59 protein-coding genes, 3 pseudogenes and 1 other annotated feature (2 of these 63 cut by a window edge) are annotated in these 57,671 nt (G+C 38.3%); of the genes and pseudogenes, 50 read left to right on the top strand and 12 right to left on the bottom strand.

What is annotated here, in order from left to right:
- The 3 genes in view from yqeK to CCK98_RS24895 are tightly spaced (at most 3 nt apart) and all read left to right on the top strand, a layout consistent with a single transcriptional unit that may run on beyond the window.
- Window positions 1–380 carry the 3' portion of a bis(5'-nucleosyl)-tetraphosphatase (symmetrical) YqeK gene (yqeK, locus tag CCK98_RS24905; RefSeq protein WP_088089049.1) on the top strand. Its footprint begins 187 nt before the window's first position, so 380 of the gene's 567 nt are visible here — the last part of the coding sequence; its start codon lies beyond the left edge, outside the window; it ends in the stop codon at window positions 378–380.
- A 3-nt stretch (window positions 381–383) separates the two neighbouring features.
- On the top strand, window positions 384–740 hold the full coding sequence (rsfS, locus tag CCK98_RS24900) for a ribosome silencing factor (protein ID WP_088089048.1): 357 nt from the start codon (window positions 384–386) through the stop codon (window positions 738–740).
- Window positions 737–1,495, top strand: coding sequence for a class I SAM-dependent methyltransferase (locus CCK98_RS24895; protein ID WP_088089047.1), 759 nt, complete (start codon window positions 737–739; stop codon window positions 1,493–1,495). The genes rsfS and CCK98_RS24895 overlap by 4 nt, the downstream gene beginning before the upstream one ends.
- 729 nt (window positions 1,496–2,224) lie before the next feature.
- Here the strand turns inward: CCK98_RS24895 and comER are convergent.
- On the bottom strand, window positions 2,225–3,049 hold the full coding sequence (gene comER, locus CCK98_RS24890) for a late competence protein ComER (RefSeq protein ID WP_088089046.1): 825 nt from the start codon (window positions 3,047–3,049) through the stop codon (window positions 2,225–2,227).
- An 87-nt stretch (window positions 3,050–3,136) separates the two neighbouring features.
- Here comER and CCK98_RS24885 point away from each other — a divergent pair, with 87 nt between their 5' ends.
- The 3 genes and pseudogenes from CCK98_RS24885 to CCK98_RS24875 all read left to right on the top strand — a co-directional run bounded on the left by CCK98_RS24885 (window position 3,137) and on the right by CCK98_RS24875 (window position 6,711).
- Window positions 3,137–3,775, top strand: coding sequence for a helix-hairpin-helix domain-containing protein (locus tag CCK98_RS24885; RefSeq protein ID WP_088089045.1), 639 nt, complete (start codon window positions 3,137–3,139; stop codon window positions 3,773–3,775).
- 73 nt (window positions 3,776–3,848) lie between these two features.
- Window positions 3,849–4,295, top strand: a pseudogene (locus CCK98_RS24880) (ComE operon protein 2); the annotation flags it as partial.
- Between the two features lie 88 nt (window positions 4,296–4,383).
- Complete coding sequence (locus tag CCK98_RS24875; RefSeq protein ID WP_179195923.1) at window positions 4,384–6,711, top strand: DNA internalization-related competence protein ComEC/Rec2; 2,328 nt, start codon at window positions 4,384–4,386, stop codon at window positions 6,709–6,711.
- A 75-nt stretch (window positions 6,712–6,786) separates the two neighbouring features.
- Here CCK98_RS24875 and CCK98_RS24870 read toward each other — a convergent pair whose 3' ends face one another.
- On the bottom strand, window positions 6,787–6,921 hold the full coding sequence (locus CCK98_RS24870) for a YqzM family protein (protein ID WP_026563518.1): 135 nt from the start codon (window positions 6,919–6,921) through the stop codon (window positions 6,787–6,789).
- Between the two features lie 300 nt (window positions 6,922–7,221).
- Between CCK98_RS24870 and holA the strand changes: the two genes are divergently transcribed.
- Window positions 7,222–8,238: a DNA polymerase III subunit delta gene (gene holA, locus CCK98_RS24865; RefSeq protein ID WP_088089042.1), complete on the top strand. Its 1,017-nt coding sequence runs from the start codon at window positions 7,222–7,224 to the stop codon at window positions 8,236–8,238.
- A gap of 42 nt (window positions 8,239–8,280) precedes the next feature.
- Here the strand turns inward: holA and rpsT are convergent, their stop codons facing one another.
- A complete protein-coding gene (rpsT, locus tag CCK98_RS24860) occupies window positions 8,281–8,541 on the bottom strand; it encodes a 30S ribosomal protein S20 (protein WP_088089041.1) in 261 nt (86 codons plus the stop codon).
- A 217-nt stretch (window positions 8,542–8,758) separates the two neighbouring features.
- Here rpsT and gpr point away from each other — a divergent pair, with 217 nt between their 5' ends.
- From gpr to deoC, 13 genes are all read left to right on the top strand, one after another.
- Window positions 8,759–9,883, top strand: coding sequence for a GPR endopeptidase (gpr, locus tag CCK98_RS24855; protein WP_088089040.1), 1,125 nt, complete (start codon window positions 8,759–8,761; stop codon window positions 9,881–9,883).
- A 126-nt stretch (window positions 9,884–10,009) separates the two neighbouring features.
- On the top strand, window positions 10,010–11,212 hold the full coding sequence (spoIIP, locus tag CCK98_RS24850; protein WP_088089039.1) for a stage II sporulation protein P: 1,203 nt from the start codon (window positions 10,010–10,012) through the stop codon (window positions 11,210–11,212).
- A gap of 19 nt (window positions 11,213–11,231) precedes the next feature.
- The gene (locus tag CCK98_RS24845) at window positions 11,232–11,558 is read left to right on the top strand and encodes a DUF3679 domain-containing protein (RefSeq protein WP_088089038.1); all 327 of its coding nucleotides are present in this window, start codon (window positions 11,232–11,234) and stop codon (window positions 11,556–11,558) included.
- A gap of 139 nt (window positions 11,559–11,697) precedes the next feature.
- The gene (gene lepA, locus CCK98_RS24840; RefSeq protein ID WP_088089037.1) at window positions 11,698–13,533 is read left to right on the top strand and encodes a translation elongation factor 4; all 1,836 of its coding nucleotides are present in this window, start codon (window positions 11,698–11,700) and stop codon (window positions 13,531–13,533) included.
- Between the two features lie 81 nt (window positions 13,534–13,614).
- A complete protein-coding gene (hemW, locus tag CCK98_RS24835) occupies window positions 13,615–14,748 on the top strand; it encodes a radical SAM family heme chaperone HemW (protein ID WP_088089036.1) in 1,134 nt (377 codons plus the stop codon).
- A 135-nt stretch (window positions 14,749–14,883) separates the two neighbouring features.
- A complete protein-coding gene (gene hrcA, locus CCK98_RS24830) occupies window positions 14,884–15,915 on the top strand; it encodes a heat-inducible transcriptional repressor HrcA (protein ID WP_088089035.1) in 1,032 nt (343 codons plus the stop codon).
- Window positions 15,916–16,022: 107 nt separating this feature from the next.
- Complete coding sequence (gene grpE, locus CCK98_RS24825; protein WP_256942455.1) at window positions 16,023–16,622, top strand: nucleotide exchange factor GrpE; 600 nt, start codon at window positions 16,023–16,025, stop codon at window positions 16,620–16,622.
- A gap of 31 nt (window positions 16,623–16,653) precedes the next feature.
- Complete coding sequence (gene dnaK / locus CCK98_RS24820) at window positions 16,654–18,486, top strand: molecular chaperone DnaK (protein WP_088089033.1); 1,833 nt, start codon at window positions 16,654–16,656, stop codon at window positions 18,484–18,486.
- Window positions 18,487–18,608: 122 nt separating this feature from the next.
- Window positions 18,609–19,739 (top strand): molecular chaperone DnaJ, encoded by a 1,131-nt coding sequence (gene dnaJ / locus CCK98_RS24815; protein ID WP_088089032.1) that lies wholly within the window; start codon window positions 18,609–18,611, stop codon window positions 19,737–19,739.
- Window positions 19,740–19,757: 18 nt separating this feature from the next.
- The gene (prmA, locus tag CCK98_RS24810; protein WP_088089031.1) at window positions 19,758–20,699 is read left to right on the top strand and encodes a 50S ribosomal protein L11 methyltransferase; all 942 of its coding nucleotides are present in this window, start codon (window positions 19,758–19,760) and stop codon (window positions 20,697–20,699) included.
- 108 nt (window positions 20,700–20,807) lie between these two features.
- Window positions 20,808–21,557: a 16S rRNA (uracil(1498)-N(3))-methyltransferase gene (locus tag CCK98_RS24805; RefSeq protein ID WP_179195922.1), complete on the top strand. Its 750-nt coding sequence runs from the start codon at window positions 20,808–20,810 to the stop codon at window positions 21,555–21,557.
- 5 nt (window positions 21,558–21,562) lie between these two features.
- The gene (gene mtaB / locus CCK98_RS24800) at window positions 21,563–22,930 is read left to right on the top strand and encodes a tRNA (N(6)-L-threonylcarbamoyladenosine(37)-C(2))-methylthiotransferase MtaB (protein WP_088089029.1); all 1,368 of its coding nucleotides are present in this window, start codon (window positions 21,563–21,565) and stop codon (window positions 22,928–22,930) included.
- 121 nt (window positions 22,931–23,051) lie between these two features.
- On the top strand, window positions 23,052–23,726 hold the full coding sequence (deoC, locus tag CCK98_RS24795) for a deoxyribose-phosphate aldolase (RefSeq protein WP_088089028.1): 675 nt from the start codon (window positions 23,052–23,054) through the stop codon (window positions 23,724–23,726).
- A gap of 65 nt (window positions 23,727–23,791) precedes the next feature.
- Here the strand turns inward: deoC and CCK98_RS24790 are convergent, their stop codons facing one another.
- A complete protein-coding gene (locus tag CCK98_RS24790) occupies window positions 23,792–24,733 on the bottom strand; it encodes a Na/Pi symporter (RefSeq protein WP_088089027.1) in 942 nt (313 codons plus the stop codon).
- A gap of 215 nt (window positions 24,734–24,948) precedes the next feature.
- Between CCK98_RS24790 and rpsU the strand changes: the two genes are divergently transcribed.
- The 23 genes and pseudogenes from rpsU to CCK98_RS24680 all read left to right on the top strand — a co-directional run bounded on the left by rpsU (window position 24,949) and on the right by CCK98_RS24680 (window position 45,744).
- Entirely contained in the window at window positions 24,949–25,122 is a 174-nt protein-coding gene (rpsU, locus tag CCK98_RS24785) for a 30S ribosomal protein S21 (protein WP_007087607.1), read from the top strand.
- Window positions 25,123–25,137: 15 nt separating this feature from the next.
- Window positions 25,138–25,584 (top strand): GatB/YqeY domain-containing protein, encoded by a 447-nt coding sequence (locus tag CCK98_RS24780; protein ID WP_088089026.1) that lies wholly within the window; start codon window positions 25,138–25,140, stop codon window positions 25,582–25,584.
- A 311-nt stretch (window positions 25,585–25,895) separates the two neighbouring features.
- A complete protein-coding gene (locus tag CCK98_RS24775; RefSeq protein ID WP_088089025.1) occupies window positions 25,896–26,531 on the top strand; it encodes an NfeD family protein in 636 nt (211 codons plus the stop codon).
- A 17-nt stretch (window positions 26,532–26,548) separates the two neighbouring features.
- Window positions 26,549–27,541, top strand: coding sequence for a flotillin-like protein FloA (floA, locus tag CCK98_RS24770; RefSeq protein ID WP_168245118.1), 993 nt, complete (start codon window positions 26,549–26,551; stop codon window positions 27,539–27,541).
- 34 nt (window positions 27,542–27,575) lie between these two features.
- Complete coding sequence (locus tag CCK98_RS24765) at window positions 27,576–28,025, top strand: hypothetical protein (protein ID WP_088089024.1); 450 nt, start codon at window positions 27,576–27,578, stop codon at window positions 28,023–28,025.
- A gap of 87 nt (window positions 28,026–28,112) precedes the next feature.
- The gene (gene yqfC / locus CCK98_RS24760) at window positions 28,113–28,415 is read left to right on the top strand and encodes a sporulation protein YqfC (RefSeq protein ID WP_088089023.1); all 303 of its coding nucleotides are present in this window, start codon (window positions 28,113–28,115) and stop codon (window positions 28,413–28,415) included.
- Window positions 28,412–29,605, top strand: coding sequence for a sporulation protein YqfD (gene yqfD / locus CCK98_RS24755; protein ID WP_088089022.1), 1,194 nt, complete (start codon window positions 28,412–28,414; stop codon window positions 29,603–29,605). Before yqfC ends, yqfD begins: the two co-directional genes overlap by 4 nt.
- A complete protein-coding gene (locus CCK98_RS24750; protein WP_088089021.1) occupies window positions 29,602–30,573 on the top strand; it encodes a PhoH family protein in 972 nt (323 codons plus the stop codon). The genes yqfD and CCK98_RS24750 overlap by 4 nt, the downstream gene beginning before the upstream one ends.
- Window positions 30,574–30,766: 193 nt before the next feature.
- Entirely contained in the window at window positions 30,767–32,938 is a 2,172-nt protein-coding gene (locus CCK98_RS24745; protein ID WP_088089020.1) for an HD family phosphohydrolase, read from the top strand.
- Window positions 32,935–33,405 carry an rRNA maturation RNase YbeY gene (gene ybeY, locus CCK98_RS24740; RefSeq protein ID WP_088089019.1) on the top strand — a complete coding sequence of 157 codons (471 nt, stop codon included), beginning with the start codon at window positions 32,935–32,937 and terminating at the stop codon, window positions 33,403–33,405. The genes CCK98_RS24745 and ybeY overlap by 4 nt, the downstream gene beginning before the upstream one ends.
- Window positions 33,389–33,766 (top strand): diacylglycerol kinase family protein, encoded by a 378-nt coding sequence (locus CCK98_RS24735; protein WP_088089018.1) that lies wholly within the window; start codon window positions 33,389–33,391, stop codon window positions 33,764–33,766. Before ybeY ends, CCK98_RS24735 begins: the two co-directional genes overlap by 17 nt.
- A gap of 273 nt (window positions 33,767–34,039) precedes the next feature.
- Window positions 34,040–34,963, top strand: a complete 924-nt coding sequence (gene era / locus CCK98_RS24730; RefSeq protein ID WP_088089017.1) for a GTPase Era — start codon at window positions 34,040–34,042, stop codon at window positions 34,961–34,963.
- 191 nt (window positions 34,964–35,154) lie between these two features.
- A complete protein-coding gene (locus tag CCK98_RS24725) occupies window positions 35,155–35,298 on the top strand; it encodes a YqzL family protein (RefSeq protein WP_066257674.1) in 144 nt (47 codons plus the stop codon).
- A gap of 34 nt (window positions 35,299–35,332) precedes the next feature.
- Entirely contained in the window at window positions 35,333–36,085 is a 753-nt protein-coding gene (gene recO / locus CCK98_RS24720) for a DNA repair protein RecO (RefSeq protein WP_088089016.1), read from the top strand.
- A 50-nt stretch (window positions 36,086–36,135) separates the two neighbouring features.
- Window positions 36,136–36,319: a binding site (T-box leader), on the top strand.
- Between the two features lie 64 nt (window positions 36,320–36,383).
- On the top strand, window positions 36,384–37,766 hold the full coding sequence (locus CCK98_RS24715; protein ID WP_088089015.1) for a glycine--tRNA ligase: 1,383 nt from the start codon (window positions 36,384–36,386) through the stop codon (window positions 37,764–37,766).
- Between the two features lie 116 nt (window positions 37,767–37,882).
- The gene (locus tag CCK98_RS24710; RefSeq protein WP_179195921.1) at window positions 37,883–38,512 is read left to right on the top strand and encodes a helix-turn-helix transcriptional regulator; all 630 of its coding nucleotides are present in this window, start codon (window positions 37,883–37,885) and stop codon (window positions 38,510–38,512) included.
- A gap of 37 nt (window positions 38,513–38,549) precedes the next feature.
- On the top strand, window positions 38,550–39,359 hold the full coding sequence (locus tag CCK98_RS24705; RefSeq protein WP_088089013.1) for a pyruvate, water dikinase regulatory protein: 810 nt from the start codon (window positions 38,550–38,552) through the stop codon (window positions 39,357–39,359).
- Window positions 39,360–39,928: 569 nt separating this feature from the next.
- Window positions 39,929–41,736 (top strand): annotated as a pseudogene (gene dnaG, locus CCK98_RS24700) (DNA primase).
- Between the two features lie 41 nt (window positions 41,737–41,777).
- The gene (gene rpoD / locus CCK98_RS24695; protein WP_088089012.1) at window positions 41,778–42,908 is read left to right on the top strand and encodes an RNA polymerase sigma factor RpoD; all 1,131 of its coding nucleotides are present in this window, start codon (window positions 41,778–41,780) and stop codon (window positions 42,906–42,908) included.
- A gap of 194 nt (window positions 42,909–43,102) precedes the next feature.
- Window positions 43,103–43,280: pseudogene (locus CCK98_RS37110) on the top strand (acyl-CoA dehydrogenase); the annotation flags it as partial.
- A 201-nt stretch (window positions 43,281–43,481) separates the two neighbouring features.
- On the top strand, window positions 43,482–43,847 hold the full coding sequence (gene cccA, locus CCK98_RS24690) for a cytochrome c550 (protein WP_088089011.1): 366 nt from the start codon (window positions 43,482–43,484) through the stop codon (window positions 43,845–43,847).
- Window positions 43,848–43,922: 75 nt separating this feature from the next.
- Window positions 43,923–44,642 carry a tRNA (adenine(22)-N(1))-methyltransferase TrmK gene (locus tag CCK98_RS24685; protein ID WP_088089010.1) on the top strand — a complete coding sequence of 240 codons (720 nt, stop codon included), beginning with the start codon at window positions 43,923–43,925 and terminating at the stop codon, window positions 44,640–44,642.
- Window positions 44,629–45,744, top strand: a complete 1,116-nt coding sequence (locus CCK98_RS24680) for a Nif3-like dinuclear metal center hexameric protein (protein ID WP_088089009.1) — start codon at window positions 44,629–44,631, stop codon at window positions 45,742–45,744. Before CCK98_RS24685 ends, CCK98_RS24680 begins: the two co-directional genes overlap by 14 nt.
- Window positions 45,745–45,789: 45 nt before the next feature.
- Here CCK98_RS24680 and CCK98_RS24675 read toward each other — a convergent pair whose 3' ends face one another.
- Window positions 45,790–46,737, bottom strand: a complete 948-nt coding sequence (locus tag CCK98_RS24675; RefSeq protein ID WP_088089008.1) for a 4-hydroxy-3-methylbut-2-enyl diphosphate reductase — start codon at window positions 46,735–46,737, stop codon at window positions 45,790–45,792.
- Window positions 46,738–46,877: 140 nt separating this feature from the next.
- Complete coding sequence (vrrA, locus tag CCK98_RS24670) at window positions 46,878–47,540, bottom strand: VrrA/YqfQ family protein (RefSeq protein ID WP_179195920.1); 663 nt, start codon at window positions 47,538–47,540, stop codon at window positions 46,878–46,880.
- 260 nt (window positions 47,541–47,800) lie between these two features.
- Here vrrA and CCK98_RS24665 point away from each other — a divergent pair, with 260 nt between their 5' ends.
- Both CCK98_RS24665 and CCK98_RS24660 read left to right on the top strand, forming a co-directional pair.
- Window positions 47,801–49,117: a DEAD/DEAH box helicase gene (locus tag CCK98_RS24665; RefSeq protein WP_088089006.1), complete on the top strand. Its 1,317-nt coding sequence runs from the start codon at window positions 47,801–47,803 to the stop codon at window positions 49,115–49,117.
- A 21-nt stretch (window positions 49,118–49,138) separates the two neighbouring features.
- Window positions 49,139–50,032: a deoxyribonuclease IV gene (locus tag CCK98_RS24660; RefSeq protein WP_088089005.1), complete on the top strand. Its 894-nt coding sequence runs from the start codon at window positions 49,139–49,141 to the stop codon at window positions 50,030–50,032.
- 27 nt (window positions 50,033–50,059) lie between these two features.
- Here CCK98_RS24660 and CCK98_RS24655 read toward each other — a convergent pair whose 3' ends face one another.
- Complete coding sequence (locus tag CCK98_RS24655) at window positions 50,060–50,317, bottom strand: DUF2624 domain-containing protein (RefSeq protein ID WP_088089004.1); 258 nt, start codon at window positions 50,315–50,317, stop codon at window positions 50,060–50,062.
- A gap of 173 nt (window positions 50,318–50,490) precedes the next feature.
- Here CCK98_RS24655 and CCK98_RS24650 point away from each other — a divergent pair, with 173 nt between their 5' ends.
- Genes CCK98_RS24650 through CCK98_RS24640 form a run of 3 tightly spaced genes read left to right on the top strand, consistent with a single transcriptional unit; the run spans window position 50,491 to window position 52,518 of the window.
- Window positions 50,491–51,264, top strand: a complete 774-nt coding sequence (locus CCK98_RS24650; RefSeq protein WP_088089003.1) for a metal ABC transporter ATP-binding protein — start codon at window positions 50,491–50,493, stop codon at window positions 51,262–51,264.
- Window positions 51,261–52,118 (top strand): metal ABC transporter permease, encoded by an 858-nt coding sequence (locus CCK98_RS24645; RefSeq protein ID WP_088089002.1) that lies wholly within the window; start codon window positions 51,261–51,263, stop codon window positions 52,116–52,118. The genes CCK98_RS24650 and CCK98_RS24645 overlap by 4 nt, the downstream gene beginning before the upstream one ends.
- Window positions 52,108–52,518, top strand: coding sequence for a Fur family transcriptional regulator (locus tag CCK98_RS24640; protein ID WP_088089001.1), 411 nt, complete (start codon window positions 52,108–52,110; stop codon window positions 52,516–52,518). Before CCK98_RS24645 ends, CCK98_RS24640 begins: the two co-directional genes overlap by 11 nt.
- Window positions 52,519–52,560: 42 nt before the next feature.
- Here the strand turns inward: CCK98_RS24640 and CCK98_RS24635 are convergent, their stop codons facing one another.
- Window positions 52,561–53,160 (bottom strand): hypothetical protein, encoded by a 600-nt coding sequence (locus CCK98_RS24635; RefSeq protein ID WP_088089000.1) that lies wholly within the window; start codon window positions 53,158–53,160, stop codon window positions 52,561–52,563.
- Window positions 53,161–53,332: 172 nt separating this feature from the next.
- Between CCK98_RS24635 and CCK98_RS24630 the strand changes: the two genes are divergently transcribed.
- On the top strand, window positions 53,333–53,815 hold the full coding sequence (locus CCK98_RS24630) for a DUF4190 domain-containing protein (protein WP_088088999.1): 483 nt from the start codon (window positions 53,333–53,335) through the stop codon (window positions 53,813–53,815).
- A gap of 55 nt (window positions 53,816–53,870) precedes the next feature.
- On the opposite strand, the gene ispG is transcribed toward CCK98_RS24630, so the two are convergent.
- From ispG to CCK98_RS24615, 3 genes are all read right to left on the bottom strand, one after another.
- Entirely contained in the window at window positions 53,871–54,971 is a 1,101-nt protein-coding gene (ispG, locus tag CCK98_RS24625; protein ID WP_179196035.1) for a flavodoxin-dependent (E)-4-hydroxy-3-methylbut-2-enyl-diphosphate synthase, read from the bottom strand.
- A 116-nt stretch (window positions 54,972–55,087) separates the two neighbouring features.
- Window positions 55,088–55,426 carry a hypothetical protein gene (locus CCK98_RS24620; RefSeq protein ID WP_088088997.1) on the bottom strand — a complete coding sequence of 113 codons (339 nt, stop codon included), beginning with the start codon at window positions 55,424–55,426 and terminating at the stop codon, window positions 55,088–55,090.
- A gap of 95 nt (window positions 55,427–55,521) precedes the next feature.
- Window positions 55,522–56,295 (bottom strand): DUF1189 domain-containing protein, encoded by a 774-nt coding sequence (locus CCK98_RS24615; RefSeq protein ID WP_088088996.1) that lies wholly within the window; start codon window positions 56,293–56,295, stop codon window positions 55,522–55,524.
- A gap of 189 nt (window positions 56,296–56,484) precedes the next feature.
- On the opposite strand from CCK98_RS24615, the gene CCK98_RS24610 reads away from it, so the two are divergent.
- Entirely contained in the window at window positions 56,485–56,967 is a 483-nt protein-coding gene (locus CCK98_RS24610; protein ID WP_088088995.1) for a DUF456 domain-containing protein, read from the top strand.
- A 702-nt stretch (window positions 56,968–57,669) separates the two neighbouring features.
- Here CCK98_RS24610 and CCK98_RS24600 read toward each other — a convergent pair.
- Window positions 57,670–57,671 carry a 2-nt sliver of a Crp/Fnr family transcriptional regulator gene (locus CCK98_RS24600; protein ID WP_088088993.1) on the bottom strand. The gene runs 694 nt beyond the window's last position, so only 2 of the gene's 696 nt are visible here; its start codon lies beyond the right edge, outside the window; its stop codon straddles the right edge of the window (only 2 of its three bases are visible, at window positions 57,670–57,671).

The following is a 57,671-nucleotide window of genomic DNA, read 5'->3' as shown; positions in this document are numbered from 1 at the left end:
AAATCATTACTGGTCAAGGATTTCCACAGGATTTGCTCGAATTTAATTCGGAATTGTGGCATGCACCTGCAGGGGCCTACTTGGTGGAAAAAGAAGCGGGCATCAGCGACCGTGAAGTATTGGAAGCAATCCGTTATCATACATCGGGAAGACCAGGAATGACTTTACTGGATAAAATTATTTATTTAGCCGATTACATTGAACCAGGCCGTCATTTTCCAGGCGTGGAAGAGGTACGAGATATGGCTAAAGAAAATTTAGATAAAGCACTAATTAAGGCCATTCAAAATACGATCATGTTTTTATTAAAAAAGAATCAAACAATATACCCTGATACATTCTATACGTACAATGATCTAATCAAAAAACTGGAGGATTGATTAATGGATAATCAAGAACTACTAAAAATTGCTGTTAAAGCAGCGGATGACAAACGTGCTGAAGACATTTTAGCCCTAAATATGAAGGGGATTTCTTTAATTGCTGATTACTTTATCATTTGTCACGGAAACTCAGACAAACAAGTACAGGCGATTGCAAAGGAAATGAAAGAAAAAGCCCAAGAACATGGATATGACGTAAAAAGAATTGAGGGTTATGATGAAGCAAGATGGGTGTTGATTGATCTTGGCGATGTTGTTGCCCACGTATTCCATCGTGACGAAAGAAGCTATTACAAATTGGAACGTCTATGGGGCGATGCGCCGTTGGAAGACATCCACAGTGCGCTAAATTTATGAGCTATCAGCAATTTGCCTATCTCTATGATGAACTGATGAAGGACGCACCATATGATGAGTGGGTCCAGTTTGTCAAAGATAAATGCGTGAACTATAACGTTACTGGCACTCGCTTGCTTGACCTAGCATGTGGGACAGGTGAACTCTCCGTCCGATTAGCTCAAGACGGATTTCAAGTAACGGGAGTCGATTTATCTGAGGATATGCTAGCTGTGGCACAGGCGAAGGCCGAGGATGAAGGGGTTAGAATTCCGTTTTTTCAGCAGAATATGGCTGACTTGGAGGGCCAGGGGGAATTTGATGTCATCGGTATTTTTTGTGATTCGTTAAATTATCTTCAGTGCGAGCAAGAGGTAATGGATACTTTTTCAAACGCCTTCCAGCATTTGAGCGATGAAGGCATATTCGTTTTTGATGTTCATTCGATTTATAAAATTTCTCATTTATTCATTAATCAAACCTTTGCTTCCAGTGAGGATCATGTCTCATTTATCTGGAATAGCTTCCCTGGAGAAAGTTCGAATAGTGTGGAACATGAGTTAAGCTTTTTTGTTTTGGATGAACGGACAGGAAAGTATGACCGATTTGATGAGATTCATTTTCAACGAACATATCCAGTCCAGCAATATTCAGACTGGTTAGTCGAGACTGGTTTTGAATTGTTGGAGGTTTGTGCTGATTTTAAAGATGCTAAGCCCTCAACACAATCAGAGCGAATCTTTTTTGTAGCAAAAAAAATAGAGAAAGCCATCTAAAAAATAAGATGGCTCAGATTGTCGAGAAAGGGTATTTTTCTCGGCATTTTTTTATTTTGTCTGAATCTAAATACCTATTTTTTATTAATTTATTGTCTCTGATAAAAGGCCTGTTGATTTCCGCTCCGGGCACTCGCTTTCCGCGGGGAGGTCCTGGAGCCTCCTCGGCGCTTTGGCGCCTGCGGGGTCTCCAGTGACCTCTCTATCCCGCAGGAGTCGAGTGCCCTCCGCTCCAATCAACAGGGAGGCAAATCGACCTAAAGCATTACAACATACTTTTCTTTTTCCTTTCTAAATTTATAAAGCATTTTTCCCGATTTAGATAAGCGATTTAACCTAACCTTTTCCTTGCCAGAACATTGATTTCACCACTTATTCTTATTATTTTTTATATGAGTTGAAGGTCTTTATTGAATACTACACCGTTGATTGGAGTGGAAGGCGCGAAGACTCCTGCGGGAGTACGGGGCAGGGGAGACCCCGCAGGAGCGAAGCGACGAGGAGGCTCCCCGGCACGCCCGCGGAAAGCGAAGCACCTGGAGCGCAAATCAACAGATAAGTTGAAAATCCTATATATTAATAATATTATAGCAAATTAACGCGGTGTATTATTAAAGAAAGTGGTTAAAATAAAAGGCTATCGAAAGTTTTTCGACAGCCTGAGTCATCTAAAAAATAAGATGGCTTTTTTTTATGAGAAAAGAAGGAATTTGTCAGTAAATGGCGAAATTAATAGTTAGAGAATTGCACCTCTACTTTATCTAGATCCTCTTTAAATTTTGCCTGCGTAGCCTGAAATAGGTGCTCAAATACGTCTCCGAGCTCGTTATCCAGTACTTTTATACCTTCACCGGTTATCCCGCCCTTTACACATACCTTTTCCTGCAGTGATGAAAGCGTATAATGCCCTTGCTTTAATAATTCACCCAGTCCCACAATCATTTCACTTGCCATAATTGTTGCGGCATCTTCGTCAATTTCTGTCTCTTTTACTGCCGCTTGGATGAAACTTTGGAGAAGATAGCTGAAGAAAGCTGGCCCGCAGCTAACGATATCAGAGGCAGGCCTCGTTATTTTTTCATCAATATGAAACGGCACCCCAATCTTCGTAATTAATTTCTCCACTTTCGTTTTCCAACGGTCACTGCAATTTTCCCCATAGGTAATCAATGACACCCCAGATAATGCGCGATTCGTAATACTTGGGATTACTCTAACGGCTGAACAGGAAACCTTCTTTTCAATTTGGCTTGTACTGATAGGGCTCGTTATAGAAATGAGACATTTTTCTGGGCTTAAATGTGGTTTAATTTCATCTAGAACTTGAAATACATCTAATGGTTTTACACAAATAAATACCAAGTCGGACTCCGCGGCAACTTCTCTTGGATTCGCTCCAACCCTTAGTTCCCTATATTTATCTTTAAGCACCATAGCTTTTGATTTTGTCCTGTTTGTAATCATGATAGAGGAAGGGGAAATGGCTTTTCCGTCAATCAAGGCCTCCACCAATATTCTCCCCATATTACCGGTACCGATAATGCCTATTTTCATTGTTCCGACCCTCCTTCGCATGCAAGTTTCTTTTATAACCATATGAAATCTGTAAGTGAAATATACCTTTAGAAAGGAAGGATTCAAGTGAAAGACTGGTTGATTGAACACAAGATCATTGTTGTAGTTGTTGCGATTATTGCACTCGGTGGATTTTATTTTTTTTATGTCAATGATGCCCCTGAGCCTATCCCCACTAATTCCCAAAGTATCGAAGAGAAATTTCAAGGGGAAGAGAAGGAAACAGAAAAGACGAAACCCGCAAATCTCCCAGAATTACCAGAGAAAATAATGGTAGATGTCAAGGGCCAAATCAAACTTCCAGGAGTATACCAAGCAAATACAAGTGAGAGAGTAATTGATGTTATCAGTCGAGCGGGTGGTTTAACGGACAAGGCAGACCAAGGTCAGGTGAATTTTGCCGAACATGTCCAAGATGAAATGATCATTTACATCCCAGCAAAGGGTGAGGCAGGACTTTCTTCTGCACCCTTGGGAGGCAGCCAAATTTCTTCAGGCGGCAATCAAAAGGAATCAAAAATTAATATAAATAAGGCGGATGAAACTGAATTGCAAAATCTCCCTGGCATCGGTCCTGCCAAAGCGGCTGCCATTATTGAATATAGGAATACAAACGGCCCTTTCAAAGCTATTGAAGACTTGAAAAATATAAGCGGTATCGGGGACAAAACATTCGAAAAATTTAAAGATTTACTTGCTATATAGTAAATCTCTAATTGACCTATAGGGACAATCACTATTAAACTTAAGTGAATGAACATAAAAGGGAGTGGGAGAAGTGGAACGAATCTCATGGGATCAATATTTTATGGCACAAAGCCATTTGCTCGCACTAAGAAGCACATGTACTAGGCTGACAGTGGGAGCTACAATTGTAAGGGATAAACGAATTATTGCTGGTGGCTATAATGGTTCAATAGCTGGTGGAGACCATTGTATTGATGAAGGTTGCTTCGTGATTGACAATCACTGTGTAAGAACCATACACGCTGAAATGAATGCGCTGCTTCAATGTGCGAAATTTGGTGTTCCGACTGCAGAAGCTGAAATTTATGTCACCCATTTCCCCTGCTTACAATGCTGTAAAGCAATTATCCAAGCGGGTATTAAAACCGTTTATTACGCGGAGGATTATAAAAATCACCCGTATGCAATTGAACTTTTTCAGCAGGCAAATGTTACCATTGAGAAGGTAGAGCTGCATGAGTCAGTGATTGATTTACGGAAGGTTAGTCAATAATTCTACGGATTGATGCCGGTTATTTCCGGCTCTTCCGTATTTTGTAATGAAAATACCTAAATGGAGAAGTCAAATGAATGGAAAATATATTTATTTTGCAATTGCAGCTTTATTAGGTGTGTTATGTGTTCAATTAATATTTCTTCCCTTTTTCTTATTTCAAACCCTGTATCTTTATCATCTATATAAATACAAACGATTTATGAAATTTCAACTTGGGCTTGTAGCTGTGTGTTTTTTGACCTTCTGTTTTATCGGTCAACACGCAGTCTCAACCAATAAAACAGTGATCCCCTCATCCACTACTACCTTTTATCTTCAATATACCGAAGACCCAAAAATTGATGGTGACTTATTACAAGTGCAGGCTGCTGATGCACGGTACAAGGAAAAACTCCTCATCCGCTACAAAATCCAATCAGAACAAGAAAAATATCTATTAAAGACGAAAACCTTTTATCATTGTTTATGCAGGGTGTCAGGCACTCTGGAAAAACCGGCGATTGCCAAAAACCCTAATGCTTTTAATTACCGCAAGTATTTATCTAGGAAGAACATTTATTGGATTATCGAGATCCAAGAAAACCCATTGCAAACTTGCTCTCCGATAAATCCTTCTCCAGTGGAATTGATAAAACAACTACGATATTCTGGTATTAATTATCTTGAGTCACATTTTCCGATAGAAATCGCTTCACTTTCCGCCGCCTTACTATTTGGTGACAGAAATTTGTTTGACCCGGAAGTTTTAACTGCGTACCAAAAAACCGGTATTGTTCATTTGCTCGCCATTTCTGGACTCCATGTTTCGTTATTAATTGCGATGGTTTTTTATATCGGCATTCGATTCGGACTAACGAGACAGTTTATGATCAATTTTCTTCTCATCATCCTGCCGATTTATGTCATTCTGACAGGCGGTTCACCATCTGTTATTCGCTCAGCGATGATGATTTTCCTCGTGTTACTTACTGTAAAGTTAAAAGCTCGCTTAAGGCTTTTTCCCCTGGATGCTATTAGCTTGGCATTTATTTCCTATTTATTTTTTTACCCAATGGTGATTTTTGATGCTGGCTTTCAACTCTCATTCTCAGTGAGTCTGGTGATCATTTTGTCTGCTCCATATATTCTGCAAGGCTATGAAAAGACGATAACGCGTATGCTTGTGACTTCGTTAGTTGCTCAATTAGCTGCACTCCCGTTCTTACTGTATCATTACTTTGAGGTTTCAATGATAGGTATCATCGCCAATATGGTCTATATTCCGCTTTTTTCATTTGTATACCTCCCAGGATTGTACCTATTGTTTATCATCCAGTTTATGTTCGGAAAAACTCCGCTTATACTTATTAGCATTTTCAGAACAATCATTAGCCTCTCCAATTATCTTATAGAATATCTTGCTGATTTTACCTTCTTCCGCTTTATCCCTGGAAGACCAAATTGGTTTTTACTCATTGTGTATATTTTTATCCTGCTTTTGATTTTTTTTATTTGGGAAACTAAAGCGTATCTGAAAAGGACGGTCCATCTATTCTTATTGATTGTTGTGCTGATTATTTTTCAACAAGGCTGGAACTGGTTAAATCCATATGGTGAAGTGACCATGATTGATGTTGGCCAAGGGGATAGTATTTTGATTCACCTTGCACATGATAAAGGAACCTATCTCATTGATACAGGCGGGACAATGAATTACACAGAAGAAAAGTGGAGGGAACGAGCCAGAGCCTTTGAGGTAGGAAGGGATGTAGTTGTTCCCTTTTTAAAAGGACAAGGTATTACCAAGATTGACAAACTAATCTTAACTCATGGGGATATGGACCATATTGGGGGGGCATTCTCGATTATAAAAGAGCTTGAAGTAAAACAAATCCTAATGCCTTCTGTAGTGGAGCCATCAATTACTGAACTTGCCATTTTGGAGGAGGCGAAAAAGAAAAACATTACTGTCATAAAAGTGTCAGAAGGAGACAAGTGGATTAGCGGGGAAAATGAATTTGATATCCTTTCACCTAAAAAGAATTTTGCTGGTGAAAGAAACAGCGGCTCCATTGCCTTTATTGCTCAATTAGGGGGAGTTAATTGGTTTTTTGGTGGAGATCTTGATCAAGAAGGGGAAGAGAAAATCATAAAAAAATATCCTAATTTAAAGGTTGATGTTTTAAAAGCTGGTCATCATGGGAGTAAAACATCAAGTGCAGAATCTTTTATTAATCAAATTAGCCCAAGAATAGCATTAATTTCGGTCGGTGAAAAAAATCGTTTTGGTCACCCACATTCAGAGGTGCTTAACCGGTTAAGAAAAACAAATACAGTTATTTTTCGAACAGATCAGCAAGGAGCAATAACCTATAAATTTTATCAAGGAAAAGGAACCATTTCTCCCTATTTACCATAGGATAAAGCATCTCAAGAAAAATTAAAAAAGACTGCACGAATGCAGTCTCCTAAATTACCCATATGTAGCCATTCATTATGAACCGATTACTTTAATGACTGTAGCAACAATAAACATTATGGCAAAAAAACCAAAGGAAACCCCAAATCCTACCCCAGAATCAATCGCGTCGTTTCGTTTACTTTGCACATCTTTTTCAAATTCATTCACAGTCTACCCCTCCTATTTCACATATAGTATAAGTCATTCTCAAGAAAAAATCCAGCGTACATCAAATTGCTTTCCTTAACTGACAAGAGTTGTCAAAATAGTGAGACTGATAAAAGGCTACACTAAACTTACACAAGGAACTCCGCCAGACAATAGAATATCCTAGGGCTTCTATTGCAGGCGTTCATTATAGATTGGGAATTAGCACTTATTGATAAGTGCTAATTCCCTTTAAATGCTTGTCAAATTGTCCAAGCTTCTTTACCATATATATGAGTGGGAGAAGGGGAGCGCTGACAAATGGTAGTGGATATTTGGAGAAAAATTAAACAAAAGGAAATTGCTCCTATTTATTTATTATTTGGAACAGAGACATTCTTAATAAATGAAACAAAGCAATTATTACTTAACCATATTTTAAACGAAGAAGAAAAGGATTTTAATTTTGCGAGCTATGATTTAGAGGAAACGCCAATTGAGGTTGCAATCGAAGATGCGGAAACTTTTCCTTTTTTAGGAGAAAAGAAAATTATCTTTTTACATAATCCTGCTTTTTTAACGGCTGAAAAATCAAAAGAAAAGATTGATCATAATTTTTCTAGGTTCGAAATGTATTTAAAAGAGCCGGCACCCTACTCAGTATTAGTTATTTCGGCACCATATGAAAAATTGGATGAACGGAAAAAAATAACGAAAGAATTAAAAAGAAATGCTGAAATAGTCGAAGCCAAAAAGTTAAATGAACATGATTTACGGAACTGGGTAAAGAGCAGGGCGAAAAGAAGTGGGATTGAATTTGAACCTGATGCTATTGAACAATTGCTCGCTTTGGTTGGAACAAATATGTTTATGATTACCAGTGAAGTGGACAAATTAGCATTATATGCGGCAGATGAAAAAAGAATTGATGTCAGCCTAGTGGAAAAATTAGTTGCTCGTTCACTAGAGCAAAATATTTTTACGCTCATTGAAAAAGTGGTTCAGCGAAAACTCGATGAGGCCTTAAGAATTTATTATGATTTGTTAAAACAAAATGAAGAGCCGATTAAGATTCTGGCATTGTTGGCAGGACAATTTAGGTTAATTTACCAAGTGAAGGAGCTCTCGAGAAGAGGATATGGACAGCAGCAAATAGCAGGTTTCTTGAAAACACACCCATTCCGAGTCAAACTTGCTCTCGGTCAAGCTCCTAAATTTACAGATGAAGAATTGGCTAATATAATTGACCTCCTTGCTGAAGCGGACTTCCAAATGAAAACAGGAGGCATGAATAAATCTTTATTGATTGAGATGTTTCTATTTCATTTAAAGAAATAAAAAAACGATTCCTGTTAAAGGGAATCGTTTTTTTACGCTCAATTATAGAGCGTTAGTTTTTTTCATTAGACGGGATTTTTTACGAGCAGCAGCATTTTTGTGGATAAGACCTTTTGCAGCAGCCTTGTCTAATTTACTAGCAGCAGTTGCAAATACTTCTTTAGCAGCAGCACCGTCGTTAGTAGAAATAGCAGCTTCTACTTTCTTAACAGCAGTACGCATTGCAGATTTCGCAGTTGTATTTTGAGCATTACGAGCTTCGCTTGTTTTTACACGCTTAATAGCAGATTTAATATTAGGCATTACTTTCACCTCCTACAAAGAATCGAGACACTATATGAACTCGACTTAACATTCATAAAAAATAATTCAGAACATGAAATATTTTATCAAATGGAAGCCTATAATGCAATACTTGTTTCTACGAAGAAGAATATCATTTGCATGATTTATGCCGGAAAGGGCAAAAATAGGGAATAGTTTCTAGATTTTAGGAAAATTTTGATGGGAGTGAATAATAATGGGTGAGTCGATTGACTTAAGTCAGTACTCCGTTCGAACGGATTTGGCAATTGAAGCAAGGGAAATGGTCCTTACACAGCAGAAAGGAACTGTCGGGCAAGAGAAAGATCTTTCACAAATTGAAGGCGTGATTATTAAGGAAAAAGATGTTGATGACATAAAGATTTCATTAGTTGAAGTGACCAAACAGGGTGAACAACAGCTGGGCAAAAAGGCTGGTAGATATTTAACGGTAGAAGTACAAGGGATTCGCCAGCAAAATACAGAGGTACAGCAAAAGGTGGAAGAAATTTTCGCTAGAGAGTTTGCTTACTTTTTGGAGGGAACTGGGATTAAAAAGACGGATTCGTGTCTTGTTGTTGGGCTCGGAAATTGGAATGTAACCCCAGACGCACTTGGACCCATGGTATGTGAAAACTTGTTGGTTACGCGTCACCTTTTTCAGCTTCAGCCGGAAAATGTCGAAGAAGGCTATCGATCCGTAAGTGCATTATCACCTGGTGTTATGGGTTTAACCGGGATTGAGACAAGTGATATCATATTTGGAGTTGTTGAAAAAACAAAACCTGATTTTGTGATTGCCATTGATGCACTAGCATCACGATCGATTGAAAGAGTTAATTCGACAATCCAAATCTCTGATACAGGCATTCATCCTGGTTCCGGTGTCGGTAATAAAAGAAAAGAACTGAGTAAGGAAACTTTGGGTATTCCTGTCATTGCGATTGGAGTTCCGACCGTTGTCGATGCCGTCTCCATTACAAGTGATACGATTGATTTTATTCTCAAGCATTTTGGGAAAGAACTTCGTGAAGGAAATCGGCCTTCCAGGGCACTTGCACCAGCAGGAATGAGTTTCGGAGAAAAGCGAAAATTGACCGAAGAGGATTTACCTGAGGAACAGCACCGTAAGACGTTTCTTGGGATGATTGGTACACTAGAGGATGATGAAAAAAGAAAATTAATTTATGAGGTGTTATCTCCTATCGGACATAATTTAATGGTCACTCCAAAGGAAGTAGACGTTTTTATTGAAGATATGGCAAATTTGATTGCGAACGGATTGAATTCCTCGCTTCATAGTGCAGTGGACCAAGAGAATGCTGGGTATTATACAAAATAGCAGAATTTTTAGAGGTACTTTCGAAATCTATGTTTTACAGGAAGTGCCTCGAAAATATAACTAGTGGTTCTATCGATTCTAGTATCTTCATAATATTTACTAGAATCCGATTTGCGAGGTGGAACCATGAAAGCTAGAAATTCAGGAACGTTTGTTATGGTACAAGGATCAAGTTTACTTAAAGCCGCTGGATTACTGTTAATATTTATGATAATGATTTTCTCAATTAGTGGATTATTAACCTCGTTAAAACCACAATATCGGCCTATGTCATCTTCAGTAAATCAGGCTGCAACAAATGTGAATGGAGAATTGCTTTATCAATTAATGGGCTGGGAAAACCATCATTTTTTATCAGTTGGACAAGACTGGACGGCAACTCCTAAATTAACCAACTTAGTATTTAAGCTATCAAGTAATATTAATTTAAATGATCCCCGAAGCCTGCTTGGCAGAGAGCTTCCTGGATTCTTTCAATTTGATGGGAAAATTGTTGTTGCTGGCGAGGGAACTAACTATACCAATATGCCAATAGAATCCGCCCCACCGATTGAGATTATGAAAGCCGAGCGGGAGGCATCACTGCAGAATTTAGATAGTATCGAAACGCCTGCAGGTGAAAAGCCGCCTGCTGATCCTAGTAAAACAACAGGCAAGCGTAAGGTTATGTATGTTTACTTTACACATAATCGGGAATCGTATATCCCATATCTAAAAGGAGTCAACGATCCTGATACTGCATATCATTCAAAGATTAACGTAACCAAAATCGGCGATCAACTAAAAACGAGCTTAGAAGATCGAGGAATCGGTACTTTTATTGATAAAACTGATATTCAGGGGAACTTAAATAAAAAACATTTAAGTTATGCTAAATCGTACCAAGAATCCCGTCCGGTTGTTCAAGCAGCAATGGCATCAAACCGAGATATAAATTATATTATTGATATTCATCGGGATTCACAACGAAAACCACAAACAACCGTAAGTATAAATGGTAAATCATATGCCAGACTTGCATTTATTATCGGTGGTAAAAACCCAAATTATGAAAAGAATGCAAAACTAGCAAAGGAGCTACACGATCTCCTACAAAAGAAGTATAAAGGTTTAAGCAGGGGAGTTATGATTAAAAACGCTGCTGGCTCTAACAGTATCTACAATCAAAACCTGTCTGAAAATGCACTTTTGATTGAATTTGGCGGAGTGGATAATACGTTTGAAGAATTAAATCGGTCGGCTGACGCGCTTGCCGATGTATTTAGTGAATTTTACTGGCAGGCTGAAAAAGTTAACCAGGATGTTGAGCAATCAACCAATAAACAATAGATGTAAGGGAGCATTTTTTATGAAGATGTTCATGTTAAAAAGCTTATGCTTAAGCGCTCTCATGTTAATCTCTGTTTTAGTAGGAATGCAATTAGCTAATGATGGTATTCATAAAATGAAAGGCTATGATGATCCCAATTTTCAAAATGCTGTCAGTTTAAATGAAACGGACAGTGACCTAAGAGCTACCTTTCTGGGGAATGATATCTCAAGCCATGATCTTGAGGCAAAGAAGAAGAAACTCGAAGAAATAAGTGCTTATAATTTTTTCTCTTCGATGGGAAAGAAGATGTCTGAAGGGATATCAGGTGCCTCCGAAAAAATAGTTGATCTCATAGCTGATTAAAACGTGTAAGTGGCACCTTTTGGGTGCCGCTATTTTATTTCAGGAAATAATCTTATTAGAGTTTCCATTGAATCTTCTTAATCCTATTGTTATAATTCAAAATAGTGTATATGTGCGAGTATAGTAGGAGTGAAATACCGTGAACAATGATGAAAGACTTAAACGACAATCAAAAATTAGAAATTTCTCGATTATTGCCCATATCGATCATGGGAAATCAACATTGGCTGACCGAATTTTGGAAAAAACCAATGCCTTAACCTCTCGGGAAATGAAAGACCAGCTTTTAGATTCAATGGACCTTGAAAGAGAACGCGGGATTACCATTAAGTTAAATGCCGTCCAGTTAAAATACAAAGCAAAAGATGGAGAAGAATATATTTTCCATTTAATTGATACACCGGGACATGTCGATTTTACGTATGAGGTATCAAGGAGCCTTGCAGCCTGTGAAGGGGCTGTTTTAGTCGTTGACGCTGCACAAGGAATTGAAGCACAGACACTAGCGAACGTTTACCTTGCCCTTGATAACGACCTTGAAATATTACCAGTCATCAATAAAATCGACTTACCTAGTGCTGACCCCGAACGGGTCCGCGGTGAAATTGAGGAAGTCATCGGCTTAGATGCTTCAGAAGCTGTATTAGCTTCAGCTAAAGCAGGTATCGGGATCGAAGAAATCCTTGAACAGGTTGTGCAAAAAGTTCCTGCACCAACAGGAGATCCGGAAGCACCATTAAAAGCGCTGATTTTCGATTCCCTCTATGATGCCTATCGTGGTGTTGTTGCCTACATCCGTGTTGTCGAAGGAACTGTTAAAGTTGGCGACAAAGTAAGAATGATGGCTACTGGGAAAGAATTTGAAGTGAATGAGGTAGGTGTATTTACACCAAAAGCGACGTTGCTTGATGAGTTAACCGTCGGAGATGTTGGCTTTTTATCTGCATCGATTAAAAATGTCGGTGACACTCGCGTCGGTGATACGATTACAAATGCGAAAAATGGGGCAACAGAAGCCCTTCCTGGTTACCGCAAACTCAACCCAATGGTTTATTGCGGGTTATATCCAATTGATACAGCGAAATTTAATGACCTGCGTGAAGCGCTTGAAAAGCTGCAGTTAAATGATTCATCACTTCAATTTGAACCTGAAACATCGCAAGCACTTGGATTCGGTTTCCGTTGTGGATTTTTAGGACTTCTTCATATGGAAATCATTCAAGAACGGATTGAGCGTGAATTCAAAATCGACTTAATTACGACTGCACCAAGTGTTATCTATCACGTTCACATGACAGATGGTTCTGAAATAAAGGTGGATAATCCATCGGATTTACCAGATCCGCAAAAAATAGACCGTGTGGAAGAGCCGTATGTAAAAGCAACAATGATGGCTCCGAATGATTATGTAGGAACTATTATGGAACTGTGCCAACTTAAACGCGGGATTTTTGTTACAATGGAATATCTGGCTGAAAATAGGGTGAGTATCATCTATGAGATGCCATTAGCGGAAATTGTTTACGATTTCTTTGATCAATTAAAATCAAGCACAAGAGGATATGCATCCTTTGATTACGAATTAATTGGTTATAAGCCTTCGAGTCTGGTTAAAATGGACATATTGTTAAATGCTGAAAAAGTCGATGCACTCAGCTTTATTGTCCATAAAGATTTTGCGTATGAACGCGGAAAAATCATTGTCGAAAAGCTGAAAGAACTTATTCCAAGACAACAGTTTGAGGTTCCTATTCAAGCTGCAGTTGGTCAAAAAATTGTTGCTCGTTCCACAATTAAAGCCATGCGTAAAAACGTATTAGCAAAATGTTATGGTGGAGATATCTCTCGTAAACGTAAATTGTTAGAGAAGCAAAAAGAAGGTAAGAAGCGGATGAAACAGGTTGGATCCGTTGAAGTACCACAAGAAGCATTCATGGCAGTCTTAAAAATGGATGATAACAACACAAAAAAATAAACTAGCGGGAGGTTAGGACAAGCCATTTTTTCGGGCGAATTCTAGCCTCTTTTTGTTACAAGTACAGAGGAAGTGAAAGAAATGATTAAATCTGCTTATCTCCATATCCCCTTTTGCGAACATATTTGCCATTATTGTGATTTTAATAAAGTATTTCTAAAGGGACAGCCGGTAGATGACTATTTAAATGCTCTTGATCAAGAAATGAAAATGACGGTTAACCATTTTCCCACAAGTGATCTGCAAACGATATTTGTCGGTGGAGGTACGCCGACATCGTTAAATGAGCAGCAACTGGATCGTTTTTGCGAGAGTATTAACAAGAATTTATCCAAGAGCAAGCAGTTGGAATTTACCTTTGAAGCGAACCCAGGTGATTTAACAAAGGAAAAATTACAAATATTAAAAGATGCAGGTGTAAATCGCCTTAGTCTTGGTGTGCAAACCTTTAATGAGGAATTACTAAAAAAAATCGGTCGCGTTCATAAAGCGAAAGATGTTTATCAAACCATTGATAACGCAAAATCTTTAGGCTTTGACAATATCAGCATCGATCTGATCTTCAGTTTACCGTCACAAACGATAATTGATTTTAAAGAGTCGTTAACAGAAGCTTTTTCCCTTGATATCTCACATTACTCAGCCTATTCCTTAATCATTGAACCGAAAACGGTCTTTTATAACTTACTGAAAAAAGGAAAGCTGCCAACTCCTGGTGAGGATGTGGAAGCAGCCATGTATGAATTACTAATGGAAGAAATGGAAAAGCATGGCTTTAACCAATATGAAATTAGTAATTTCTCCAAACCTGGTTTTGAAAGCAGGCATAACTTAGCCTATTGGAACAACGAATCCTATTATGGGTTTGGAGCGGGGGCACATAGTTATTTAAATGGGATAAGACGTTCAAATACAGGTCCGTTAAAAAGATATATGGACCAAATTAATAATGGTATACTCCCTGTTATTGAGGAACATCAGACCACAAAAGTAGAACAAATGGAAGAAGAAATGTTCTTAGGTTTACGCAAAACAGCCGGGGTATCGGTCCGTCACTTTATTGAAAAGTTTTCTGTTGATCCACTTCAGTTATTCGAAAAAGAGATTGCGGAATTAACTGCTAAACAGTGGTTAGAAGTGGGGAAAGATCATATATTTTTAACAAAAAAGGGCCGGTTGTTAGGAAATGAAGTTTTTCAGGCATTTTTAAGATAACGCATTGGATTTTATTAACAGTCATACTTCGGCTCGTCTATGTTTCTTTTTGATTGACACGATCCCCCCTTTTTTGATAATTTATTAGTATAATTAGCACTCGGTAACTAGGAGTGCTAACAGAGGTGATGAATGTTGTTAACAGATCGTCAATTGTTAATTCTTCAGGTTATTGTTGATGACTTTATTCGATCTGCCCAACCAGTCGGCTCAAGAAGCTTGTCGAAAAAAGAGGAAATCTCTTTTAGTTCGGCAACTATTCGCAATGAAATGTCCGACCTTGAAGAGTTGGGATATATTGAAAAGACACATACCTCTTCAGGGCGTGTCCCATCGGAAAAAGGTTATCGGTATTATGTTGATCATCTCCTGTCTCCACAGGTGTTAAATCAGCATGATGTATCAATTATTCAGTCGATTTTTGCTGAGAAAATTTTCGAGTTCGAAAAAATTATTCAGAGGTCAGCAAAAATATTATCGGAACTAACCAATTACACATCGATTGTCCTTGGTCCTGCAGTAAGTATTAATAAGTTGAAAAGAATTCAAATCATCCCATTAAATAAAGAAACCGCGGTGGCTATTTTTGTAACAGATACGGGACATGTTGAAAACAGGACCTTTTCTTTACCGCCCTCCGTGGATGCAAGTGATTTAGAAAAAACAGTAAATATCTTGAATGATCGTTTAGCGGGAGTTCCTCTTGAAGACTTAAATGATAAAATTTATAAGGAAGTTGCCATGCTCTTAAGGCAGCATATCCATAATTATGATCTAATGCTGTATACGATCGCTGATTCATTAAAAATGCCTAGTAATGAAAAACTTTTCTTTGGTGGAAAAACAAATATGTTAAGCCAGCCGGAGTTTCATGATGTAGCAAAACTCCGCAGCCTGCTAACCATGATTGACCAAGAAGAGTGGATCTATAACTTAATCAGAAATGATTCAGCGGGTATTCACGTCAAAATTGGCAGAGAAAATAATAATAGTGTCATGGATAATTGCAGCTTAATCACAGCTACCTATTCAGCAGGGGCTGAAAATTTAGGAACGATTGCCATCCTTGGTCCTACAAGAATGGAATATTCTCGAGTCATTAGCTTATTACAATTTTTTAGTAAGGATTTAACGGCTGTTTTAACAAAGTTGTATCAAAATAAATAGCACTGGAAATATTGAGTAAGGGTGAAAAACCGTTTATTTCATCCCCTTTCTTGTGAATATGAATTATAAAATAAATGAGTGCAAATGCTTTAAGGGAGGTGAGTAAGTTGACAAATGAGAATAATAACACGATAAATGAAGAAGTTGAGATTGAAAATACTGATAATGTTGAACTTACCGATGAAAAAACGGTTGAGACTGTTTTTGAAGAGGATGGCACTACAGAAAAAGTTGATGTCCTTCCAGTTGATGAAAAGGAACAAGAAATTCAATTGCTGAAGGCAAAATTAGATGAAGCAGATAATCGATATCTACGACTACAAGCAGATTTTGATAATTTCCGGAGGCGTACTAGATTAGATCTAGAAGCGAGCCAAAAATATAGAGCACAAAAATTAATTACAGATTTACTGCCTGCAATAGACAACTTTGAAAGAGCAATGAAAGTTGAAGCAGATAATGAACAAACAAAGACACTTCTGCAAGGGATGGACATGGTTTACCGTAGTTTGCTGGATGCCTTGAAAATTGAAGGTGTTGAACCTATTGAATCGGTAGGTAAAGAGTTTGATCCGCATCAGCATCAAGCTGTAATGCAGGGTGAGGACGAGAACTATGGCTCTAACATTGTGACGGATGAATTTCAAAAAGGTTATTTGTTAAAGGATCGTGTCATTCGCCCAGCAATGGTGAAAGTAAATCAATAAAACTACATATTTTTTTTAGGAGGAAAAGGAAATGAGTAAAATTATCGGTATTGACCTTGGTACAACCAACTCTTGTGTTGCTGTCCTTGAAGGTGGCGAACCTAAGGTTATTCCAAATCCAGAAGGCAATCGCACGGCTCCTTCAGTTATTGCTTTTAAAAATGGGGAACGCCAAGTTGGGGAAGTAGCAAAGCGCCAAGCAATTACAAACCCAAATACAATTATGTCGATTAAACGCCATATGGGCACAAATTATAAAGTGGAGATTGAAGGCAAGGAGTACACACCACAAGAACTGTCTGCCATTATTCTTCAATATTTAAAATCTTATGCAGAAGATTATCTAGGCGAACCAGTTACAAAGGCCGTCATTACAGTTCCTGCGTACTTTAATGATGCTGAACGCCAGGCAACAAAGGATGCTGGGAAAATTGCTGGTCTTGAAGTAGAGCGTATTATCAACGAGCCAACTGCAGCAGCTCTTGCCTATGGATTAGACAAAACGGATCAAGATCAAACAATCCTTGTTTATGACCTTGGCGGTGGAACATTTGACGTTTCAATCCTTGAATTAGGCGACGGTGTATTCCAAGTTAAGTCAACTGCCGGTGATAATCGACTTGGAGGGGACGACTTTGACCAAGTCGTTATTGATTACCTCGTTGATCAATTCAAGAAAGAAAATGGGATTGACCTAGCTCAAGATAAAATGGCGTTACAGCGCCTAAAAGATGCAGCTGAAAAAGCAAAAAAAGATCTATCTGGTGTGACTTCTACTCAAATTTCACTACCATTTATTACTGCTGGTCCAGCTGGTCCGCTTCACCTAGAAGTAACGATGACTAGAGCAAAATTTGACGAATTATCTGCGCATCTTGTAGAGCGGACAATGGGTCCAACGCGTCAAGCATTAAGCGATGCTGGATTAACTCCTTCAGAAATTGATAAAGTGATCCTGGTTGGTGGTTCAACACGTATTCCGGCTGTTCAAGAAGCAATTAAACAAGCAACTGGACAAGAACCTCATCGTGGTGTTAACCCAGATGAAGTTGTAGCAATGGGTGCTGCTATTCAAGGCGGTGTAATTACTGGTGATGTAAAAGACGTTGTATTGCTTGACGTTACACCACTATCTCTTGGTATTGAAACAATGGGCGGCGTTTTTACGAAGTTAATTGATCGTAATACAACAATCCCTACATCTAAATCGCAGGTTTTCTCAACTGCTGCTGATAACCAAACAGCTGTTGACATCCATGTTCTACAAGGGGAACGTCCAATGGCGGCCAATAACAAGACTCTAGGACGATTCCAATTATCAGATATTCCACCAGCACCACGTGGGATTCCACAAATTGAAGTAAACTTTGATATTGATAAGAATGGTATTGTAAATGTTCGTGCGAAAGATCTTGGTACAAATAAAGAACAACAAATTACCATCAAGTCTTCAACAGGACTATCAGACGAAGAAATCCAAAAAATGGTCCGTGAAGCAGAAGAAAACGCAGATGCAGATAAGCTTCGCAAAGAAGAAGTGGAACTTCGTAATGAAGCAGACCAACTTGTCTTTACAACAGAAAAAACCTTAAAAGATCTTGAAGGTAAGGTAGATGCAGGTGAAGTTGCGAAAGCAAATGAAGCGAAGGATGCATTAAAAGAAGCGATTGAGAAAAACGATCTTACTGAAATCCGTGCGAAAAAGGATGCATTACAAGAAATCGTTCAAGCTTTGACAGTTAAGCTTTATGAGCAAGCAGCAGCTGCGCAACAAGCACAACAGGGTGGCCCTGAGGCTGGAAATACTGCCGGTAAAGATGATGTTGTCGATGCAGAATTTGAAGAAGTAAAAGAGGACAAATAAGAGTTTTATACAGCTTAGAAAAAAGTCAAAGTCAGAACTATGGGCTTTGGCTTTTTTATTGCAATACTATTGGTATAAATGATAGAATAATCTTTATGTGACAGATTCGGGAGTGGGTAATCATGAGTAAACGGGATTACTATGAAGTACTTGGGATTAGTAAAAGTGCTTCAAAGGATGAAATAAAAAAGGCCTATCGAAAGCTTTCAAAAAAATATCATCCAGATATTAATAAAGAAGCAGATGCGGCGGATAAATTCAAGGAAATAACTGAAGCTTATGAAATATTAAGCGATGATCAGAAAAAGGCACATTATGATCAATTTGGTCATACGGATCCGAACCAAAGCTTTGGCGGCGGTGGAGATTTCGGCGGAGGCTTTGGCGGGTTTGAAGATATCTTTAATACCTTTTTTGGCGGCGGTGGAGGCGGAAGAAGACGTGATCCGAACGCACCAAGACAAGGTGCTGACCTTCAGTATACGATGACCGTAACTTTTGAAGAAGCGGCCTTTGGAAAAGAAACAGATATTGAAATTCCACGTGAAGAAACCTGTGGTACATGCAGTGGATCTGGGGCAAAGCCTGGAACCAAACCAGAAACTTGCCAGCACTGTCATGGAACCGGGCAGTTAAATGTGGAGCAAAACACCCCTTTCGGCAGAATTGTAAATCGTCGTACATGTAATCACTGTAATGGTACCGGGAAAGAAATTAAACATAAGTGCTCAACATGCGGTGGTAAAGGAAAAGTACAAAAGCGCAAGAAAATTCATGTTAAAATCCCTGCAGGTATTGATGATGGACAGCAGCTTCGCATGTCAGGTCAAGGAGAAGCAGGAATTAACGGTGGGCCAGCTGGAGATCTTTATGTTGTTTTCCATGTGAGCCAGCATGAGTTTTTTGAAAGAGATGGCGATGATATATATTGTGAAATGCCGATCACTTTTGTTCAAGCATCCTTGGGTGATGAGATTGAAGTACCTACATTGCACGGGAAAGTAAAGTTGAAAATTCCTGCTGGGACGCAAACAGGGAAAAAATTCCGATTAAAAGGAAAAGGTGTTCCTAACGTCCGCGGATACGGTGTTGGAGATCAATATATTCTAGTTCGAATCATTACTCCAACAAAACTATCAGATAAACAAAAGCAACTTTTAAAAGAATTTGCAGAGCTTAGTGGCTCTTCTCCCATTGGTGAACACGAAGAAAGTTTTTTCTCAAAAGTAAAACGAGCCTTTAAAAGCGAGTAAGGATTGGAGTTGGTAGATGTGAAATGGTCCGAAATCAGTATTCACACAACAAATGAGGCGATTGAACCTATTTCTCATATTTTGCATGAAGCTGGGGCGAGCGGTGTAGTCATTGAAGATCCATTTGAACTGACGAAAGAAAGAGAAGATCAATTTGGTGAAATCTATCAACTCAATCCCGATGATTATCCAGATGAAGGCGTAATATTAAAGGCATATCTTCCGGTTAACAGCTTTTTAGGCGAAACGGTGGATGCGATTAAAGAATCAATTAATAATTTAATTATTCACAATATCGATATCGGTAAAAATAAAGTAACCATAAGTGAAGTAAATGAAGAAGAATGGGCAACAGCATGGAAAAAATATTATCATCCTGTGAAAATTTCTGAAAAGTTTACAATTGTTCCGACTTGGGAGATTTATACCCCGGTCAGCAGTGATGAATTAATTATTGAATTAGATCCAGGAATGGCATTTGGAACAGGTACACATCCGACAACTGTCTTGTGTATTCAAGCACTTGAAAGAACGGTTCGTCCTGGTGACCGGGTTATTGATGTGGGAACAGGTTCGGGCGTATTAAGTATTGCAGCAGCAATGCTTGGTGCCGAAGATGTCCGTGCCTTTGACCTTGATGAGGTAGCGGTAACAACTGCGAGAGTGAACATTAAACTCAATAAAGTGAGTGATCGTGCAACAACAGCACAAAATAATCTGCTCGATGGCGTGGAAGAAAATTCTGCTGATGTAGTGGTTGCTAATATACTAGCTGAAGTAATTCTCCGATTTACTGAGGATGCTGCCAAGGTTGTCAAACCTGGCGGATCTTTTATTACCTCGGGAATTATCAATCAGAAAAAAGATCAGGTTAAAGATTCATTAGTAGCGGCTGGTTTTGAAATTATCGAAACGATTTTGATGGAAGATTGGGTTGCAATCATTGCCAAAAGGTTATAATGGTTGAAAAAAGGGGTGATACTTACCCCTTTTTTTCGTGCTATACTTTTAAATCAAGATTTTCTTTAGTAAAATAAATTGTAAATGTTTAGAGAGGGTGCAGGAAGTGTGCAACGATACTTTGTTAAACAACGAGCAAATGGTGAGCGTTTTTTGATTGATGAAGAGGACCGCCATCATATCGTCAAGGTTATGCGCATGCAAGTCGGTGATCAGATTATTTGTGTTGACCCAGCGGGGAAGCAAGCTGTATGTGCCCTTGCAGAAATTACCGATACAAGTGTTGTTGCAGACGTTGTACAATGGAAGGATGAGGTCTCAGAGCTTCCGATTTCAATTACGATTGCTAGCGGACTACCCAAGGGGGACAAGCTGGAATGGATCATTCAAAAAGGAACAGAACTGGGTGCACATCAGTTTCTCCCATTCTCAGCGGCTCGTTCAGTTGTAAAATGGGACGAAAAAAAAGCAGCGAAAAAAATAGATAGATGGCAAAAAATAGCAAAAGAAGCTGCTGAGCAATCCCACCGTGCCTTTTTACCGGAAGTTAGTAGTGCGATTAGCTTTAAAGAATTGCTTTCAAAAAGCAAAGAATTTGAATATAAATTGGTTGCTTTTGAAGAAGAGAGTAGAAATGGCGAAACATCCGTTTTTGCGTCTAGCCTCAATAAAATGAGCAAAGGTGATTCTCTTCTTTTGGTTTTTGGACCAGAAGGCGGCTTATCTGATGCAGAAGTACAGCAATTAAAGAATAACGATTTTGCAGTTTGTGGGTTAGGCCCAAGAATACTACGAACGGAAACCGCTCCATTATATGCATTAGCGGCTATTTCTTATCATTTTGAATTAATGAGGTGAAAATAATGGCAACAGTTGCGTTTCATACATTAGGATGCAAAGTTAATCACTATGAAACTGAAGCTATTTGGCAATTATTTAAACAAGAAGGCTATGAACGAGTTGATTTTGAATCAATTTCGGACGTTTATATTATTAATACATGTACCGTCACAAATACCGGCGACAAAAAAAGCCGACAGGTCATTCGTCGCGCAGTCAGGAAAAACCCGGATGCGGTAATTTGTGTAACAGGTTGTTATGCGCAAACATCACCTGCAGAAATTATGGCTATTCCTGGTGTGGATGTTGTGGTCGGAACACAGGACCGTAATAAAATGCTGGAATATATTGAGCAATATAAGCTTGAGCGCCAGCCGATTAATGGTGTAGGCAATATCATGAAAAGTCGTATCTATGAAGAACTTGATGTCCCGTCCTTTACCGACCGGACACGTGCCTCTTTAAAAATCCAAGAAGGTTGTAACAATTTCTGTACCTTCTGTATTATTCCTTGGGCACGCGGCTTAATGAGATCTCGTGATCCCAAGGAAGTTATCCGTCAAGCCCAACAACTAGTTGATGCTGGTTACCAAGAGATTGTTCTGACAGGTATTCACACTGGCGGTTATGGAGAAGACATAAAGGATTACAATCTGGCACAATTACTTCGTGACTTGGAGGCAGTTATAGGGCTAAAACGATTACGTATTTCATCCATTGAAGCGAGTCAGATTACGGATGAAGTGATTGAAGTAATTAAACATTCAACTATTGTTGTCAGTCATTTGCATATTCCGTTGCAATCTGGTTCCAATTCAGTTCTAAAAAGAATGCGACGCAAATATACGATGGAGTTCTTTGGAGAAAGATTGGATCGGCTTAAGGAAGTTCTTCCGAGATTAGCAGTAACCTCCGATGTAATTGTAGGTTTCCCAGGTGAAACAGAAGAAGAGTTTATGGAAACATTTAATTTTATTAATGACCATAAATTTTCTGAACTTCACGTATTCCCGTACTCTAAACGTACAGGAACACCAGCAGCTCGGATGGAAGATCAAGTCGATGAAGAGGTAAAAAATGAACGAGTTCACCGCTTAATTTCCCTTTCAGATCAGCTGGCAAAGGAATATGCCTCACAATTTGAGGATGAAGTGGTAGAAGTGATCCCTGAAGAGGTATCTAAGGATGAAGCTAATTCTGGTTTCCTAATCGGATATACTGATAATTACATGAAAGTTGTTTTCTCAGGGACAGAAGATTTGATTGGTAAAATTGTTAAAGTAAAGATTTCCAAGGCAGGCTACCCATACAACCAGGGACAATTTGTGAAAGTTATTGAGGATTCCGTCTCAAAAACAGAATTGTTAATAGAAGAAGAAGCTGCCATATAAGGACCATTTAGGTCCTTTTTTTTTGTGGTATTTAGGTTAAACTATTTTCAGCTGCAAATTTCATTTTAATCTACTGTGGAGCGATTTATTAATTCGAATGGACATCGAAGGGAGCATGATAATGGCTACTACAAATATTGCTGCAATGATTGACCACACCCTACTGAAGCCGGAAGCAACGAGACAGCAAATTGAATCTTTATGCCAAGAGGCGAAGAAATATAAATTTGCTTCGGTGTGTGTAAATCCTACATGGGTAAGCACAGCTAAAGAACTGCTACAAGGCAGTGGTGTGATGGTTTGTACCGTAATTGGATTTCCGTTAGGAGCGGCTACTTCTGAAACTAAAGCGTTTGAAACAAAAAACGCTATAGAAAATGGTGCGGAAGAAGTGGATATGGTCATAAATATAGGAGCATTAAAGGATCATAACGATGAGTTGGTGGAAAAAGATATTCGGGCGGTGGTTGAGGCTGCAAAGGGCAAAGCACATACAAAAGTTATTATAGAAACAAGTTTGTTAACAAAAGAAGAAAAGATTCGCGCCTGTGAACTTTCCGTTAAAGCAGGAGCAGATTTTGTGAAAACTTCCACAGGATTTTCAACTGGAGGAGCGACAGCGGAAGATATCGCCTTAATGAGGAAAACTGTCGGTCCAGATTTGGGTGTTAAAGCCTCAGGTGGAGTTAGAAATACGGAAGATGTCCAAAAAATGATTGAGGCCGGAGCGACAAGGATTGGGGCCAGTTCGAGTATCGCCATTGTAAAGGGACAAACTGCTACTTCAGATTATTAGGATGATATAAATTCCAATAATATCCAGTAAATCCAGTATAAGACGGCTAAAAAGCCGTCTTATTTTCATGTACTTGGATTTTTAGGTGTTTTATCATGTAAAAATAAAATCATTTTCCCAAACTTCGTTGCAAATGGTAAGACCAATAAAGAAGTGGCAACATTAAAGATGACACTTATATGGGCTAATTGGACATTTTTTGTATCTGCAAGAAGTGGGGCATTGTCAGTAAGAGTTGGGATGAGCGGGATAAAAAGCAGTACCCCAAATACATTAAGCCAAACGTGCGCAAATGCAGCTAATCTCGATTCCTTTCCCCCGCCAATCGAAGCAATAAGGGCGGTAATACATGTCCCAATATTCGCCCCGAGTACAATGGCAATACCTGCATCAAGCTGCAAGAGCCCAGCTGTTAGGAAGCTCATTGCAATTCCAGTCATTGCCGTACTCGATTGAATAATAGCTGTCATTATGGTGCCGGTTAACAGGCTTAAAAGAATCTGATCATTAATGGAAAGGATAAAATTATTGATCATATTCATCGATGTTAACGGGACAGCCAGCATTTCGAAGCCTTTCATTGCTGCAAAAACAGAGGATATTCCAAATAGTAGCATCCCGATACTTCTCGCTTTTTTATTTCTAAATAATATAAGAAGTGCTCCACAAATAGCGAGTGGAACAAGGACTTTATCTATATTAAACGTAATTAATTCTGTTTTAAAGGTAGTTCCAATATTTGTTCCTAGAATAATCCCAATCGACTGAGGGAACGTCATGATCCTTGCTGAAATTAATCCAATTGTAATCACCATTACGGCAGTACTGCTTTGTAATAGTGCCGTAATAAATGTCCCTGTTAGCATCCCTTTTAAGGGAGTACTAGTCAGTTTAATCAGCCAGCCCTTTAATTTATTTGCTGATAAATTAAACAGCGCAAATCTAATAATAGTCATTCCAAAGACAAATAATAAAATGCAAAGAACAAATAATAATATGTATAACATTGTATGGCCCCCCTCGCTTCATTGTATGGTGGGAGAAGGAGGGACATGCCACTTTTTAAGGGAAATTAAGACAAGTCTATATTTAATTGAATAAAAAATAAAAAGCATGTACTATCACTGTGAATTTCAGTTGACCTTGTATCAAGGTTATATTATAATTGCAAGGTACATGGATTGAATGTTAGTGTGTTGTGTTTCGGAGGGAGGGAAAGAGAATGTCTAAAACCGTCGTTCGTAAAAACGAATCGCTTGAAGATGCTCTTCGTCGCTTCAAACGTACAGTATCAAAAACTGGTACTTTGCAAGAGGCAAGAAAGCGCGAATTCTATGAAAAGCCAAGTGTAAAACGCAAGAAAAAGTCTGAAGCAGCTAGAAAACGTAAGTTTTAAGAGAGGGTGCAATACATGAGTCTTCTCGAGCGTTTGAATAATGATATGAAACAAGCGATGAGAAACAAGGAAAAAGACAAACTCTCAGTAATTCGGATGGTGAAAGCTTCATTGCAAAATGAAGCTATCAAGCTCGGCACAAAAGAGCTTGCAGAAGATGTAGAGTTAACAGTCCTTTCTCGCGAAGTAAAACAACGCAAAGACTCCCTCCATGAATTTGGTAAAGCTGGTCGTGATGACCTAGTTGATAAGTTGCGTACAGAGTTGGCTATCGTTGAATTGTATATGCCAAAACAGCTTTCTGAAGAGGAACTGGTGGAAATTGTTAAAGAAACAATTTCTGAAGTCGGCGCAAAATCAAAAGCAGAAATGGGAAAAGTGATGTCTGCGATTATGCCTAAAGTAAAGGGTAAAGCAGATGGGGCACTTGTAAATAAACTTGTACAACAACACCTTTCATAGTATTCTGACATGAAGACTGTAGGCTATTGGCCTGCGGTCTTTTATTTTTGGCTATGTTAAAGCTCATTGTTGATTTTGGCACATGTTGATTGGAGCAGAAGGCGCGAAGACTCCTGCGGGAGGACGGGGCAGGGGAGACACCACAGGCGCTTTGCGCCGAGGAGGGTCCCCGGACCGCCCGCGAACCGCACGCTCCTGGAGCGGAAATTAACAGCCAAGTTTAACAAAGCATCATTTTTAATAATGAAACTTAATTGATTTTCATACGTATTATTAATTGTCGAAGCTAAAGAAAGAAAGGGGGCCTTCGAATGATTGAATTTCTTACTGACCCGATTGTTGTAACCGTTCTATTATCGATTGCGGGAATCGGTATTGTATTAGAGCTTTTTTCATCAAAGTTTGGTGTGGCAGGATTTATTGGTGTGTTTGCGCTCATTTTATTCTTTTATGGGCATTTTCAAGCAGGACTTGCAGGCTATGGTACTTTACTATTATTTGTGGCAGGATTACTGCTGATTTTCTTGGAGTTCTTTTTACCTGGAGCTATTTCTGGCACACTTGGTGTTGCCGCTTTAATTTTAAGTCTTTTTTTAGCAGGAGCGGACACCATCCAAATCGGGGTTTCCATCTTAATTGCGATTTTCTTATCTGTCCTAGTTTTCTTTATGATGATTAAAATTTTTGATAAAAAGCTTGTTTTATTTAATAAAATGGTTCTTTTTGATTCAGCTAGAAAAGAAGATGGATATGTTTCTAATATTAATCGTACCGATCTGTTGGGAATGGAAGGGATTGCCTTGACCATTTTACGCCCAGCAGGAACCGTTATTATTAACAACGAAAGAATTGATGCGGTAACCGAAGGAGGCTTTATCGAGCAGAATGCTATCGTTAAAGTCATAAAGGTTGAAGGAGCACGTATTGTTGTAAGAGAATTAGAATAAAAGAAGGGGGTTAAAAAATGATTGTAGGTAGTGGAACGATTTTTATCATTGCAGTTGTCGTTGTCGCTTTAATCTTATTTGGGATCTTATTATCCTTTGTACCAGTCATGCTCTGGATCTCTGCGCTTGCGGCAGGAGTCCGTATTAGTATCTTTACGTTAGTTGGGATGAGGCTTAGAAGGGTAACGCCAAGCAGAGTGGTTAATCCACTCATAAAAGCCCATAAAGCTGGTTTAAACGTTACCACCAATCAACTGGAAAGTCATTATCTTGCCGGCGGGAATGTTGACAGAGTAGTCAATGCTCTAATTGCTGCACATCGGGCAAATATTGAATTATCGTTTGAACGCTGCGCTGCCATTGACCTAGCTGGGCGTGATGTTTTAGAAGCGGTACAAATGAGTGTTAATCCGAAAGTAATTGAAACTCCATTTATTGCCGGGGTCGCTATGAATGGTATCGAAGTAAAGGCCAAAGCGAGAATTACCGTTCGAGCTAACATTGAGCGTCTTGTCGGTGGTGCTGGGGAAGAAACCGTGGTTGCTCGTGTCGGTGAAGGGGTTGTTTCCACGATCGGTTCATCGGATAGTCATAGCAAGGTGCTCGAGAATCCAGATTTAATCTCGCAAACGGTTCTTTCGAAGGGACTAGATGCCGGAACAGCTTTTGAAATCCTATCGATTGATATTGCTGATGTGGATATCGGTAAAAACATTGGAGCTGAACTACAAACCGAACAAGCTGAAGCGGATAAGAAAATTGCCCAAGCGAAAGCTGAAGAGCGCAGGGCAATGGCTGTGGCGTTAGAACAAGAAATGAAAGCTAAGGTCCAGGAAATGAGGGCAAAGGTCGTGGAAGCGGAGGCGGAGGTTCCTCTTGCAATGGCTCAAGCGCTCAAATCAGGAAATATTGGTGTAATGGATTATATGAACTTTAAAAATATTTCAGCAGATACTGAAATGAGAGGTTCAATTGGTAAGATAACGGGAGACAAAAAAGACGGACAATAAAGCCCGCTTTGGGATAATAAAGGGGTGGTGATTTTTGGAAACCTTAATATTTTTGATTGTCATGGGTATTGTCTCTGTCATTTTCCGTAAGGCAAAAGGTAAGACAGGTCAATCTCGCAATAGGACTTTTTCAAGGGATACTTTTGAAGAAATTCGGACACTAGTTAAAAAGCAACTCAATTATGATGAAATTCCAACAACCAGCACTTTAAAATCAAAGAATATACAATCGGAAATTCCACTGGAAAATCTCGAAAAGCTCGAAAATAAATACCAGCAGTTGAAACAAGAGTCTGAGGTTAAACGAATTGGAATGTCAATAGCCCAGCCAAAGGTCGAGAAGATAGAAGTTAAATCCGGGCAAGGGGAAGGAAGCATCATTTCTCTTTATCCAGATGAAAAAACGCTCATTAATGGTATGGTTTGGTCAGAAATTCTTGGTGAGCCGCGTTCCAAAAAGCCCTTTTTCCCAAGAAAAGGTTAGTTGTAAATCAACATAGCTAAATAGAAAAAGGTGTGCTAGAACCTCCTTTCATTTCATAAATATGAGATGAAAGGGGGTTCTTTTTTTATGGCGAAAAAATGGGGCCAACGGGTCCGTAACTGGATGGCTGAAAAAATGGATCTTCCTCAAGATGTCATGATGGATTTACCCCGCATTACGATGGTTGGGCAAATTCATGTATATATTGAGAACCATCGTGGCTTGCTTGTGTTTACTGATAAAGAACTCCGTTTGCTATTAAAGCAAGGGCAGTTATTAATAAAAGGTAAATCCTTTGTTATTAAAACGATTTTACCTGAAGAAATTCTGCTTGAAGGGAAAATTGAACAGGTCATTTATATAAATGATAATCCGGGAGGAACAAAATGAATAACCAGTGGGTCGAATTTTTATATGGCAGGGTTACTGTTAAAGTATCAGGAAAGGGTATTGAACGCTTTTTAAATGTACTTACCAGGAATGGACTTCATATTTGGCATGTCAAACGTCATGGAACAGAGACTATTACTTTTAAGATGAGACTTAGAGATGCCAAGAACATCAGACATTATGCAAGGAAAAGTGAATGCTCCATTTCCTTCCTGCGAAGGAGCGGAGTGCCTTTTTTAATTAAGCGAGTGCTTAAAAATAGTGGCTTTTTAGCGGGGGCAGGAATTTTCTTGCTTATCTTAATGGTTTTATCCAATGTTATTTGGGGGATTGAAATAAAAGGGGCAAAACCAGCGACAGAGTATCAGATTCGTAAAGAATTGGACAAGATGGGTGTTAAGATTGGAAAGTTGCAATTATTTGTAGATAATGTGGAAGGTATTCAAAGGAAACTGACTAATAATGTTGGGGATCTAACATGGGTTGGAGTGGAATTAAAAGGGACAACCTTCCACCTTCAAGTTGTCGAGAAAAATGAGCCAAAAAAGCCAGAGCATTTATCACCGAGGAACCTTATCGCAAAAAAGAAAGCGATAATCGTAAATATGTATATTGAAAATGGCCAAAAAATGGTAGAAATTAATGATCATGTGGAGCCGGGGCAATTACTCGTTTCAGGTGAATTTGGACAAGAAGGTACTTCGGAATTGGTTGCGGCCAAAGGTGAGGTTTGGGGTGAAACGTGGTATAAAAGTCATGTGGAGCTCCCGTTAGTAACCAACTTTAAAGTATATAATGGCAAAGAAAAGGAAAAACATTTTATTTTACTGGGGGATTTCGAACTTCCTGTTTGGGGCTTTGGTAAGCCTGAATTCTTGAAATATGAAACCGAAATGAATGTTCATAAAATTCATTTCTTAAAGTGGGAATTGCCAATTTCTTATCTCAACAAAACCCTTCGCGAGCGGGAAGAAATTCAGCGTACCTATTCAAATACAGAGGCCCAACAAATTGCAATTGAGCTGGCAAAAAAACAAATAAAAGGTCGGTTAGATGAAGATGCTATGATAAAAGATGAAAAAATTTTACACAAAGCAATTAAAAATGGTAAAGTTATACTGGATATTCATTTTAAGGTAATAGAAAATATTGCAGTCGGACAACCGATTTCCAAGGAGACTAGTGAATGACAGAAAAGTTAACTTCCATAAATGTACAACTTGAAAATCCTGCAGAAGCAATTAGTTTGCTAGGGAATTCTGATACCAATTTAAAAATTATTGAACAAGAGCTTGATGTTACAATCATTACTCGGGGGGAAGCTGTCAGTTTATCCGGTGATGAGGAAAAGGTAAATCTGGCCGGACAAATACTAAATAAATTAATGATTGTGATTCGAAAGGGAATTAATATTAGTCAAAGAGACGTCCTATACGCGGTCCAAATGGCGAACGCTGGGACACTTGAATATTTTGTGAATTTATATGAAGAAGAAATTGGCAAGAATGTTAAAGGTAAAACGATTCGGATCAAGACGCTTGGACAAAGAGAATATGTAACAGCAATTAAAAAAACAGATCTTGTATTTGGGATTGGCCCTGCCGGAACAGGGAAAACATATCTTGCTGTTGTCATGGCCGTGGGAGCACTCAAAAATGGGCAAGTGAATAAAATACTTTTAACAAGGCCTGCTGTTGAGGCGGGCGAGAGTCTTGGGTTTCTTCCAGGTGATTTAAAAGAAAAGGTAGACCCATATCTGCGACCACTATATGATGCTCTCCATGATGTGCTTGGGGCTGAACATACGCAAAGGTTAATTGAACGAGGAACCATTGAAATTGCTCCGCTCGCCTATATGAGAGGTCGAACATTAGATGATGCTTTTGTTATACTTGATGAGGCCCAAAACACAACCCATGCACAAATGAAAATGTTTTTGACAAGACTTGGCTTTGGGTCAAAAATGGTCATTACGGGTGATCAAACACAGATCGATTTGCCAAAAGGTGCAAAATCAGGATTAATTGGAGCCGAAGGAATTTTAAAAAATGTAAAGGGCATTTCCTTTGTCTTTTTAGAAACAACTGACGTGGTTCGTCATCCGCTTGTTGGCAGAATTATTGAGGCATACGAGAACAAAGCGAATCAAGAGGGGTAAACTATTTGTGGTTTACCTCTTTTTTGTATGGAAAAGTGAACTTCAAACTAATCATCTTCTAAAGAAGATGAAACTTCTTCGAAAAACTGTTATCATTTTACATAAAGCAGGAACAGTGAAAATATGACAATTTTTGAGAAATGATTTTTTTAATATAAAATCATTTTCATGGGCCGTGGTTGGAGGGATTTAGTTGGGTAAACTACAGCAATACTTCATACGGATACGCAAACTGCTAGATATCACTTTTTTTCTAGTTCTCTTTTTTATCATGTTAGGTACCGTATTATTTGCAGCGATGTATAGTAATGTAAAACCTGAAAAGTTGGATTTAAGCTTGTTTTCAGTAGCAGAAAAAACCATCCGTTCCCCTGGAACAGTGGAGGATAAGAAAAGTACTGAAAATAAGCGTAGGGATGCTCTTGACCAAGTACAGGATGTGTATGCCTTAAAAAAAGAGTATACGCAAAATCGGGTCGATTTAATTAGCTCCATTTTTCAAGCGGTTACAGAAGTGAATGATGAAATAAATGCAGAAATCAAGAAGTTTGAAGAACTGGCCCCAGAAGAAAAACCAGCAAAAACGGAACCTAGTGATTCTGAAAAAGTGATCAGGTTAAAGGCAAAATTAACATCGAATGTAGCAAAGGGACTTTCAGACCAGGTTTTTACGGCCTTAGTCCAAGCTAGTAATGATGAATTATCGATCGCGAAGGATTTAACTGTTACTGCGATTAACAATGTTATGGCCCAACGGATTTCTGCTGATGAAGTAGAGAATGCCAAAAAAAGAGTGGAGGAAGAATTAAAATATACAACTTTAAATGATAATTTAAGAAATGGTGTCATTGAACTCGGCAGGTATGCTGTTATTCAAAATGAATTTTATGATCCCAATGCAACAGAAGAGCTGCGACAGCAAGCGGTAGAAAGTGTGGAGCCAGCCAAAATTCTTCAGGGGCAAATTATTGTTGAAGAAGGAGAATTAATCAACCAGGATATTTATAGGCAGTTAAAATTAGTCGGCCTTCTTGATAATGAGAGATCCTTTAAGCCTTTTATTGGATTAATGGTATTGATAACCATTATTCTGTCTTCAATCTATTTTTATTTTTACCAAATAAAATCAATTCCAGAAAAGAGACAGACAGACTTGTTGTTGTATGGGATTGTTTTCATACTTTCAATCTTTATAATGAAAATAATCAGCATGCTGCAAATTTTTAATTTTGCCGGAATTGGCTATCTTTTCCCTGCAGCTTTAGGGGGAATGTTAATTAAGATCTTGATTGATGAAAAGCTTGCCATTCTTATGTCGATTATTATGGCGGTATGCGGAAGTATTTTATTTAACGAGGGAATTACAGGGACACTAAATTTTTCAGAGGGGATTTACATCCTATTCAGTGCCTTAGCAGGAATTTTGTTTCTTAGTAACCAAAACCAGCGTTCAAAAATCTTGCAGGCTGGTTCGTTTGCGGCAATGGTAAATATTTTGTCTATTTTAGCGTTAATGTTTCTTCCAAATGGACAATTTTCTGGTATGGAGTATGGATATTATTTAACCACTGCTCTTGTTTCAGGTATAGGTTCTGCTGTGTTAACGATTGGATTACTGCCTTTTTTTGAGGCGAGTTTTGGAATTCTGTCGACGATGAGGCTGATTGAACTATCCAATCCAAATCATCCACTATTAAGAAAAATATTAATGGAAGCACCAGGTACATATCATCATAGTGTGATGGTTGCTAATCTAGCGGAATCTGCATGTGAAGCAATCGGTGCAAATGGACTTTTAGCAAGAGTGGGCAGCTATTACCATGATATTGGAAAAACACGACGTCCGAATTTTTATATCGAGAATCAGATGCATCTAGAAAATCCTCATGATCGTCTGCCGCCAGATAAAAGTGCAAACATTATTATTGCCCATGTAACAGATGGCTCTAATATATTAAAGAAGTACCATATGCCAAAAGAAATTATCGATATCGCTGAACAGCATCACGGGACAACCTTGCTAAAATTCTTTTATCATAAGGCAACCCAAGGTGAACCTGAAGTAAAGGAAGAGGATTATCGCTATCCTGGTCCAAAGGCAAAAACAAAAGAGTCTGCTGTGGTTGGTATTGCAGATAGTGTCGAGGCGGCAGTCCGCTCATTATCCCAGCCTACGCCTGAATTAATAGAATCACTGGTTAAAAAAATCGTTGCTGATCGTCTCCAAGATGGACAATTAAATGAATGTGATATCACAATGAGAGAAATTGAAACCGTATCTGAAGCTTTATGTGAGACCTTAAAGGGGATTTTTCACTCCAGAATTGAATATCCAGAAATGATAAAGAAGGTGAAGCAAGCATGACATTACTAATAGATTGTATCGACGAAACGGAAAAACTGACAGAAGAACAAATGCTTGAAATCGAAAGGATCCTTACCTTTGCGGCTAGAAAACAGGATGTTGAAGAGCATAGCGAAGTTTCAGTAACATTTGTTTCAAATGATAGAATACAGGAGATCAACAGGGAATACCGTGATAAAGACAAGCCTACGGATGTTATTTCGTTTGCAATGGAAGAGCTTGGGGAAGGTGAGGTAGAGCTGGTAGGGGTTGATATGCCTCGTGTCTTGGGGGATATTATTATCTCTATACCAAAAGCAATCGAGCAAGCAGAAGAATATGGACATTCTTTTATACGTGAGCTTGGTTTTCTAGCTGTACATGGTTTCCTTCATCTTCTTGGTTATGATCATATGACCGATGAAGAGGAAAAAGAAATGTTCACATTGCAAAAGGAAATATTAGACGAGTATGGACTCAAACGATAAACGACCACAGCAGTCATGGTTGGGTACATTTTCAAATGCAATTGCCGGGATTTTAGTGGCCCTGAAGTCTGAGAAAAATATGCGGTTCCATTTCTTTTGCTCCATTCTTGTGTTACTCGTCTCTTATTATTTTTCCATTACAAAGACTGAATGGATATTCGTCCTTTTTGCTATTGCGGGAATGTTTGCATTAGAATTAGCCAATACCGCAATCGAACGAGTTGTCGATCTAGTTACAAAAGAGTATCATCCATTAGCAAAACAAGCGAAGGATTTGGCAGCAGGAGCGGTGTTAGTTTATGCCGTCCTATCGGTTGTAATTGGCCTATTAATATTTTTACCCTATCTACAAAGGCTTTAAAAAATTAAGCTAAATTAGAGTTTATTTACCATCATTTGAAATGAGATACTGGATTAGGTAAAATAACTTATCAGCAAAATTATTAAGACTTGCTGATTTATGAGAAAATTCTAATTTTTATAAATTTTTTACTTCAACCTAATGATTTTCAATCAATTTTGAGGTAAAATAAAGAAACAGCAGATTCCTGCTGGAAGGGAAGAACACTAGTGAACATCGATCAACTAATTAAAGAAACAAAAAAAGCAAGTTCCTTCATACAGGAGGATCTTTATGCTGAATAATGACAACGGAAGAAAAGGATACAAGTCAGGATTTATTTCGATTATTGGCCGGCCGAATGTAGGTAAATCCACGTTTCTTAATCGCGTGATTGGCCAAAAAATTGCCATAATGAGTGATAAAGCACAAACAACTCGTAATAAAATCCAAGGTGTGTTAACAGTAAATGATGCCCAGATGATTTTTATAGATACACCAGGTATCCATAAACCCAAGCACAAATTAGGCGATTTTATGATGAAGGTTGCTGTAAATACGCTAAAAGAAGTTGATTTGATTTTATTTATGGTAAATGCTGAAGAAGGATTTGGACGTGGTGAAGAATTTATTCTTGAAAAATTTCAAACAGTAAATACGCCAATCTTTCTTGTAATTAATAAAATTGATCAAGTCCATCCTGATAAATTATTGCCGATTATTGAATCATATAAAGAAAAATACCCATTTAAAGAAATTGTCCCAATATCAGCGCTTGAAGGAAACAATGTGGAGCAATTGTTAGGACAGATTAAGTCCTTCTTGCCGGAGGGACCACAATACTATCCAGCAGACCAGGTCACAGATCACCCAGAACGGTTTATAATTACTGAGTTAATAAGGGAAAAAGCTCTCCACTTAACACGAGAGGAAATTCCCCACTCTTTAGCTGTGGTTCTTGACAAAATGGAGCGGAGAGAGGGTAAAGAAATTATTGATGTCATGGCAACCGTAATTGTCGAACGTGATTCACAAAAAGGAATTATTATTGGTAAGCAAGGCAGCATGTTAAAAGAAATAGGCAAGCGTGCACGAGTTGATATTGAAAATCTTTTAGGGTCAAAAGTTTATTTAGAGCTATGGGTAAAAGTTCAAAAAGATTGGCGCAATAAGATGTCCCAGCTTCGAGATTATGGCTTCAATGAGGATGAATATTGATTAATAATGGCCGACCAAGGCGCTTCCGCTTTTCTAATAACCCTAACTAAAATATTACCGATTATTTCAAATTATGCATGGACAACATTAACAAATATTTCGTCTTATGATTTTTGCGCTGGCAGGCTATGATAATTGTAAGGTTTGGGACCGAATGAAAGCTAGTCTAAATATGAAAGGTGGGGTTTTCGATGATGGATTTTACGTGGAAAGTATTCCTCCAAACAGGTAATATTGACACATATCTTCTCATTAAAGAACTTGAGAAGGAAAACCAAGAAATACCCGGAAATCTGAATGATGAGCTAGCACAAATCGATTTTCCCGTTTCATAAGTTTGCCTTCGTGCTACTTTAGAAGGTGACAATAATGCTTCAGAAGTGTGAAGGCATCGTTATTAGAACAACAGATTATAGTGAAACAAATAAAATAGTAACAATATATACAAGGGAATGGGGAAAGATTGGAGTCATGGCTCGTGGTGCAAAAAAGCCAAACAGCCGCCTTTCCTCTATTACACAACTTTTTACACATGGTTATTTTCTAATTACTAGAGGATCTGGTTTAGGAAGCATGCAGCAGGGTGAAACTGCTACATCATTAAGATCGATTGGTGAAGACATTTTTTTAACTGCCTATGCTAGTTATATTGTCGAGTTAACCGATAAATGCACGGAAGAAAAAAAACCAAACCCTTTTCATTTTGAATTGCTCTATCAAACATTAAATTATTTGAATGAGGGCTATGACCCAGATATTCTCATGAATATCTATGAGATGAAAATGTTAAATGTGTTGGGATTAAACCCAATCTTAAATCAATGTTCCGTTTGCGGCAGTACAGACGGACATTTTTCTTTTTCCATTCGTGAAGGTGGGCTTATTTGTCATCGTTGTCTGGATAAAGATCCGTACCATTTCAAATTAACGCCGAGTACGATTAAATTATTAAGGCTATTTTATTATTTTGATCTGTCTAGGTTAGGAAATATTTCTGTTAAAGAAGATACAAAGGCTGAACTTAAGAATGTTATTACTTCTTACTATGAAGAGTATTCCGGACTTCGTCTCAAAACAAAGAAGTTTCTTAATTCCATGGATAAATTCAGAAATCTCTTATAAGCACCCTGTTGACAATGTTTGGAGTTTTCGTTATTATTTTCATTAATAAAATATTTGCATTGACGGAAAAAAGTACTTAGTCATCTCTATAAAAGCGAACCTAGGGTGGTGGAAGCTAGGGTATAGGGCACTAAGGAAGGCGTTCCTGAGCAATCTTTGTGTTTATTAACACGATTAAAGAGGCTGTTTTTTGCAGCAAATAGGGTGGAACCGCGGGTAACTCTCGTCCCTATGCTTAACAAGCATAGGGACGAGAGTTTTTTTGTTTGAATCAAATTTATTAAAAGGAGCAATTTCAATGAATGTAACAATGGAACAAATCGTCTCACATGCAAAGCACAGAGGATTTATTTTTCCAGGTTCAGAGATTTACGGAGGACTTGCAAATACGTGGGATTACGGCCCGCTAGGCGTTGAATTTAAAAACAATATTAAACAGGCATGGTGGAAAAAGTTTGTTCAAGAGTCGCCTTATAATGTAGGCTTAGATGCAAGTATTCTGATGAATCCTCGTACTTGGGAAGCATCAGGGCATATTGGGAACTTTAATGACCCAATGATTGATTGTAAAAATTGTAAAGCACGCCATCGCGCGGATAAATTAATTGAAAATGCACTAGATGAAAAAGGCATTGAAATGATTGTCGACGGCTTACCATTTGAAAAAATGGAAGAACTGGTTAAAGAACACAATATCGCATGCCCGGACTGTGGCAGTCATGATTTTACTGGTATCCGTCAGTTCAACTTAATGTTTAAAACCTTCCAAGGGGTAACTGAATCAAGTACGAATGAAATTTTCCTTCGCCCTGAAACGGCCCAAGGTATTTTTGTTAACTTTAAAAATGTTCAGCGTACGATGAGAAAGAAAATGCCGTTTGGAATTGCTCAAATAGGAAAAAGTTTCCGAAATGAAATTACTCCGGGGAATTTTACATTCAGGACTAGAGAGTTTGAACAAATGGAACTTGAATTTTTCTGTAAGCCTGGTGAAGAACTAAAATGGTTTGATTATTGGAAACAATTTGCTGAAGACTGGTTAATGTCTTTAGGTCTTACCAAAGAAAATTTAAGGCTTCGCGACCACTCTGAAGATGAATTATCCCATTATAGTAATGCGACTACTGATTTTGAATTTAAGTTCCCGTTTGGCTGGGGTGAACTTTGGGGTGTCGCTTCAAGAACAGATTATGACTTGAAGCAGCATATGGAGTATTCCGGTGAAGATTTCCATTATCTTGATCCTGAAACAAATGAAAAGTATGTCCCATTCTGTATTGAACCTTCCTTAGGAGCGGATCGGGTTACGTTAGCCTTCTTAATTGATGCCTATGATGAAGAACAGCTTGAAGATGGTACATCAAGAACGGTCATGCATTTCCACCCTGCCCTAGCCCCATTTAAGGCGGCAGTCCTTCCATTATCGAAGAAACTGTCTGAAGAAGCACGAGAAGTATTTGCTGCTTTAGCTAAGCACTTTTCAGTGGATTATGACGAATCAGGTTCCATTGGGAAACGCTATCGTCGTCATGATGAAATTGGTACACCTTTTTGTATCACTTATGATTTTGACTCTAAAGAAGACAATATGGTTACTGTTCGAGACCGTGATACAATGGAACAAAAACGGATTCCAGTAAGTGATCTTGTTAGCTTTTTGCAAGAAAAGATGACGTTTTAATGGAAAACTCGCCAATTGGCGAGTTTTCTTAATACATTCCTTAGTATATAATATTCCTAATAAAGTATGACTATGTGAAGGTTGTGGGTAACCCTTCATAATGTAATACAAAGGTGGTGTGTACAATCGAACTGACCAAACGGCAAGAACATATTTTACAAATTGTAAAAGAAAATGGGCCGATTACCGGAGAGCATATTGCCGATCAATTAAGTTTGACAAGAGCAACATTGAGGCCGGATCTGGCAATTTTGACAATGGCTGGCTTTTTAGATGCAAGACCGCGTGTGGGTTATTTTTATACGGGTAAATCTGGGACACAGCTGTTAACTGAAAATTTACAAAAAATATATGTGAAAGATTATCAATCCATCCCTATTGTGGTGAATGAAAATATTTCTGTATATGATGCGATCTGTACCATGTTCCTTGAAGATGTGGGAACATTATTTGTAGTGGATCAAAATACCATCCTTGTTGGGGTATTGTCCAGAAAAGATTTGCTTAGAGCAAGTATAGGTAAACAAGAGCTTTCCACCATTCCTGTCAATATTATTATGACTAGAATGCCGAATATAACTATGTGTGAACGGGACGATTTATTAATCGATATCGCCAAAAAATTAATTGAAAAACAAATTGATGCCCTGCCAGTGGTTCGAAAATCAGAAAATGGATATGAGGTTATCGGCAGATTAACGAAAACAAACATTACAAAAGCGTTTGTTGGACTGGGTGATGAGTAAGTCACAAGTTAACTTGTAGAGGGGTTGTGTAGGGAGAATGGGTGTACCAATTATTTATGTTGTATCTGATTCAGTAGGGGAAACGGCTGAATTAGTTACCAAAGCAGCAATAAGCCAGTTTAATGGCTCAGGAATGAATTTAAAAAGGTTTCCCTATGTAGAGGACCAGGAACATATTGATGAAGTTCTTTCACTTGTTAAACTGGATAAAGCAATGATTGCATTTACGCTTGTCAAACCTGAAATGCGTACATATATCAAGGAAAGAGCGGAAAAGGAAGGGATTCTGGCAGTCGATTTAATTGGTCCAATAATGGACAAGATTCAAGCTTTTAGTGGGAAGACACCTTTATGTGAACCGGGCCTTGTTCGAAAACTTGATGAGGATTATTTTAAAAAAGTAGAAGCAATTGAATTTGCTGTAAAATATGATGATGGCCGTGACCCAAGAGGAATCCTAAAAGCAGATATTGTCCTAATTGGCGTTTCAAGAACTTCAAAGACACCACTTTCCCAGTACTTAGCCCATAAACGTTTAAAGGTTGCTAATGTCCCGCTGGTACCTGAAGTGGATCCGCCAGAAGAACTATATAGGGTTCCGATCGAAAAATGCTTCGGTTTAAAAATAAGTCCTGAAAAGTTAAACAATATCAGACGAGAACGATTAATTTCCTTAGGATTAAATGATAAGGCAAGTTATGCCAATATTGAACGGATTAAAGCGGAGTTAATCTTTTTTGAAAAAGTAGTGGAGAAAATAAATTGTCCCGTTATTGATGTAACCAATAAAGCGGTTGAAGAAACAGCAAATGTTATCCTAAATTATATTCATAAAGGGAGACCTTAACACATAATCATTTGATTATGTGTTTTCTTCTGATAGAAAGTGGAATAATAATGATAAAAAGTTATGGTAAAATGATAATAAATGTACTATAATAAAAAATTGTGATAAAAATATATCTTTTTAGGTTTAGACTTGCTTGTGAACGAATAAACTATTTATTGTTAGATGTCAAGGGGACCCCCTAAAAAGAATTCGACATAAATCCTTTTACAAAAGTTATTTGTTAAAGAAGGAATATGCGGATAGATGTAGAATTAATACTAATGTAGAAGGCAATCCGACTATTTATGTCGATGCAGATTCATGCCCACTGGGCAGAGATTGTCGAAATAGGATCCAAGTTTAGCGTCCGTGTTCTTTTTGTTGCTTCCTCCGTCTCCATATGAATGAAGAAAAATCTACATAGGAAGACTGGAAATATGTTGACGCTGGGAAGGGAGAGGCCCTAATTCCTTCCAAACTGAAGATCGTTCAAAATTTATGACAAAATTAATAAAAATTTTGTCGAAATTTGCAGGAATTTAAAGATTGCCTGCCGAATACCTGATAGTACAAATGGAGTTGTTTTCATGGCAGAGCGTATTGCCGAAGAAAAGATTAATCAAATTCGTCAGGCTGTTGATATTGTCGAAGTAATCAGCGATTATGTTCAACTGAAAAAACAGGGGCGAAATTACTTCGGATTATGTCCATTCCATGGAGAAAGTACCCCATCATTTTCAGTATCAATTGATAAACAAATTTTCCATTGTTTTGGCTGTGGCGCTGGCGGTAATGTTTTTTCTTTTTTAATGGAACTTGAAGGGATTTCATTTCAGGAAGCTGCCATTAAACTAGCTTCGAAGGTAAATATCGACCTTGAAATTAATTTATCTGGGGGACAAGGCGAGAAAAAGGTTTCTCAAGAGCACCAAGCTTTTTTAGGGGCTCATGAGCTGTTACAGAAATTTTACCATCACTTGCTTGTAAATACAAAAGAAGGCGGGCAGGCTTTAGAGTATCTGCTGAGCAGGGGATTTACTCGCGAATCGATTGATAAGTTTCAAATTGGGTATTCCCTAAATTCATGGGATTTTGTTTATAAATTTCTATCTAAAAGAGATTTCCCACCTGAATGGATGGAGAAAGCCGGATTAATTATCAAACGTGAAAGGGATGGGACTTATTTCGATCGATTTAGGGATCGAATAATGTTTCCGATTTTTGACCGAAATGGTAATACGATTGCTTTTTCAGGCAGATCACTCGGGGCCGAAGAGCCCAAATATCTAAATAGTCCTGAAACGCCAATCTTTAATAAAAGTAAAATTTTATATAATTATCATAATGCGAAGCCAAGTTTAAAAAAATTGCAATATGCTGTTTTATTTGAGGGATTTGCCGATGTAATTTCCGCAGATCGCTCGGGTGTGGAAAATGGCATTGCCACAATGGGGACATCCTTGACAGATGAACATATAGCCCTTTTAAGGCAAAGTGTCCAATCCGTAACCATCTGTTACGATTCAGATAAGGCAGGAATTGAAGCTGCTTTTCGAGCGGGGAACCATCTTAACAATGCTGGCTTTCAAATAAAGGTAGCGATGATGCCAGACGGCATGGACCCCGATGAATACATTAAAAAGAACGGTCCTGAGAAATTCCGAAATGAGGTTATCGCGGCCGGCTTAACATGGATGGCGTTTAAATTTCTTTACTTTCGCAGAGGTAAAATCTTCAGCTAGAAGGAGATAGGCTTGCATATATCGAAGTGATAATTAAAGAAATCAGCAATTTGAATAAAGCAGTTGAAAGAGATCATTATTTGCGGCAACTTGCAGCAGAATTTTCACTCTCATTAGATGCATTGAAACAGCAGCAAAAGCAAATTTTCTTCGCTGATAAAAGAAAAACTACCGGAAAAAACCAACCTGTTGATAAACCTATTTTAATTCCTAAGAAAGTAAGTGAACTCAAGCCAGCGCATTACACAGCAGAAAGGCGATTAATCGCACACATGCTAAAAGATCGAGATGTTGCTTATAAAGTTCAGGATTTATTACAAGAAAATACGTTTAATATTGATGAACATCAGGCAATAATAACCTATCTGCTAGGATTTTATGAGGATCATTTCCAACCTGATTCAAGTGCATTTTTATCCTATATTCAAGATGATAATCTTAGAAGAATGGTTGCTAATATTGAAATGATGTCCATAAATGACGAATTAAGCAATCAAGAATTAACTGATTATATCAAACAGGTGTTGAATTATCAAAAATTGTTAAAGATAAAAGAAAAAGAAGTGGAACAAAAAGAAGCAGAGCGACAAAGTGATCTTGGTAAAGCTGCTGCAATTGCAATGGAAATTATTCAATTGCGTAAATCTCTATAGATTCCATTTTACTGTCTTTGATTCTGGAAGGAGGGGGACATATGGCTGCTGAAAAATCAGCCCGTTCAAAAGAAGTTGAGAATGAATTCACTTTTGAACAAGTGAAAGACCAGTTAACGGCACTGGGTAAAAAAACCGGCGTCCTTGCCTATGATGATATTGCTGAGAAATTGGCTAATTTTGAACTAGATTCACACCAAATGGACGAATTTTACGAGTTCCTCGGTGATCAAGGTATTGAATTAGTTGGTGAAAGTGACGAGGAAGATCCAAATCCTAAGCAATTAGCTAAAGGTGATGATGATGAATTTGATCTAAATGATCTTAGCGTCCCTCCAGGGGTTAAGATTAATGATCCAGTTCGTATGTACTTAAAAGAAATCGGCCGTGTTGATTTGCTTTCTGCTGAAGAGGAAATTAAGCTGGCTAACCGAATTGAAGCAGGCGACGAAGAAGCTAAACGACGTCTAGCTGAAGCCAACCTCCGTCTTGTAGTAAGTATTGCAAAGCGCTACGTCGGTCGTGGAATGCTCTTTCTTGATCTTATTCAGGAAGGTAATATGGGTCTAATCAAAGCTGTTGAGAAGTTTGATTATCGAAAAGGCTTCAAATTTAGTACCTATGCAACTTGGTGGATTCGTCAAGCCATCACACGTGCGATTGCAGACCAAGCAAGGACCATACGGATTCCTGTGCATATGGTTGAAACCATTAATAAATTAATTCGTGTTCAGCGTCAATTACTTCAGGATCTTGGCCGTGAACCAACACCTGAAGAAATTGGTGAAGATATGGATCTAACACCTGATAAGGTTAGGGAAATTTTGAAAATTGCCCAAGAGCCTGTATCACTGGAAACACCTATTGGTGAAGAAGATGATTCCCACCTCGGTGATTTTATTGAAGACCAGGATGCAACCTCACCTTCAGAGCATGCTGCCTATGAATTATTAAAAGAGCAACTTGAAGATGTCTTAGATACTTTAACAGACCGGGAAGAAAATGTCCTTCGCCTGCGTTTTGGACTGGATGATGGACGTACTCGTACACTCGAAGAGGTAGGAAAGGTCTTCGGTGTTACTCGTGAGCGTATCCGTCAAATTGAAGCAAAGGCATTGCGGAAATTACGCCATCCTAGTCGCAGCAAACGATTAAAAGATTTCTTAGAATAAAATATTCTAATGAATAGTCTACTTCATAACTGAAGTAGGCTTTTTTCTTGTGCATCAATTAATGAATACACAAGTGGAAACACTTAAGTAAATGTAAGCACTTTCTCTATTTGAATCCATTTTACTGAATTGTCTCTCATTTTGCAAATAGACTTAAGAAAATTCATGGCCCGCTATTTATTCTTTTATTTTAGGAGATGGGTTTGAAATTATCAAATACAACCGAACTGTGTTAGAAGATGTCAAAGTACCTTTTGAGGACCTTTTAGGGAAGCTTGGAGAGGCCTTAAACAGTTTTTATTTATGGTTAGATGGCCCGGACGTATAGGGATTGGTGCAATAGCCGTAGGGATTGTTCAGGGAGCCTATGATTAATAAAATAAAATAGTAAATTTAAAAACAGGCTAAACTAGATATTTTCACTAATTTGGCTTGTTTTCTTTTTTTTATTAAGATTATAGTGATAAAATAAGTTTAGGGCTTTTCCTTCTGTTCATTTTCAAGTAAAATAGTAGTTGTTTGTAGACTTTATTCAATATTTAACAGACGTTCGTACATAAGGGAGGTTATATCATGAAGCGAAATCCGGTTATTCCTTACGTTCTCATCATGGCATTTGGAATTGTGTTAATTCTAATTTTGTCTTTCAAAGGCCTTGGTGATATGAAAGAAGTTGCTAAGGAAAATGGTGAAGGCAATGAGAAAACAGAGGTTGCCGCATCAAAGCCAGAAGACATTTACAAGCAATCTTGTATTGGCTGTCATGGCGACCAGTATCAAGGGGTAGTAGGACCTACATTAAAAGGTGTGGGCAGCAAGTATTCTAAGGAAGAACTTATGACTTTTGTTACAAAAGGTAAGGGTACAGGCATGCCAGCAGGTCTTGTTAAACCAGAACAGGCTGCAGCAATGGCAGATTGGTTAGCAAACATTAAATAACTAGAAAAGGTCCTTTGCATCTGTAAAGGACTTTTTTTATACTATATAAATTACATATAAAAAGTGGTGGTATGTTTGAATACAGATAAATTGTCAGCAAGATTGGCTGCGGTTTCTAACTATGTTCCAAAAGGAGCGAGGCTCGCAGATATTGGCTCAGACCATGCTTATTTACCTTGTTTCTTAGCAAAAAATGAGGGATTACCATTTGCCATTGCTGGTGAGGTTGCTAAGGGTCCCTTCCAGTTGGCTGAGAGGAATGTATTAGCAGAAGGGTTAGCGGGGGTTATTTCCGTGCGATTAGGTGATGGTCTGGAAGTTATTCAACTTGGTGAAGTGGATTGTATTACAATTGCTGGAATGGGCGGTGCCTTAATTGCAAACATTCTAGAAAATGGTAAAGATAAACTGACTTCCGTCAAGCGTCTGGTGTTACAACCAAATATTAGCGCGATTTCGATCAGGAAATGGTTTATTGAAAATAACTGGGAACTAATTGACGAAGAAATACTTGAGGAAGATGGGAAAATATACGAGATTTTAATAGGTGAAAAGGGCGATCCTAATAAGCCTTATAAAAAAAATCTTGATATGGGGCTTTTAGTGGGTCCATTCCTTCTACAAAAACAGGATAAAACCTTTAAGAAAAAATGGACAGCAGAAATAAACAATTGGCAGCGTATTTATGAAGCACTTGAGGGTGCAAGCCAATCTCCTGAAACGAATGAAAAAAAACAAGAGATGATCGCCAAAATTAAGCTGGTAGAGGAGGCTTTAAAGAATGAAAATTCCTAATGGTCACGAAGTCATTCAACTATTTGAACAGTTTTCCCCGAAAGGTTTGGCGATGGAAGGGGATAAGATTGGCTTACAAATAGGACGCTTAAATAAAAAAGTTGAACGAATAATGATTGCCCTTGATGTCCTGGAAAATGTAATCGATGAGGCAATTGAAAAAAATGTTCAGCTCATTTTTGCCCACCATCCGATTATTTATCGACCTCTTAAGAATTTGCTAACTGACACGGTTCAAGGGAAAATGATCGAAAAAATATTGAAACACGATATTGCTGTTTACGCAGCCCATACGAACCTTGATGTCGCAAAAGGCGGGGTAAATGACCTGCTTGCAAATGCTTTAGAAATAGAAGATGCAGAGGTACTCGTGCCGACTTTTGATACAAAGCTAAAGAAATTAGTTGTTTTTGTCCCAGCAAGCCATGCAGAAGTTATTAGAAAAGTCCTTGGAAATGCAGGCGCAGGATTTATTGGAAACTACAGCCATTGTTCATTTTCCGCAAATGGGACAGGAAGATTTGTGCCTGGTGAAAATACCAATCCATTTGTTGGTGAGGCAGGCAGGTTAGAAGAAGTGGAGGAAGTAAGAATCGAGACCATTGTTCCTGAACCACATCTAAAGAAAACGATTACTGCTATGTTAAAAGCACATCCATATGAAGAGGTGGCCTATGATGTCTACCCGCTTGAGAACAAAGGTGAAGTACTCGGTCTTGGCCGAATCGGAAAAGTCCATGAAATGACATTAGGAGAATTTGCGGAAAAAGTGAAATTAGCACTTGAAGTTTCAACTGTCCGTGTGGTTGGCGATTTAAGCACTAAAATTAAAAAGGTTGCTGTTTTAGGCGGGGATGGAAATAAATACTTCATGAATGCCAAGTTTCAAGGGGCAGATGTGTATGTTACAGGGGATATTTATTATCACACTGCCCATGATGCAGCAATGCAGGGCTTGAATATGATTGATCCAGGCCATAATGTGGAAAAAGTGATGAAAAAAGGCCTGACTGCAACATTACAAAAGATGTGTCAAGAAACGGGTTATACCGTGGAGATTTTTCCTTCTGAAGTAAATACAGATCCATTCCAATTTGTATAAAAGCAAAGAACCGGTCCGCAGACTCGGTTCTTTTTATTCACTATTTTACTCTTCAGTTTTTTTAACCTTTGGTAATATTCTGCTTAATTGGACCTTTTTTCGACGTTCCCATGTGGCTTCATTATTTGGGTTAAATTGTTCAAGGAATGTGATTACTTCCTTTGTTATCGGTGTTGGAGTAGAGGCTCCGGATGTTACCGCGACATTTTTGGCATCCTTAATCCACTCAATTTCTAACTCAGTTATATCAGCAATGCGATACGCCTTTGTTCCAGCAATTTCCTCAGAGACCTGTGCAAGGCGATTGGAATTATTACTTTTTGGATCACCTACTACAATCGTCACATCAGCTTCTGTTGCTTGTTCTGCAACTGCTTCTTGGCGAATTTGCGTTGCATGGCAAATTTCATTATAGACTTCTACATTTGGATATTTTTCCTGAACTTTTTTCATCGTATCAGCCACATCCCATTGACTCATCGTTGTTTGATTTGTGACAAGTAACTTTTCACAGTCAATCGTTAATGCATTTACATCATTTGGAGTTTCAACCAGGTGGACCATGCCAGGGGCCACACCAACTGCACCCTCCGGTTCTGGATGGCCTTTTTTTCCGATATAAATTACTTGGTAGCCTTCTTTTGTTTTTTCTTCAATCAAATCATGGGTTCTCGTTACATCAGGACATGTCGCATCTATCGTTACTAGCCCTTTCTGTTTTGCGAGTTCTCTAACTTCTGGAGATATTCCATGAGCAGTAAAGATAACCGTACCTGTTTCTACTTTATCGAGAATATCTTTACGGTTTTTTCCATCTAGGGTAATAATCCCCTCTTCTTCGAAAGCATCTGTAACATGTTTATTATGAACAATCATCCCTAAAATGTAGATTGGGCGTGGTAATGTTTTATCTAAAGCAGCGTTTCTTGCAATAACCATGGCATCGACGACACCATAGCAGTAACCTCGTGGTGAAATTTTGATAATTTGCATATAAAAAGTCCTCCTAAAAAAGACATTGTTTAATAGTTTTACGTGTTTATTATATAAAACTAATAGAAATAATACAAAGATACAATTTTCCTTAGCAGTTTTAGGAAGAAAAAAAGAATGCTGTCTCCAGCATTCTGCATTTAAATATACATTTTCGGAACAGAACTTCCTTTTTGATTTGGACTTTTCTTTGAAGGCATTTGCTGTTGCTTATTTTTGCGTTGCCCTTTTTTATTGGAAGTACTTTTTACAGGTTCTTCATGATTGGATGATTCATCGACGGCGGCACCAGTTGATTGGTTATTTTCTACTGTTGCATCATCCGTAGTTTTTGAAGCATTTTTGAATCCTTTATAAATTTTCCACATTGCAGGAAGATTTTTTATCATTGGGCTATATTGTTGGATCATCGGCCCAATCGACTGGGCTGTCTTTAGCACCTGCTGCGTATTGTTCAACATGCTAGTTAGTCCGCCGGGGTTACTCAAAGATTGGAGCAGTCCTCCGCCTCCTGATGCTGCTTTTCCTGCTCCTTGCATTCCCATAAAGCCGCCAGCTTGGCTTCTTCCTCCGAGAATTTTCGAAAGTAATCCCCCGCCGCCTTTGTTCATAGGATTAGGTCTTCTCATCATTTGCCCCATCATCATGGGGTTATTTCCTCCTCCAAACGGATTGGAAGGGGCACCCATCATTGGATTCCTACCGCTAAAAGGGTTAAAACCAGGGTTCATCATCTGATTACGTGGTCCAAAAGGTCCTGGTCCCATTCCCCCCTGCATAGGCATTCTTGGTCTTGGTTGCATCTCGTTGCCTCCTTTCAATTGCCTCATGCTTTAAATTATGCATTTACCCTAATTTGGTTTAGGTATTATACACAGGACAAAGACTAAATTTAGTTGTTTAAAAGTCAGTAATAAGTAGAAAATGATATTAAAACGAAAGATAACTGGAGTTTTGATGAAATATTGACTATAATTGCATGATGGAATAGAAAGTGTTGCACTTGCTTAAGTAAAAAAAACTACTCCAAAATCATGAGATTTTAATTATAAGGAGCAAATATATGAAAGAAAATCGTTTTGATCGTTTTACGTTTCAACCATTTATTATAGAAGCCGTTAAGGAGTTCGGTTTTACTGAGCCGACTGAAATTCAGGAACGGATGATTCCTGTCGTTTTAAAGGGAGAGAGTGCTATTGGTCAGTCACAAACAGGGACGGGAAAAACTCTTGCCTATGTTCTTCCAATCCTCGAAAAAATTGACCCGTCACGACAGGAAGTTCAAGCTGTCATTACTGCACCTACAAGAGAGCTTGCCTCTCAAATTTATCACCAAATATTAAAAATAACGACACATTGCAGCCCAGAGCAATCCATTATGACAAGATGCTATATTGGGGGGACGGATAAGCAGCGGTCGATTGAAAAATTAAAGGTTCAGCCACATATAGTTGTTGGAACTCCGGGTAGAATCAAGGACCTGATGAGTGAAAAAGCTTTATTTGTTCATACTGCGGCAATGCTGGTCGTGGATGAAGCTGATATGATGTTAGATATGGGATTTATTGAAGATTTGGATCGAGTAGCGGCTAAAATGCCAGAAAACTTGCAAATGCTCGTTTTTTCAGCAACGATCCCTGAAAAATTAAAACCCTTTCTTAAAAAATATATGGAAAATCCAAAAACTGTTCAGATAGAACCGAAAAGAAGAGCAGCAGAAAATTTAGAGCATTATCTTTTGCCATCAAGACACCGGAGTAAAAAGCAGCTTGTTCATGATGCCCTTCTTGCCTACAATCCTTATCTAGCGATTGTATTTACGAATACAAAAAAAATGGCTGAAGAAGTGGCGTACTTTTTAAATGAAAAAGGTTTAAAAGTTGGCCGAGTTCATGGTGATCTAAATCCTCGGGAACGGAAACAAATGATGAAGCAAATTCAGGATTTGGATTATCAATATATTGTCGCAACAGATCTTGCTTCTAGAGGAATTGATATAGAAGGGGTCAGCCATATCATCAACTATGAACTCCCGTCAGACTTAGATTTTTATATCCATAGAGTCGGGAGAACAGCGCGTGCCGGAAATTCGGGCATTGCCCTCACAATTTATGAGTCATCGGATGAAGATGCGTTAAACCGGTTAGAAAAAATGGGGATTCAATTTAAGAATGTCGATCTTAAAAATAACGAATTTGTTACCGTCGATGAACGTAATAAAAGGAAGACGCGTGTAAGGCAAGAGGATAAGGCCGATCAAAAAGCTAAATCGTTGGTTAAGAAGCCAAATAAAGTAAAACCGGGTTATAAAAAGAAAATGCAATGGGAAATGGATAAAATTAAAAAGCGTGAACGAAGGATTGAGCAAAGAAAAAAATAATCAAACCAGGGAGAAAAAGGTATGCTTAAATTAGGATCACATGTTTCGATGAGTGGGAAAGATATGCTGCTTGCCGCAAGTGAAGAAGCAATTTCCTATGGTGCAAACACGTTTATGGTCTATACCGGGGCACCGCAAAATACAAGAAGAAAAAAAATCGAAGATCTCAATATTGAAGCAGGGCGGAGGCATATGGAACAGAACGGTATCTCCGAAATTGTCGTTCATGCTCCTTATATTATCAATATTGGAAATACAACCAATCCAGATACTTTTGAATTGGGTGTTAGATTTCTTCGAACAGAAATTGAAAGAACAGAGGCAATTGGAGCAAAGCAAATCGTCCTGCATCCTGGAGCACATGTAAGTGCTGGTACCGAGGCTGGTATTAAAAAAATTATCGAAGGATTAAATGAAGTACTGACTGGCAAAGAGCAAGTACAAATTGCCTTGGAAACGATGGCTGGAAAAGGCTCCGAGTGTGGAAAATCCTTCGAAGAAATAGCGATGATAATGGATGGAGTAAACTATAGTGATAAGTTATCCGTTTGTTTTGATACCTGCCATACGCATGATGCAGGCTATAATATTGTTGAGGATTTTGATGGTGTATTAAATGAGTTTGACAAAATAGTTGGCTTGAACAAATTGAAAGTACTGCATATTAATGATAGTAAAAATGCGGTCGGAATGCGAAAGGATAGACACGAAAATATTGGGTTTGGCCATATCGGCTTTAAGGCCCTAAATTATATTGTCCACCATCCACAGCTTACCGATGTTCCAAAGATTTTAGAAACTCCATATGTGGGTGAGGATAAGAATAATAAAAAAGCCCCATATAAATTTGAGATTCATATGCTCCGGGAACAAAAGTTCAATGAGAACCTGCTTGACCTTATCATGCAATCATAAAAAAGAGCTGTGCAAAGTGCACAGCTTTTACTTTTTAGTTAACTGTATAAATAATTTATTTACTTCTCGGGCCGTTGCTGGACCCGCTGTTTTGGCAATTTCTTTCACTAATTGAGTCCGCTGTGAATCATCAAATATATTCACATTTTTCCCTCTTAAGTATTCGGCAATTTTCACTGCCTGCTGCCTAGTCACTGATATTTTAAATTGATCCGCATATTTTACCAGTTCTTCAGCTGTGATCGTGTTAATTTTATGATTAATGATGCTCTGAAAAATTGTCACCCTCACCACTCCTCACCTTAATGTATGAAGAAGTTCCGGGAGTGTGATTAGAGATTTTTGTGAATCAAATGGACGAATGCCGGAGTGGCAGACTTTACATTCAAGAATACCTATTGTATACTACTTTAGGTTAAATCGGAATGATTCTTATAATTAAAGGTGATGCGCTGACTATGCAATCAATTATAGAAATAAAAAAACTTTCTTATCGTTATGAAAAAGATGTTGTGCTAGAGGACATTAACATTACTATTCCAAGTGGTTCTTTTTTAGCGATTGTCGGTCCTAATGGATCTGGAAAATCCACATTATTGAAGTTGATTTTAGGGTTATTAAAGCCGCAAAAAGGGGACATCTTTTTATTCGGTAAGGAAATTAATAAGTTTAAAGATTGGCAAAAAATTGGCTATGTTTCTCAAAAGGCTAATTCCTTCAACACTGGTTTTCCTGCTACTGTATTTGAAGTTGTCGAGAGTGGTTTAACCAAAAAGCTTGGGATGTTTAGGTTTTTTAAAAAAGAACATGCGCAAAAAGTAATCGAAGCCTTGGAGGCAGTCGGTATGGAAGGGTTTAGCAACAGAAATATTGGTGAGCTCTCTGGAGGTCAGCAACAAAGAGTTTTTATTGCACGAGCCCTCGTTAGTGAACCAAGCCTCCTCATTCTGGATGAACCTACGGTAGGCGTTGATGCCGAGAATGTTAATAATTTTTATCAAATGCTGGGTGATTTAAATAAAAGTCATGATATTACCCTTTTATTGGTTACTCATGATATTGGGACGATTTCGGAAAAAGTCTCACATGTTGCGTGCTTGAATAAACATTTGCATTTTCATGGGGAAACAATGGAATTTGAACAGCTCCGGGCTGATGGTATTTCTAAAATTTATGGCCATGATGTTCACATGCTAGACCATCATCATGAGCACGGAGGCGTTGTAAAATGATTCAAGGAATTTTTCACTATGAATTTTTACAAAATGCTTTTTTAACAGGGCTTATGATCGGAATTATTGCCCCGTTACTAGGAGTATTTGTTGTAGTAAGAAGACTATCGTTAATTGCGGATGCACTCAGTCATGTTACTCTGGCAGGCATAGCAGCGAGCCTGCTTCTTGAAAGAAATGTTGCGATGATGGCAGGAGTAAATCCACTATACTTAGGAATGGTTTTTTCTGTTGGGGGATCACTATTCATCGAAAAACTTAGGGGCGTCTATAAGCACTACCAAGAACTTGCGATTCCAATTATTCTCTCTAGTGGTATTGGCTTAGGGGTGATATTTATTTCGCTTGCCAATGGTTTTAATACTGATTTGTTTAGTTATTTATTTGGCAGTGTTTCGGCAGTTAGCAGAACCGATTTATGGGTCGTATTTATTATCGGTATCTTGGTAATTTTAGTGATTATTTTATTGTATAAAGAGCTTTTTTTATTATCCTTTGATGAAGAACACGCGAAAGCCTCAGGGATAGCGGCCAAAAGTATTCACTTTATTTTTATTGTGATGGTGGCCTTGGTAATTGCAGCTTCTATGAGAATTGTCGGAATTTTGTTGGTTTCATCTTTAATGACGTTACCTGTAGCAGCCAGTATAAGGCTAGCCAAAGGATTTAAGCAAACTATTTTTTTATCTGTCCTTTTTGGTGAAGTGTCAGTACTTGGCGGCTTGTTTACTGCGTATTACTTAGATTTAGCTCCCGGTGGAACAATCGTTATGATTGCTGTCCTTATCTTAATTTTTTCTATTTTTTATAAAAAATTCTTAATTCGTAAGGGGGTGCCGTCAGGTGAACGTTAATGAGGCAATCCAATACTTAAAAGAAAAAGGATTTAAACAAACTGGTAAAAGAGAAGATATGCTTCAATTGTTTGCTGACAGTGATAAATATTTAACGGCTAAGGACGTCTTGGATCAGCTTAAAGATGATTATCCAGGTCTGAGCTTTGATACTATCTATCGTAATCTTTCCTTGTTTGTGAATATGGGGATTCTTGAGATGACAGAATTATCAGGAGAGAAACATTTCCGTTTTACATGTTCAAGACATCACCATCATCATCATTTTATCTGTATGACCTGCGGAAAAACGAAAGAAATTGAAACTTGCCCAATGAACGACTTAAGTGAAAATTTAAAAGGATACGATATTTCAGGTCATAAATTTGAGATTTACGGTCTTTGTCCTGAATGTCATTAAAAAACAGCTTGTTTGCATACAAGCTGTTTTTTGTATCTAAAATTAAATGCTGGAACTAACCATTTCCCTGTGGACCTGCTGCTTTTCCCAGTTTTCTACCCAAATATAAGCTTCTTTCCAGTTATTAACCCGGATGACACCCTTTGGAAGAGGATCTTGATTATATGGTGTATCAAATAATATGACAGGAATCTGACACTCTTCATGGATCATTACAGCATTATCGTGTTTATCCTCAAAAAAGATATCAACCGAATGCTTTTTCACTGTGGCTACTTTGTCATGTGATCCAATTAATTCAATGTGGTCAAAGGTTAAGCCTTTATCAAGGAACCATTGGATGGTTACATCGAGTAAATGGGAGCCACGTGCACTAATGAAAAACAATTCATGCTCTTTTTCCCATTTATTTAAGACTTTTCCCGCTCCTTCAGCGAGAGGAGAGCCTTTATAAATCATGGGTTCATTTTCAGAAAACCATGTGGCGAACTCTTTTTCTGAAACATTTACGAATGGAGTTAATTCATATTGATTAACGTCCTCATACATAATATTCATGTCAAATGCTTTATTAATAAAAGGGATGATGGATTTGGGGCATGTAACCGTTCCATCAATATCGATTCCAAACCTTTTTCTCATTTTTGCTCTCACCTTCATATAGCTTTTAGGATTCTCCTTTTAGTTTACCAAAATTGAGTGGTCAACGGGGGAAAAGAAACAAAAAACTAATTTAGGCAAACATTAACATACTAAAAAGCAGATAGAGGCGAACAATAATTAATGCTCCTATTACTGAAAGTGAGGGATTAGGATGGCAGATGAAAGAGACACGAAAGTGCAGGAAGCTCTTCAAAGTGCAAATATTGGCCAAGATATTCCCAATTCTCCTACATCATATCGGGAGGAAACAGCATCAGAAATTGCCGCACCTATTAGGGCTCACTACACATTGAAAAAAGATGACAATAATCCTACGATTGGTGCTTCTGTTCCGATACGATCTTCAGAATATAGGGAAGAAACAGCAGCGGAAATAGCTGCTCCTGTTCCACTTATTCGAAGAAAGGAACAGACGGGGCAAAAGGAAAATGCTGCAGGTGGTACAGGTCTAGGAACGCTTGCTTTGGTGCTTTCGATTTTATCACTGTTTGTATTACCTATTCTTTTTGGAGCTGCAGGTATTGTGTTAGGTTTTGTTGCCAGAAGGAGAGGGGCCACAGGGCTAGGCGCCTGGGCCATTGGTATCGGTGCAATATCAATTGTTATTGGTATCTTTATTCTTCCGTTCTTTTAACACAACCTGCATAGGAGCAAAAAGAAACCCGGTGAAAATACCGGGTTTCTTGATGTTAATTCGTAATTTTATCTTCCTCTGCTTTTTTCTGAAAATATTCTTCGGCAATCTGGTCAATTTCTTTTTTCAATTCTTCAACTAATTGCGCTTCAGGAACCTTGCGGACGATCTCACCCTTCCTGAATAATAACCCTTCACCTCGAGCACCGGCAATGCCAATATCGGCTTCACGGGCCTCTCCAGGTCCGTTAACGGCACAGCCTAAAACAGCTACTTTGATCGGAGCTTTAATTTTTTCAATGTATTCTTCGACTTCATTTGCAATACTAATGAGGTCAATTTCAATCCGGCCGCATGTCGGGCAAGAGATCAATGTGGCCGCGTTAGAAGAGAGACCGAACACCTTTAAAAGTTCTCTAGCAACTTTTACTTCCTGAACTGGGTCTGCACTTAAGGAAACACGTAGTGTGTTACCGATTCCCATGTGTAAAATAGTGCCTAAACCTGCCGCACTTTTTATGCTGCCTGCAAAAAGGGTTCCAGACTCAGTAATCCCAAGATGAAGGGGATAATCGAATGCTCTCGATGCCTTTTCATAAGCTTCAATGGCAAGATTTACATCAGAGGCCTTCATGGAAACAATAATGTCATGGAAATCTAAATCCTCAAGAATTTTAATATGGTGTAGCGCGCTTTCGACCATACCATCTGCTGTTGGATATCCGTATTTCTCTAAAATTCTCTTTTCGAGTGAGCCAGCATTTACCCCGATTCGGATGGGAATGCCTTTTTCCTTCGCGGCTTTTACGACAGCCTCGACTTTTTCCCGTTTTCCGATATTACCGGGATTGATTCTGATTTTATCTGCTCCGCCTTCAATTGCTTTAAGAGCCAATTTATAATCGAAATGAATATCGACAACAAGTGGAATGTTGATTCTTTTTTTGATTTCAGGAATGGCATTCGCAGCCCGTTCATCCGGACAAGCCACCCGAACAATCTGACAGCCAGCTTCTTCAAGACGCTTTATTTCAGCAACGGTTGCTTCAACATCATGTGTTTTTGTTGTGGTCATACTTTGTATAAATAATTCGTTACTCCCGCCAATCGTTAAGTTACCAACTTTAATTGGTCGGGTTTTTGTGCGGTGTAATATTTCACTCACGTGTAATTCGCTCCTTCAAAATGGGATTCGAATAAGGTATATAAAAACAATCCGACTCTATTTTATCAGCCTTTCACTATTTTTGACAAGAATAAGCACTATCCTCTTTATTTTGAGTAATCAGGGAAATGATATGTAGACCCGATTTGAATTTTTTCTGGAGTCTCCCCAGGATTTAATTTTCGAAAGTCCTCGATTAAGTCGGAAATCGATACCGGAAGTGATTTATCCAGTTGATGTTCCACGATAGATAGCACTGTTTCACCTGGTTCAACTTGTGCTTCGAAAGAAGGGATGTCTGTTTCTGTTTTCAACTCCTTATTTTGTGTTTCGATTTTAGCATCCACCTGCTGTGTGAATTGGGAAGGCAGGGTGCCAACAGTTAAATCAATATAAATTACATATATGATTAAAACGGCTAATAAGAAACCAAATAACTTTTTCATCGGACAAGCCTCCAAATAGACAGTTTGTACATTGGTATGCTTGTCCAATTGGAAAAAGAACGAGTTAATAAAAAAACGCCCGCTATGGGCGCCTCTTAGTTCACTTTTTTTGGTTTTGGAATTTCATTAATGGCCAGGTATAAAACGATGATCACAACAAACCAATTAATCAAGAAGCTGTTAGGAACGGTTGTTTTAATTGCCGCCATAATGGTAAAAAACAATGTTGGTAATGTTTCGCTGTATGCAGCCATTCGCCACAACTGCCGGTAATTTAGTTTCCTACCTAAAAGGTTCTTTAATAATAAACCAATTAGAGCTAAAACCGTTACCTCGATAAAACTGCCAGCACATGCAAACAAGTAGATAAACACAGAAACCACAGGGATTATTATCCATTTTATTCCGCCAATTGTGTTAATAAAATCCACAATGTCTCCCTTTGCAATGTTTAGCCCTTCTAACATGGAATAGGGATATGTATCAAATCGGCCGCCTGCAGCTAAAACAAATTGATCTTTTAACATGGCAAAAGAATTTCCCTCATCTTGGATATCATCTGCAGAAATAGCTCCAGTTGGGTCTAAAATAATAGAAAAATCATCCTTATTTAATGTAATGGGCACTTTAGTATCGGCTGTTAGATGCCCGTCTTGAATTGAAAAATCAGGTAATTCGTCAGTAATAATGGTTCTTGCCGTATCGACACCCGTGGTAAGTGCGGTACTTAAGTAAATTACTGACGGCAGAATCGAAATTAATGTTAAGAAGAAAACAAATAATATTGTTTTTCCTATCCCTTGGAATCGAAATAAGGCAATATCTTTAGGAGAGTAGATACTTTTATACAATTGCTTGAAAATATTCATAATGACCACCTTTATACATTAAATCACAAATGATTGCTTCAGCATCTATTGTATCTTTAGTAAAGGTTATATACAAGAATGACAGCAACTCAATTTTATATTTTGAAACCTATTCCAAGTTTTAATCGTATGAAGGAAAGTGTAAACTGTATAAAATATCTAGAAAAAGTTTTATGAGGGATGGATAAAATGGAATTGGTCTATTGGAGCATCATCATTTTGTTATTTATTGTTGCATTTGTTGGTCTGGTGTATCCGATTGTTCCAAGTGTGTTATTTATATTGGCAGGCTTTTTACTATATGGAGTCTTTTTTAATTTTCAACCCTTTCGATGGTACTTTTGGTTGATTCAAGGTTTGTTTATTGTACTTTTATTTGTTGCCGACTATATTGCTAATATGATTGGAATTAAAAAATATGGAGGTTCCAAGGCCGGAATCTGGGGAAGTACGATAGGGATTATCGTTGGACCATTTGTTATCCCTTTTTTAGGAATCCTTATTGGTCCATTTATCGGGGCAATAGGCGCTGAATTAATCTTCAACAAAAGAAATTTCACTGATAGTATTAAAATTGGTTTTGGCTCGGTCATTGGATTTATAAGCAGTGTTATAACAAAAACAATCATACAAATCCTTATGATTGTTTATTTTTTCATTTTAGTCTTGTAAAGAAGCCACCTTTCTGGGTGGCTCAGATTGTCGAGAAAGGGTCGTTTTCTCGGTAATTTTTTATTTTGTCTGAATCTAAAATCCCGATTTTTATTAATTGATTGTCCCTGCTAAAGGGCCTGTTGATTTCCGCTCCGGGCACTCGCTTTCCGCGGGGAGGTCCTGGAGCCTCCTCGGCGCTTTGGCGCCTGCGGGGTCTCCAGTGACCTCTCTATCCCGCAGGAGTCGAGTGCCCTCCACTCCAATCACCAGGGAGGCAAATTAACTTAAAGCATTGCAATATACTTTTTTTCTAGTCCTACTAAATCTTCTGGAACAAGTTCATAAATTGACACAAATTCATATTCACTTTGGCTCAACTCTTTTGGCATAAACATTGATTTCACTAATTCTTATTATTTTTTATATGAGTTGAAGTTCTTTATTGAATACTACACCGTTGATTGGAGCGGAAGGCGCGAAGACTCCTGCGGGAGTACGGGGCAGGGGAGACCCCGCAGAAGCGAAGCGACGAGGAGGCTCCCCGGCACGCCCGCGGAAAGCGAAGCGCCTGGAGCGCAAATCAACAGACAAGGTGAAAATCCTATTTATTAATATTATTTTAACAAATTAACGCGGTGGATAATTTAAGGAAGAGAATAAAAAAAGGCTATCGAAAGTTTTTCGACAGCCTGAGCCACTTATATGGGTGGATTTGTTTGGTT

It is taken from the genome of Bacillus sp. OV166 (genome assembly GCF_900177675.1).
In the GTDB taxonomy this organism is placed as follows: domain Bacteria; phylum Bacillota; class Bacilli; order Bacillales; family Cytobacillaceae; genus Neobacillus.
Note: the sequence above shows the minus strand (reverse complement) of the source record. Positions and strands in the feature narration are given on the sequence as shown.

Bases quoted from the DNA above. Each gene is read 5' to 3' on its own strand.
- CCK98_RS24715 (WP_088089015.1), top strand. From the start codon at position 36,384: ATGAATGTAACAATGGAACAAATCGTCTCACATGCAAAGCACAGAGGA.
- dnaJ (WP_088089032.1), top strand. From the start codon at position 18,609: ATGAGTAAACGGGATTACTATGAAGTACTTGGGATTAGTAAAAGTGCT.
- CCK98_RS24645 (WP_088089002.1), top strand. From the start codon at position 51,261: ATGATTCAAGGAATTTTTCACTATGAATTTTTACAAAATGCTTTTTTA.
- CCK98_RS24775 (WP_088089025.1), top strand. From the start codon at position 25,896: ATGATTGAATTTCTTACTGACCCGATTGTTGTAACCGTTCTATTATCG.
- CCK98_RS24845 (WP_088089038.1), top strand. From the start codon at position 11,232: ATGAAGATGTTCATGTTAAAAAGCTTATGCTTAAGCGCTCTCATGTTA.
- CCK98_RS24650 (WP_088089003.1), top strand. From the start codon at position 50,491: ATGCAATCAATTATAGAAATAAAAAAACTTTCTTATCGTTATGAAAAA.
- comER (WP_088089046.1), bottom strand. From the start codon at position 3,049: ATGAAAATAGGCATTATCGGTACCGGTAATATGGGGAGAATATTGGTG.
- cccA (WP_088089011.1), top strand. From the start codon at position 43,482: ATGAAGCGAAATCCGGTTATTCCTTACGTTCTCATCATGGCATTTGGA.
- yqfD (WP_088089022.1), top strand. From the start codon at position 28,412: ATGAATAACCAGTGGGTCGAATTTTTATATGGCAGGGTTACTGTTAAA.
- CCK98_RS24615 (WP_088088996.1), bottom strand. From the start codon at position 56,295: ATGAATATTTTCAAGCAATTGTATAAAAGTATCTACTCTCCTAAAGAT.
- yqfC (WP_088089023.1), top strand. From the start codon at position 28,113: ATGGCGAAAAAATGGGGCCAACGGGTCCGTAACTGGATGGCTGAAAAA.
- holA (WP_088089042.1), top strand. From the start codon at position 7,222: ATGGTAGTGGATATTTGGAGAAAAATTAAACAAAAGGAAATTGCTCCT.
- CCK98_RS24750 (WP_088089021.1), top strand. From the start codon at position 29,602: ATGACAGAAAAGTTAACTTCCATAAATGTACAACTTGAAAATCCTGCA.
- CCK98_RS24675 (WP_088089008.1), bottom strand. From the start codon at position 46,737: ATGCAAATTATCAAAATTTCACCACGAGGTTACTGCTATGGTGTCGTC.
- CCK98_RS24790 (WP_088089027.1), bottom strand. From the start codon at position 24,733: ATGTTATACATATTATTATTTGTTCTTTGCATTTTATTATTTGTCTTT.
- CCK98_RS24780 (WP_088089026.1), top strand. From the start codon at position 25,138: ATGAGTCTTCTCGAGCGTTTGAATAATGATATGAAACAAGCGATGAGA.
- spoIIP (WP_088089039.1), top strand. From the start codon at position 10,010: ATGAAAGCTAGAAATTCAGGAACGTTTGTTATGGTACAAGGATCAAGT.
- CCK98_RS24680 (WP_088089009.1), top strand. From the start codon at position 44,629: ATGAAAATTCCTAATGGTCACGAAGTCATTCAACTATTTGAACAGTTT.
- dnaK (WP_088089033.1), top strand. From the start codon at position 16,654: ATGAGTAAAATTATCGGTATTGACCTTGGTACAACCAACTCTTGTGTT.
- CCK98_RS24635 (WP_088089000.1), bottom strand. From the start codon at position 53,160: ATGAGAAAAAGGTTTGGAATCGATATTGATGGAACGGTTACATGCCCC.
- CCK98_RS24620 (WP_088088997.1), bottom strand. From the start codon at position 55,426: ATGAAAAAGTTATTTGGTTTCTTATTAGCCGTTTTAATCATATATGTA.
- CCK98_RS24665 (WP_088089006.1), top strand. From the start codon at position 47,801: ATGAAAGAAAATCGTTTTGATCGTTTTACGTTTCAACCATTTATTATA.
- rpsT (WP_088089041.1), bottom strand. From the start codon at position 8,541: ATGCCTAATATTAAATCTGCTATTAAGCGTGTAAAAACAAGCGAAGCT.
- rpoD (WP_088089012.1), top strand. From the start codon at position 41,778: ATGGCTGCTGAAAAATCAGCCCGTTCAAAAGAAGTTGAGAATGAATTC.
- floA (WP_168245118.1), top strand. From the start codon at position 26,549: ATGATTGTAGGTAGTGGAACGATTTTTATCATTGCAGTTGTCGTTGTC.
- mtaB (WP_088089029.1), top strand. From the start codon at position 21,563: ATGGCAACAGTTGCGTTTCATACATTAGGATGCAAAGTTAATCACTAT.
- rsfS (WP_088089048.1), top strand. From the start codon at position 384: ATGGATAATCAAGAACTACTAAAAATTGCTGTTAAAGCAGCGGATGAC.
- vrrA (WP_179195920.1), bottom strand. From the start codon at position 47,540: ATGCAACCAAGACCAAGAATGCCTATGCAGGGGGGAATGGGACCAGGA.
- CCK98_RS24735 (WP_088089018.1), top strand. From the start codon at position 33,389: ATGGACTCAAACGATAAACGACCACAGCAGTCATGGTTGGGTACATTT.
- CCK98_RS24895 (WP_088089047.1), top strand. From the start codon at position 737: ATGAGCTATCAGCAATTTGCCTATCTCTATGATGAACTGATGAAGGAC.
- CCK98_RS24630 (WP_088088999.1), top strand. From the start codon at position 53,333: ATGGCAGATGAAAGAGACACGAAAGTGCAGGAAGCTCTTCAAAGTGCA.
- CCK98_RS24875 (WP_179195923.1), top strand. From the start codon at position 4,384: ATGAATGGAAAATATATTTATTTTGCAATTGCAGCTTTATTAGGTGTG.
- recO (WP_088089016.1), top strand. From the start codon at position 35,333: ATGCTTCAGAAGTGTGAAGGCATCGTTATTAGAACAACAGATTATAGT.
- rpsU (WP_007087607.1), top strand. From the start codon at position 24,949: ATGTCTAAAACCGTCGTTCGTAAAAACGAATCGCTTGAAGATGCTCTT.
- CCK98_RS24610 (WP_088088995.1), top strand. From the start codon at position 56,485: ATGGAATTGGTCTATTGGAGCATCATCATTTTGTTATTTATTGTTGCA.
- CCK98_RS24660 (WP_088089005.1), top strand. From the start codon at position 49,139: ATGCTTAAATTAGGATCACATGTTTCGATGAGTGGGAAAGATATGCTG.
- CCK98_RS24725 (WP_066257674.1), top strand. From the start codon at position 35,155: ATGATGGATTTTACGTGGAAAGTATTCCTCCAAACAGGTAATATTGAC.
- gpr (WP_088089040.1), top strand. From the start codon at position 8,759: ATGGGTGAGTCGATTGACTTAAGTCAGTACTCCGTTCGAACGGATTTG.
- deoC (WP_088089028.1), top strand. From the start codon at position 23,052: ATGGCTACTACAAATATTGCTGCAATGATTGACCACACCCTACTGAAG.
- hemW (WP_088089036.1), top strand. From the start codon at position 13,615: ATGATTAAATCTGCTTATCTCCATATCCCCTTTTGCGAACATATTTGC.
- ybeY (WP_088089019.1), top strand. From the start codon at position 32,935: ATGACATTACTAATAGATTGTATCGACGAAACGGAAAAACTGACAGAA.
- CCK98_RS24705 (WP_088089013.1), top strand. From the start codon at position 38,550: ATGGGTGTACCAATTATTTATGTTGTATCTGATTCAGTAGGGGAAACG.
- era (WP_088089017.1), top strand. From the start codon at position 34,040: ATGCTGAATAATGACAACGGAAGAAAAGGATACAAGTCAGGATTTATT.